Genomic DNA, 57,671 nt, shown 5'->3' with positions numbered 1-57,671 from the left:
CGCAGCGTTTTGCACCCGTCGCATTTATGGGTCAACTGGATATCCTCGATATACTTCGGAACTCCGTACGGACAGGCGTTCACGCAGTATTGACATCCGATGCACTTGCTATCGTCATGCTGGATGGTACCGTCTTCCTCGTCTACGAACATAGCCTCATTCGGGCAGACGGCAACGCATGCGGGTGTTTCGCAGTGGTTGCACGACGCGGAATAATGGTAGGTCGCAATGCTCGGATAGTCCCCGACCTCGTAATCGGTTACGTTCCTGAACACCACACCGATCGGAAGATCGTTCTTATCCTTGCATGCAACCTGACACGTCCTGCAACCAATGCATGCGGTCATATCGAAATAGAACCCTTGCCTCATAATCAATCATCCCCCTAATTCTGCGCTTCGGGAATCCGCATGGGAACCTCGTCATCTGCAGCAAGCTCCTCGTTGTATTTCTCGATGTTGCAGATGCAGGTATTCCATCCCGATACTCCCTGACCAGACTGAATTTGACCTGTAAGAATGTTGTCGGATCCCGCCCGGTCGATTCCCGTTTCAGGATCGATATCGACCCAGGCACCATGCGGAAGGCCGATAACCCCCGACATGAAGCGGTTCGTCGGACAGGCCTTGCGAATGCACTTGCCATGAGGGCTTGTCAGCAAGACCGTATCGCCCGACTCGATGCCGAGGCTTTCGGCATCGCCGATATTGATGAACACCGGATTGGGCCATGCCTCTCGAAGCCATTCGACGTTGTCGAATACCGTATGCGAACGACGCAGGTAGTGCGGGTTATACACCTGGAAGGGGTACTCGCCTTTTACTCCAGCCGAGAAATCGCTGAAGGTCGCCTCGTAGCCCTCTTGCGGAGGCACGTAGGTCGGCACCGCCTCGATCGTGCTGTAGCCTATCGCGTTGATCGTGTCGCGCAGCACCTTCGAGTAGATCTCCTGCTTGCCGCTCTCGGTTTTCATCGGATTGGCCTCGGGGTCGCTGACGAAATCCTCGTAGGCGATATAGCCGTACGCATCGCCGCTCTTACGGGGTATCTGATACAAGCCCTGCTCGATGAGTTCACCCATCGAGATGGAGCCCTCCTGCGGCTCCCCCTCGCAACCCCACTCCTCGATATCATCTTCGGTGATGGTCACCAAGGGCTTCTTCTCGCCCGATTCGTCGATCACGTACGCACCGACGAATTGGTTGAAAAGCTGCTGCTTTTCGTCGATCGGAAAAACCTCGTTCGGATCGAGGCCCAATCGCGTGCCAATCTCGCAAGCAATGGCCTCGTCGGAAAGGCATTCGTATAGGGGGTCGATCACCTTCGAGTGGTAAATGAGCGCCTCGCGGTTACCCTGAAGGAACCCGCCCTCTTTCTCCCAATACGATTCGATGGGAAGCACGAAATCGGAATAGACCGCGTTCGTCGTCATGAAGAGGGAGTGGGTAACGACGAGATCGACCTTGCGATGCGCCTCGATGCCCTTGGCCTGCCCGTCGGTCGTCTGTAGCTTTGCGTTCATGCTGTCGTGGTAGATCAGCTTGATATCGACATCCCGCTCCTCGCCCGGAACCTTGTTGGTCGATCCACCCGCATACGTGTACTTGCCGTCGGCGATCGCGTTCCACATCTCGGTATCGTTGATGTTCTCGGTTCCGCCCAGCGGGTTTTTGATCGAAGGAAGGCCCGCGGATCCCGAACCAACCAAATACGTTCCGCCGCTGAACGAGCGGGAATGGCACGAAAGCCCGCACATGTGCCCCGACTTGCCGAAATGCCCGCCCATAGCGCCGAGCGTCATAACCAGCTGAGGCAGACTGTCGGCATTATGGGTTCGAGCAGAAGCCCAAGCCATGAGGATCGACGTTTTGTTATCCTTGCCCGCAAGTTCCGCTAGATAGCGTATCTTGTCGGGTTCGACACCGCAGATGGCAGATGCCCATTCAGGTGTTTTCGGCACACCGTCGAACGTTCCCAGAAGGTAATCTTTGAAATTGCCGTTCGGGTCTTCGCCTTCCGGCATATGCTCGGCGTCGAATCCGATCGTATGGGTATTGAGGTAGTCCCAGTCGATGAGGCCCTTCTCTCCGTCCATATCAACCATGGCATAGGCCATTCCGAGGAACAACGTCATATCCGTAGAGGGGCGGCACGGTATCCACTCCGCGTCGACAAGGGAATACGAATCGTTGTAGAACGGGTCGACGGCGACGAACTTAGCGCCGGCCTTCTTGATCTGAAGCAGATGATAGGCAGGATTTCCCGCAGAGGACCACGCGGGATTCACTCCGAACAGCAGAACCACATCGCTGTTGCGCATGTCGATACGATCGTTTATACCCTCGTTAGGCTGAGGAGCGATTCCGACAACGTCAGGCGTGTACGTCCATGCACCGCGCGACGTCGTTCCCCAGTGCCCGATATAGCCGCCGTACAGACTCAGGAACTTTGAAACGGCTCCCCCATCGGCAAACAGGGCCCGGTTGCCGTGCTCATCGACGATCCTCTTGATCTCATCGGCGATATAGTCATACGCCTCATCCCAGCTGATCCTCTCCCACTCGTCAACCCCACGCAGTTCGCCATGAGAGTTCTCTCCTCCGCCAGGCTGCCAGCTCTTCCTTTTCATGGGGTACTTCAAACGGTCGGCAGACAAAACGTGGTTTCGCTGAGAACGACCTCGAACGCAAGCCCGCTGCTGCGGATAATCCGGAGTGTCTTCGTGGGTGTCGTCGGTCTTCTGCCTGACGACGATGCCGTCTTTCACCAAAGCCTTGTTGAGGCAACGTCCGCCGCAGTTATGCCAACAGGCAGCAGTGACCCATGTACCTGTGGTCAAATCGCGTGTTACCGTAGCCACCGACTTGGGCTCCTCCTCCTTTTTCTGCACTTTGTTCGCGCAGCCCGCAAGGCTTCCCGAAACAGCAAGAGCCGCCGTAGCAGCCGCGCTTGCTTTGATGAATCCCCTTCGGGTGATATCCGATGACTGTCGAATTCGATCTAAATAGCTCGTCATGCGATCCTCCTTCTCGTGCTTGCTTCCCCCTTGAAGCGACGCATTTCTGCGTCTACCATGAGATTACGAGCCGCAAAGATTAATGGCTATTCTTCCTACCTTGAGACTTTCTTAATTATATCTTTCCAAATTATTAATCGCGACGCAAGAAAACCCGCGCAACCGAACTGCGCGGGTTTTCTTATGCGGGCAGCGTTGAGGGAGACGTTGCCGATAGAGGCTCGATGCTACTTCGCAGCGAGCGCCTTGCCGATCATGCGGGCGAAGGTAACCGAACGTCCGCAGCAATGGCCGGTCGACATGTTCGGATAGGTGTGGGCGAAGTACGATCCCGAATCGACGCCCGCCACGTACAGGCCCTCGATCGCGTTGCCGCCCTCGTCAACCGCCTGGAAATCCTCGTTGATCGTAATGCCGTCGAGCGTGCAGAGCATGTAGCCCGAGGTGCGCACCCCGTAAAATGGGGGCGTACGGATGGCGGACAGACGGAAATCCTCCTTGCCGAAATCAGGATCGATCTGGTTGTCGAAGTTCTCGTTCTGACGATCGACCGTCTTCTTCAGGTTATCTGCGGGAATGCCGAGACCCTTCGCCAGCTCCTCGATCGTATCGGCTTTGATGATGTAGCCGTTTTCGATGAGGCCCTCGTTGATGCCCTCCGTCACTTCGAGCGTCATGTTGGTAGGCGCGCCGTTGTCGAACGGGTACACGCGGGCGCATCCGTGGATATCGAACTGCTCGAGGTAGGTCGCATAATCCGAATCCCAGATGTCGACGACCGTATGGTGCGGCTGTGCGATGGCGGCGTTGAGCACGTAGTCGTAGGGAGCCGATTCGTTGGTGAAGCGCTCGCCGTTGAGGTTGACCTTGAGCCAGGGGTTCGACCCCATCCAGAACAGCGACCCCACCGTTTCGGCTCCGCCGTACTCGTCGGGCTTGACGGCAACGCGGTCGAACACCATGGCCGTATGGGCCTCGTCCATGTGCGCCCCTGCCCACAGACACGATTTGATGCCGTCGCCCGTCGTGCCGTCGATGGCGATGGAAAGCGAGTACTTGCTGAGCGTCTGGGGCTGCAGCGCCTTGAGCATGTCCTCGTTGCGCGCATAGCCGCCCGTGCACACCACGGTGCCCTTCGAGGCGTTGATCCTGATGTAGCCGTCGGGGCCCTTCGCGATGGCGCCCGTAACCTTGTCGCCCTCTTTAACGAGCTTGACGAGCGGCGTCAAGAAGCGGAAATCGACGCCCTTCTCCTTCGCATAGTCGCCGAGTACGATCTTTCCGTTGACCACATCTTTGAGGCCGGCGAACTCGGCATCGGCGGGCCAGCTGGGAATGTGGCCGGTCGGCCAGTGCTTGTAGCGAGACGGCTTCGCGTTTTCGGCACCCTCGAAGAACAGCTCGAAGCCCGCCTCCTCGAGCCGATCCTGGTACCAGTCGATCGCCTCGCCGGAATTCTGCGCCCAGATATGGTAGAGGCGCTGATTGCAGTAATTGTTCGCGTAGCGGGTCAAATCGTTGCAGATCTCGTTCTCGTCGATCTCCACGCCCGCTTCCTTCTGGAGACGGCTGTTGATCGAGCCGAGATTGTCGCGCACGCCGCCGCCGATGGAGCCCTTTTCGAGGCATACGACCTTGGCACCCTCCTCGGCTGCCGAGCACGCGGCAAACAAGCCCGATGTTCCCGCTCCGCATACGAGCACTTCGGTGTCGACGGTCTCGACGATATCGCTCTCGTCGATCTCCGGCTCGGCACCGAGCCAGTCGGTTGCCGCATCGGCACCGCTTCCTCCCTCGGCACTCGCCGAGGGAGCCGCAGGGGCGCACCCCGCAAGGCCTGCGCCTGCAAGTACGGCTGCCGTTGCACCGAGTCCTAAGAAGGCGCGGCGGCTCATGCCGCTTTTCTGCATGGTGGTTGATGATTTCATAGATCCTCCCTTGCCCTGCTTTTTCTTATACGTCGGCTGCACTTCGAATCGAATCGACGCACCCGACTCGTAAGACCGTAGCGTCGCACGGGCCGTTTTTTCATCATACGAGTCGGGTGATTTTGGCCGCTACCCGCTGTTTTGCGCGAATCACCCTGTTAGAATGAACGACGAAATTGAAGTCGTTACCTGAGGGGATCCATGGCTCACACGATCGCATCGTCCGATGCCGCACGCACGCTGCGGAACATCGAAGGCAAGCAGGCGAAACGCATTGCGTCATGCTTCGGGGCGCTCGTGCTCGTGTTCACGGAGTACTGGTTGCTCAACTACTGCGCGTTTCCACTCTTCGATGCCGTTTCGCCGTGGACCCGCGAAATCAGCGCCGCAGCAGGCGGGCTCGCGCTCATCGTCATGGCGCTCGTCGCCCGCTGGAAGCCAGGTATGCTCAAAAAGCGCCTCTTCTCGGGAATCCTCGCCTCGCTCGCGGCGGGTGCCATCCTCACGCTCGCGGGTCTGTATCTGAATTCGTTTCTCACGCTCGCCATCGGGGCGTCGGTGGCCACGATCGGCATCAGCCTTGCAGCCGTTATCGTCGGCGTCGCCTGCATGGGGCTCGATCTGCGCGTCTTGGGCGTATGCATCGCGCTTGCCTACTTCGCATCCTACGCATTGCGCATCGCGTTTCCCTATCTTCCGATCGAGGCGAATCTGCTTCTGTTCGCAGCCGTTCCCTTTCTCACGCTTGCGCTCTGCAGCTCCCTTGCGCGCCCCATCCTGCGTCAGATTCTCGCCGCCGATTCCCCCGCCGATGCGGCGGTCACCTCGCCGGCGTCGTATCTCCCGTTCGTCCACCAGGTGTTCATCACGCTCATCATCTTCCGATTCATCTACGGCTATACCCTCACCTTCGCCGAAACCGACCGCGTGCCCATCTTCCCCCTGCTCGCCCTCATCCCGCTCGGCGTCTACGCCCTCATCCGACTCGTCAGCAAGCGGCCTCTCGACCCCGATGCGCTGTTCAGAGCATCGATCCTGTTCAGTATCGCGGGCTTTCTCGTGCCCTCGATCGCCGGAACGCAAAACGACCTGATCGCAAGCAACCTTTTGAGCAGCGGCACCGGGCTGTTCGAGATCCTCATGTACTTCGTACTCGTTGCGCTTTCCGCCAAGAACACACCCAATGCGCTCGTCGTGCTCACATGGGGCAACGCCATGGCTTCGCTCGGTACGATCATCGGCGCGAACCTAGGACGGCTCGCAAACCAATACTACCATGTCGATTACGGCATGATCGCAACCGTCTCCGCCTGCATCGTGTTCGGCCTCGTGATCTACATCCTGGCCACGCAGCGCAATTTCAGCTTCGGTGACACGATTCGCAAAGTGGAACCTGCGGCACCCCTTGCCCCGAGCGAGCGCCCCGCCGATTTCGAACAGCGCTGCCGCATGCTGAGCGAAACCCACGGCCTCACCGCCCGCGAGGACGAGATATTCGGCCTGCTCGCGCAGGGCCGCAACGCCCGCTTCATCCAGGAGAAGCTCGTCGTTTCGTACAATACCGTGAAAACCCACGTGAGCCATATCTACGCAAAGCTCGGCGTGCACACCCATCAAGAACTCATCGACCTCGTGGAGGGCAAGCGGGAGACCCCATGAGGCAAAACCAGCCGTAGCCCCGTCAACCCTTGCGCCGATCGTCCATCCTGCGAACAATCGGCAAGGCTCCAGCCACCGAACCACGCTCAACCGCCAAACCCTCGGCCCCTGTCCGCCGATCGCTTCCGTGCGAGGTTTCAGGCGCTGCATGATGGAATATCTGCAGCAAAAGTCCTGATCGCAAAAAGTGAAAGGGCGATTAATCCGAAATTCTCTTCGCACAGAGGCCCTTCGTGGACACCGTCAGGGTATGGCAAAGCGGGCTCGCATCCCCGAACGGCGCAGTGAACCCCAAGCCAAAAGGAAGATCGCGTATCCGAGGTCGAAGCCGCGCTGCGATTCGGCCAAAGAAAAGGGCCGGCGGCACGATGCCGTCGACCCTTGCAGAGCTTACCTGAACGCGCGCTTTACGCAAGCAGCGCCAGAAGCGGAACCAGCAGGAGCGCCACGATGTTGAACACTTTGATCATGGAGTTCAACGCGGGACCCGCCGTGTCCTTGTAGGGGTCGCCGACGGTGTCGCCGGTAACGGCGGCCTGATGGGCGAACGAGCCCTTTCCGCCGTACTTGCCCTCCTCGATGAGCTTCTTGGCGTTATCCCACGCACCGCCGCCGCTCGTCATGGAGATGGCGACGAACAGGCCCGTGATGATGGTGCCCACGAGCGCCCCGCCCAGCACGAGGGTGGTGAACTCGAACGCCTGGGGATAGCCGATCGCCTGCAGGATGAAGCCGACGACGATGATGAGAACGGGCGTGCCGATCGGAATCATAGCCGGAAGCACCATCTCGCGCAGCGCAGCCTTGGTCACGAGGTCGACGCATCTCGCGTAGTCGGGCTTGCCCGTACCCTCCATGATGCCGGGGATCTCCTTGAACTGACGGCGCACCTCTTCGACGACGTCGCCTGCAGCCTTGCCGACGCTCGTCATCGCGCGCGATGCGAACAGGTACGGCAGGAGGCCGCCGATGAACAGGCCGATGAGAACGAACGGGTTCGCCAGGTCGAACGAGAACACCGCGCCGGTCTCCTCGGTCACCGTATGGGTGAAGTCGGCGAACAGAACCACGGCGGCCAACGCGGCCGAAGCGATGGCGTAGCCCTTGGTAACGGCCTTGGTGGTGTTGCCCACCGCGTCGAGCGCGTCGGTGTTCTCGCGCACGCTCTCGGGCAAACCGCTCATCTCGGCGATTCCGCCCGCGTTGTCGGTCACCGGACCGAAGGAGTCGATGGCGACGACGATGCCCGCCATCGAAAGCATCGAGAGCGCTGCGACGGCGATGCCGAAGATGCCGCCTAAGAAGAAGCTCGCAAGCGTCGCGACGACGATTACGAGAATCGGGAGGCCGGTGGCCTCCATGCCGACAGCCAAGCCCTGGATAACGTTCGTGCCGTGGCCCGAAACGCTTGCCTCGGCGATGGATTCGACCGGCTTCTTCTCAGAAGACGTGTAGTGGTCGGTGATGTAGACCATTGCCGCCGTGAGCACAACGCCGATGACGGCGCAGATCCAGATGGAAAGCGGCGTGATGCCCGCCGGGGCGAGCGAGGTATTCACCACGGTAACGCCCTCGAGCATCCAGTTCGTGATCGGGAAGAACGCGATGATGGCGATGATCGCCGAAATCCACAGGCCCTTGTACAGCGCACCCATGATGGTGCCGTTCGGGCTCATCTTGACGAACAGCGTGCCGATGATCGAAGCGATGATCGAGGCGACGCCGATCACAACCGGGAAACCGAGCGACACGTAGATGCTGTCGCCGCCGAATGCAAGGTTGCCGATGAGCATGGCGGCAACCGTGGTCACGACGTAGGTCTCGAACAGGTCGGCCGCCATACCGGCGCAGTCGCCCACGTTGTCGCCCACGTTGTCGGCGATAACGGCGGGGTTACGCGGATCGTCCTCGGGGATGCCCGCTTCCACCTTGCCGACGAGGTCGGCTCCTACGTCGGCGGCCTTCGTGAAGATACCGCCGCCGAGACGGGCGAACACCGAAATGAGCGAACCGCCGAAGCCAAGTCCGACGAGCGCCGAGAACGGCGCGATGCCCGCGAACACGAGAAACGACATGATGGACACCGAAAGAATGCCCAGGCCGATCACGAACATGCCGGTGACGGTGCCCGATTGAAACGCCACGCGCAGGGCATGACCGAGCCCGGTGCGTGCCGCTTCAGCCGTGCGCACGTTCGCCGCAACCGAAATGCGCATGCCGATGAAGCCCGCAGCGGCCGAAGCCACGCCACCGACGACAAAGCCGATAGCCGTCCAAATGCCGAAGCCCGATACGCCCATGAATCCGGGGACGAGCAGTACGATAGCCACAACGACGCCCACGATGGCGACGGTGCGGTACTGGCGGCCAAGATACGCCATTGCGCCTTCCTGGATTGCCGATGCAATACCCTGCATCGTTTCGTTGCCAGCTGGCAACTTGTTGATCCGAGTGATCAAGACACCCGCGTAGACGGCTGCTAAAACGCCGGCCACGAGGCCCAAGATCAGGGGTAGTTCTGCCATTGGAACCCTCTTTCCTTCCTTGTTTGGTGCATGGATGTTTTCGTACGTGCATACTATACAAGAAAAGAGGCTTGATTATCGTCCAAGCCCCTTTTCCTTGATACCTCGTACCGAGGCCCTACGCCTCGGAGTACACCTCCTTGAGCTTCAGAAGATGCTCGTAGCGATCGACCGCCGCCTTCTCGTTGCGCTCGAACAGCTCGGTTGCGCGCTCGGGGAACTCGCGGGTCAAACGGCTGTAGCGAGCCTCGTTCATGAGGAACTCCTGGTAGCCGCCGGCAGGTTCTTTGGAGTCCAGAACGAACTTCTTACCCGCAGGCGCTTCGGGATTGAAGCGGAATAGGTTCCAGTAACCGCAGTCCACAGCCTTCTTCATCTCGTCCTGGCAATTCGCCATGCCGCCCTTGATGGAGTGCATCTCGCACGGCGAGTAGCCGATGATGAGCGACGGCCCGGGATAGGCTTCGGCCTCGGCGATGGCCTTAATGGTCTGCGCGGGTTTCGCACCCATGGCGACCTGCGCTACGTACACGTACCCGTAGGCCATGGCGATCTCGGTCAGGCTCTTCTTCTTGATATCCTTGCCGGAAGCCGCGAACTGGGCGACCTGGCCGATGTTGGAAGCCTTCGAAGCCTGGCCGCCGGTATTGGAATACACCTCGGTATCGAAGACGAACACGTTCACGTCTTTGCCCGAAGCGAGCACGTGATCGAGTCCGCCATAGCCGATGTCGTACGCCCAACCGTCGCCGCCGAAGATCCAGACGGACTTCTTGGTCAGGTATTCCTTGTTCTCGAGAACGGCAGCGGCAAGCTCGCCGGCTTCGCCATCGGCACCTGCAGCGAGTTTCTCGAGCTCGGCGATGTAGGCAGCCGAAGCGTCCTTGCTCGCATCCGCATCGCCCATGGAGTCGATCCACGCCTGCGCAGCGGCCTTAACCGCTTCGCCGACACCCGCTGCCGCGATGAGCTTCTCCGTATCGGCAACGAGCTTGTCGCGTACGGCCTCGTGTCCGAGCAGCATGCCCAAACCGTGCTCGGCGTTGTCTTCAAAGAGCGAGTTCGACCACGCGGGGCCATGGCCGTCCTTGTTGATGGCATAAGGCGACGTAGCCGCAGGCCCTCCCCAAATCGACGAGCAGCCCGTGGCGTTCGCAACGTACATGCGATCGCCGAACAGCTGGGTGACGAGCTTCGCGTACGCGGTCTCCGCGCAGCCGGCGCAGGCGCCCGAGAACTCGAGCAGCGGCTGCTTGAACTGACTGCCCTTCACGCTGACATCTTCCAGCTCGGGCTTATCGGAAACCTGGGCGACACAGTACTCGAACACGCCCTGCTGGGCGAGCTCGTTTTCCTGTGCGACCATAGCAAGCGAATCGGTCGGGCACACGTTCACGCACACGCCGCAGCCCATGCAGTCGAGCGGCGAGATGGCAAGCGTGTATTGGAACCCGTCGTTGCCCTTGCCCTTCATCGGCACGAGCTTGGCTGCCGACGGGGCGCCGGCAGCCTCTGCTTCGGTCAGGGCGAAGGGACGAATGGTGGCATGCGGGCACACGAAGGCGCACTGGTTGCACTGGATGCAGGTCGCAGCGTCCCATTCGGGCACGCTCACGGCAACGCCGCGCTTCTCGTAGGCGGCAGCGCCCTGCTCGAACTGGCCGTCAGCATGAGCGACGAATGCCGAAACGGGCAGGCGGTCGCCGTCCATGCGGCCGACCGGCTCCATGATCTCGACAACCTGCTTCACGAGCTCGGGACGACCCGCAAGCTCGGCGGTATCGGCCTCATCGGTCGCCTCGGCCCAGCTCGCCGGCACTTCGACCTGCATGAAGGCCGTAGCGCCCGCTTCGATGGCGCGATGGTTCATGTCGACGATTTCCTGACCCTTCTTAAGGTAGGACTTGGTCGCCGCGTCCTTCATGTACTGAAGGGCTTCGTTCTGGGGAATCACGTTCGCAAGCGCGAAGAACGCCGATTGCAGGATGGTGTTCGTGCGTTTGCCCATGCCGATCTCCTGGGCGAGATCGATGGCGTTGATGGTGTAGAGCTTGATATCGTTCTCGGCGATATAGCGCTTCGCCTCGGCGTTCAGATGATGCTCGAGCTCCTCGGGCGTCCATTGGCAGTTGATCATGAACGTGCCACCGGGCTTGACGTCGTTGACCATGCGAAAGCCCTTGGTCACGTACGACGGGTTATGGCAGGCGACGAAGTCGGCCTTGTTGACGTAGTAGGTGCTCCTGATGGGCGAGTCGCCGAAGCGCAGGTGGCTGATCGTCACGCCGCCGGTCTTCTTGGAGTCGTACTGGAAGTAGGCCTGCACGTACTTATCGGTATGGTCGCCGATGATCTTGATGGAGTTCTTGTTAGCGCCGACCGTGCCATCGCCGCCGAGACCCCAGAACTTGCACTCGATGGTGCCTTCAGCTGCGGTATTCGGACTCGCCGGATCTTCGGGAAGCGAGAGGTTCGTCACGTCGTCGACGATGCCGACCGTGAACTCGCGCGCCGGAGCGTCCTTCTCGAGCTCGGTGTATACGGCGAACACCGACGAGGGGGGCGTGTCCTTCGAAGCCAGACCGTAACGGCCGCCGACCACGATGAGATCGGTGCGGCCTTCGTGCACGAGCGCGTTCACCACGTCCATGTAGAGCGGCTCGCCTACGGCGCCCGGCTCTTTGGTGCGGTCCATGACTGCGATCTTCTTCACGGTCTCGGGCAGCGCCGCCATGAACTTCTCGGTCACGAACGGGCGGTACAGGCGAACCTTCACGAGGCCGACCTTCTCGCCGTGCGCATTCAGGTAGTCGACGACCTCTTCGACGACGTCGCAGAACGAGCCCATCGCTACGATAACGCGATCGGCATCCGCGGCGCCGTAGTAGTTGAACAGTTCGTAATCGGTGCCGAGCTTGGCGTTCACCTGGTGCATGTAATCTTCGACTACCGCAGGCAGCGCAGCGTAATGGCTGTTGCATGCCTCGCGGTGCTGGAAGAACACATCGCCGTTCTCGTGGCTGCCGCGCATGGCCGGACGCTCGGGGTTGAGCGCGTGGTCGCGGAAGTCGCGCACCGCATCCATATCGCACATCTCGGCCAGATCGTCGTAATCCCATACGGCGATCTTCTGCACTTCATGCGACGTGCGGAAGCCGTCGAAGAAGTTGATGAAGGGAACGCGGCCCTTGATGGCCGCAAGGTGGGCGACGGCAGACAGATCCATGACCTCCTGGACGTTGCTCTCGGCGAGCATGGCGAAACCGGTTTGGCGGCACGCCATGACGTCGGAATGGTCGCCGAAGATGCTGAGAGCCTGGGTGGCAACCGTGCGGGCGCTTACGTGAAACACGCTCGGCAGCATTTCGGCTGCCATCTTGTACATGTTGGGGATCATGAGAAGCAGACCCTGGGAAGCCGTGTAGGTGGTGGTCAACGCGCCGGCGGCAAGCGAACCGTGGACTGCGCCTGCGGCACCGCCTTCCGATTGCATCTCGCATACCTTCACCGTGGTGCCGAAGATGTTCTTCTGGCCGGCGGCGGCCCACTGATCAACCAAGTCGGCCATAGGGCTCGACGGAGTGATGGGGTAAATGCCCGCTACCTCGGTAAACGCATAGGAGACGTACGCCGCAGCATTGTTTCCGTCCATGGATTTGAGTTCTCTCGTCATACACCTCTCCTTTTGAAGGGATTTCACTCTGACCGGAAGCTCGAAGAGGGGCGCGATGCAACGATGGCACCCATTCGAACGAGGCGCCGAGCTACCCCGGCAATACCCCACTCGCTCGAAAATCTTCGTCTGGCCGAACTTCGTCTGGTCGGATACACGGCATTCATGATACCAGTCTCGATTCGCCGCCCGTCGCGACGATTGAAACGGGCAGCATGGCGCGGTCGCTCCCATCGGCAAACGGCTTGATTTTATGGTGGGAACGTGAATGGGAAACCGGGATCCCTCAAGCAGCGAGCCCGCTGGTAACGCTTTTGCCTACGCTGGCAATTCGGGTTTTGAAACCTCGGCGGCTTTCAGCTCCTTGCCGAGCTCCTCGGCCAGCACGGGCAGAAGATCGGCGAACGTATCGTCGATCACCTTCTTCTTGAGCTGGCATTCCCAGATGACGTGCACGCGCCAGCCCATGTCCCGCAAAGTCGCAAGGTTTCTTTCGTCGCGCTCCACGTTGCGCTCGAACTTGATGTGCCAGTATTCGACGTTCGATTTCGGAAGCGGCAGGTTGCAATGCGGGCAGCGGTGCCAGAAGCATCCGTTGACGAACAGGGCGATGCGCTTTCCGGGCCACGCGACATCGGGGCGCCCCGGAACCTTCCACTGAAGACGGTAGCCGGTCAAGCCCGCTTCGCGAAGGCGCTTGCGCACGAGCAGTTCCGGTTTCGTGTTCGCCCGCTTGTTCGAAACCATCGATTTATGAACCGCCTCCGACGAGGCGGGAGGAGCCTCGCGCGATACGGCGCTCGGGAGTTCCCCGGATTGCCCAGAGCGGCCGACTGCCTCGCGAGCTGCCTGCTCACCCTCGGCTGCGACGCGCTCCGCCTTGGCCTGCCCATTCTTCTTGGAGGCTTTCGCTTTCGCCATCGCAGCCCACCTACGTCCAGAACTGAGCCGTTTCGATGACGCTCTGATAGGCCCAAGGATACACGTCTGAATACCAGCCCGTCTCCGGCACGAAGCATACGAGCAGACTGTAGACCAAGCTGATCGAGACAAGCGCTATGAGCACCTTCATGAGCACATTGCGCTTCGTCGACCCCTGATCGAGGTTCTCGTTCACGATGAATGCCAGCAGTACGGCGGCGGCAAGGAACATGAAGCTGAAATCGGCGTAGTAGCGCTGCAGGATACCTGCCATCTGGGCGTCGAGCAAGGCGACGAGGACGCCTGCCGAAATCAAGACGATGATGACGCCCGCAATGGTGCGAGTCGAGCGCTGCGCAATGCGCATCTTGAGAATGCGCTTCGAAAACGGCAGGATCCAGAGGATCGGCAGGCAAGCCAGAATACCGCCGAACGTGACCTCTTTGATGGTCTGCCCCATGTACGTCGTCTCGAACGGAGCCGCTTGGATAAACGGAAACACGCCCGTAATGCTCGGCGGCTGCAGGAAGTAGGTAAAGAACGCCGGAGCGAGCCTTCCAAAGCTGAAACCGCGCTTGGTCATATCGTTGACCGTGAGGTTGTAGTTCGCGCCGAAGTTCGTCGGCGAGCCGAAGCGGGCGTAGTTGTACCACATAAGCCCCGCCGCGACCACGAGATACGGCGCAACCAAGCAGGCGAACTCGCGCGCGCCTCTCGGCGTGAGCAGATGCCGTTTCGTGATGAACAGCCTCCAGAACAAAGGGAACGCCAAAAGCGAGAGAGCGAGCAGTTGCGGGCGGCATCCCGCCACGAGCGCCATGCACAGCGAACCCGCCAAATACCATTTGCATGGCGAACCGGAGGCCCTCCCCCTCATCCAGAAGTACAGACCCCAGACCGAAAACGCCAGCCCGAGCATGATCGGCAGCGAGTAAAACGTTGGGAACTTGAGCAGATAGAGCACCCCGCAGCAGAACACGAGCGGTATCTGCAGCAGCAGGTACAACCCGAGGCTCACCCGTTTGAAGTGGTAGCGCGCGAAGCGGTCGAGCAGCGCCGAGCACCCGAGCACGAACGCGATGCATGCGATAAGCACACCGATAGCCGTCGGGAAATTCGCACCCGTAAGCAGATAGAACGGCAGGTAGAACAGCAGGACGGGGACCACCCCGAAGTACACGTAATAGTGCCCGTCGTGATACGCCACATCGAACAGATACGGCTCCCCCGTTACTTTCTGCGCTTCGTCGCGAGCTCCCTTGTCGTAGGGGTCGTCCATGTCCTGGAGCCACTGCGGAGGCTCCTCATCGAGGTAGAGCTGCCCTTTCGCCATAGCCTTGGCAAGCTCGGCGTACTGCTGGGCGTTATCGCCGCCGACCTCGAACGTATTGACGATGGACGTGCCGTCCCATGCGCCGAAGTTGTACGACTGCGTGGCTACGCCGACGAGATTCGAGCCGAAGAACAGAAACGTTGCCATCAGATACACCTCGATGACAACCGTACCGATTATGATGGCCTTGGAACGGCGGGGCTGCTCGACGATGAAGCAGCGGTAGATACTCGATTTGGGCCTGAACACGCAAACGAGCGCCAGGATACCGAGTGCGATGAGATAGCGCGTCACGTTGAAGTCGAACGGATGATGCGCATTGACGGTAATGCCGTCGAGCAGAATGGGATACTGCACGTTATCGCCGACGATCTCGATGCGAAGGTTGTCAACCAAGCCCGTCGTGTTGAGGTTGATGTACTCGCTTTGATCGACGAACGTGGACACAGTGGTCTCGGGAACACCTACCGTATACTCGGTGGAATCGAAATAGGTATGGTGGGCTTGGTCGGTGAACTGGATCTTCACCTGAAGCGCCTGGGCTGGTTGAGCGAAATCGAAATCGAGCCTTATATTGCGAACCTCGGTGTTGAGATTCGAGAACTCGATCACGTGATCGACCTCGGTCAACCGGTACTGGGTCTCTTCCCCATCATGGGTTTGCTGAAGATCGAGCTTGCTGGTCAAATCGATCGTATTGTAGCCCGCCGACGTGAAATAGTTGATGTTGAAGACGAAAACCTCGAGCGCGGTCGCCAAAAGCACGATAACGGCGACGCATCGGGCGACGTGTTTGAGGGCAGCCTTGTTCGCGCGCGCATAGTCGCCGACGATTCGTCTGATCTTTTCCCATAGAGTTGGCATGAGCTTAACAGATTATACGCGATTCCCCGGAGCCGGGCGACGACAAAAGAAGCACCGCCCGAGACCGTCGCGCAAGCCCGCGCAATGAAAGGGGGCTGGCAGCAGCCAACCCCCTTTCATTGCCTATGCCGAACAACCGAGCCGGACGAGCTCGTTTCGCAAGCCGGATCCCGCTCGCGCAACCGATGCTCGACTCGGCTCCGCATTCGCCTTACAGGCCGAGGCTCTTCTTCACGTCCGCGTACACGACCGCGGGATCGCGGTCGCCGTCGATGGCCACGAGCAGATCGCAGCCGCGGTAGTAGTCGATCAGCGGAGCCGTGGACTTCTCGTACACATCGAGGCGGTTGCGTACCGTCGCCTCGTTGTCGTCGTCGCGCTGGTACATCTCGCCACCGCACTTGGGGCACGTCTCGTCGGCGATCGTGCCGATGTAGCCGCACTCCTTGCACATACGGCGCGATGTGAGGCGGTTGACGATCACTTCGGGATCAACGTCGATGAGCAGGGCGGCGTCGAGCGGACGACCGAGCTTCGAAAGCTCGGCGTCGAGCGCGACTGCCTGGGCGGACGTGCGCGGGAATCCGTCGAGGATGAACCCCTTCTCGGTGTCCTTGCCCTGCAAACGCTCGGTCACAAGGCCGATGATTACGTCATCGGGAACAAGATCTCCGGCATCCATGAAGGACTTGGCCTTCTTCCCCAGCGGGGTACCTTCTTTAACCGCGGCGCGCAGCATGTCGCCCGTCGAGATATGCGGAAGTTCGTACTCCTCAACGAGCTTTGCGGCTTGCGTGCCCTTGCCGGCGCCGGGAGCCCCCAACAACACGATGTTCATGTTCAAATCCTTTCGTTACATACGATTATCGTATTGTAGCAAAGCAGCTGAGGACTGGTCCGTTTTTCAAGAGATTCGCGGTATAAGAGCTCATTTGCCCCCTGCCGGCGGCCCCGAGGGCAAAAGGTCCCAAGCCTCGCCCGCCACGATATCGGTCCTCGACTTCGGGTCGTCGTCAGATCGCCAGCGAAGAGGGAGCCTAAATACATGTTTTTGCCCTTTGTGTTGCAGTCCAATAACCGCTTTGCGGAGCGGTTATCCAGCATTCATTCATAACGCCTGTTCAGAGGATTGCAGATATCGCCCGTTGCGATGAGTACCGCACCCGGGCCGTCAACTTCCCCCATCGAAGCCCGAAAACGCAACACTTCGATCAAAAACACGCGTAGCGGACCTCGGTTGATCCTTTCGGCGCGCGGGCGAGAAGTTGGAAGCGAGAGACGGGATGCGGAATACGCGAGATGGGTGCGGGGTGCAGGGTGCGGGGTGCGAGATGCGAGAGATGGGTGCGGGGTGCGGACGCGGGGTGCTGGAAACGTGGGATGGGAAGCGGAAACCGGGCCGCTCCGTGCCGACGCAAGCCGCAAGGCCCGCATGCTGCACGCATCCCGAAAGAACAGGACCAGAAAATGCAACGGAGCCCCACAAGGGACTCCGTTCGCAATCGATGAATCTTCGACGCCGGGCTACTTGAAGAACCCGTCGTAGTTGTGCATTTTCAGCTGCGACTCGATCTTGCTCATGGTGTCGAGGGCGACGCCGATCATGATGAGGATCGAAGTACCGCCGAACGCCTGGATGAGCTGGTTGCCCGTGAAGAAGAAGATGATGCTCGGCACGACCGCGATCAGGCCGATGAAGATGCCACCGGGCAGCGTCACGCGGTTGATAACATTCTTGATGTAGAGCACCGTTGCCGAACCGGGGCGCACGCCGGGCACGAACCCGCCCTGCTTGCGCAGGTTATCGGCCGTCTCTTCGGGGTTGAACACCATCGAGGTGTAGAAGTAGGCGAAGAAGACGATCAGGATGAGCGTGATGATCCAGTTGACCCAGCCCGTCGAAATCGCGTTCGCGAAGCCCGTCAGCCATTCGACGTTGAACAACGCTGCGATCTGGGCCGGGAAGTAGATCAGGCAGCTCGCGAAGATGATCGGGATAACGCCCGCCGCGTTCACCTTCAAGGGAATGTAGGTGGACTGGCCTCCCATCATCTTGCGGCCCTGGATCCGCTTCGCGTAGTTCACGGGGATGCGCCGCTGCGCCCGCTCGACGAAGATGATGAGCGGAATGCACACGAGCACCACCACCACGATCAACGCGGTGATCGCGATGCCCATTCCCAGATCGGCCTGCAGGTTGATCGACGAGAAGATGGCGGAGGGCACGCGGCTCACGATGCTCACGAAGATGATGAGCGACATGCCGTTGCCGATGCCCCGCTGCGTAATGAGCTCGCCCATCCACATGATGAACGCCGTGCCTGCTACGAGCGTGAACACGACGAGGATGTCGGTGAGAAGCTCGGGCACTTCGGTCGAGAACACGACACCGTACTGGTCCGATTTGAACAGGAAGAGGTAGCCGATGGCGTTGATCAGACCGAGGCCAAGCGTCAGGTAACGCGTGACCTGGGTGATCTTCTTGCGACCGGAATCGCCCTCCTTGGCCCACCTGCCGACCGCCGGGATGACGCCCTGCATCAACTGCATGATGATCGATGCGGTGATGTAGGGCATGATGCCGAGCGAGAACACCGAGAAGTTAGAAAGGGCACCGCCGGTGAACAGGTCGAGCATGGTCATCGAGACGCCGGCATCCTGGAACGAGTTGGCGAACTCGTTGAACGGAATACCCGGCACGGGGACGTACGCCCCGAAGCGATACAGAGCAAGGATGGCCAGCGTGAAGAGAATCTTCTTACGCAGCTCCGGGACCTTGAATGCATCTACAATTGAGCTTAGCAAGGCTCTTCAACCTTTCCTCCGGCTGCCTCGATCTTTGCCTTCGCCGAAGCAGAAACCTTATCAACCTTCACCGTAAGAGACTTGGTAATCTCGCCGTCGCCGAGAACCTTGACGAGCGCATCGGAGTGCTTGATGATGCCCTTTGCCTTCAGGGTGTCGCAATCGACGACATCGCCGGCCTCGAAGCAGGCCTCGAGACGGCTGACGTTGACCGGCACGTACTCGACGTGATTGATGTTGCGGAAACCGGGGAGCTTGGGCAGACGACGCGCCAAGGGGGTCTGGCCGCCCTCGAATCCTACGCCCTTGCCGCCGCCCGCACGGGACTTCTGACCGTTATATCCGCGACCTGCAGTCTTGCCGGTGCCCGATGCGGGGCCGCGGCCGACGCGCTTGCGGGCCTTTTTGGATCCTTCTGCGGGTACGAGATCTTTCAGTTCCATTGATGGTTCTCCTTTATATTCGCTGTATCGGGCTCATGCCCGATGCTGGCAGCTCGCCGCCAGCAAACTTCCGAGTAAGTATATACTATCCTCAGCCGAGCAGTATATACGGAAACGAAGAAGCCGTTTAGGCTTCTTCGACTTCCACGAGATGCTTAACCTTGAAGATCATGCCGCGCACGCAGGGGTTATCCACCTGCTCGACCGTGCGGCCAATCTTGCCGAGACCCAGAGCCTTCAGGGTCTTACCCTGGTCGGACGGGCATCCGATAGCGCTCTTGACCTGCTTGACGCGAAGAGTCTTGTCAGCCATGGTTACTTCTTCTCCTTCCAGCCGTAGATCTGGGCGACCGAAACGCCACGGCGCTTGGCAACCTCTTCGGGGCTCTCCATGTTCTTGAGACCCTCGGCAGCTGCCTTCACGATGTTCATGGCGTTGTTGGTGCCGAGCGACTTGGTGAGCACGTCGGTAACCCCGGCGAGTTCCATGATCGCACGGACCGGACCGCCGGCGATAACGCCGGTACCGGGAGTCGCCGGCTTGATGAGCACGCGGCCTGCGCCGTACTCGCCGAGAATATCATGCGGAAGCGTCTTCTCGTCGGTCAGCGGCACGGTGAACATGTTCTTCTTGGCATCCTCGACGCCCTTCTTGATGGCGATCGGCACTTCCTGGGACTTGCCCATGCCGACGCCCACGCGTCCGTTGCCGTCGCCGACGACCACAAGCGCGGTCAGGGCGAAACGACGGCCGCCTTTGACAACCTTGGAAACGCGGTTGATGTAGACCACGCGCTCCTGAAGCTCAGGAACGGCCGCCTGGTTATCTTGCTGTTTACGAGCCATAAGCGTTTAACACCCCTTTTAAAATTTCAAGCCGGCTTCGCGGGCACCGTCGGCAACAGCCTTGATGCGCCCGTGATACAGGTTTCCGCCACGGTCGAAGACAACTTCCGTGACGCCGGACTCTATCGCTTTCTTACCGATCAGGCTTCCAAGAGCGGCGGCACCATCGACGGTCGCGCCGTTCTTCTCGGTCGCTTTGAAATCGGGGCCGAGCGTGGACACCGCGCAGATGGTCTTGCCCGCGACGTCGTCGATAACCTGAGCGTACATATTCGAGTTGCTGCGCGTAATGCACAGGCGCGGACGGGCCGGCGTTCCGGAGATCTTCCCGCGGACACGGGTATGGCGACGACGCAGCCCGGCTTGCTTTGCTTTGAGTTTCTTCATAATAGTTTCCCTTCAGTCCTTTTTCTCAGCTACGGTGATCGCGATTAATCGGACTTGGCAGCTTTGCCGAGCTTACGACGGACACGTTCGCCCTCGTAGCGGATACCCTTGCCCTTGTAAGGTTCGGGCTTGCGCCACTTGCGAATGTTCGCCGCAACCTGACCCACTGCTTCTTTGCTGGGACCGGAAACGATGATCTCGGTCTGGCTCGGAACCTCGAAGGTGATGCCTTCGGGGGCCTTGATCAGAACCGGGTGGGAAAAACCGAGCTGCATTTCGAGGTCGGTGCCTTTCAGCGCGGCGCGGTAGCCGACGCCGACGAGTTCGAGCTTCTTCTTGAAGCCGGTGGACACGCCCTCGACCATGTTGCTGACAAGCGTGCGGGTCAAACCGTGCAAGCTCTTCGCTTCGCGGCTGTCGTCCGGACGCTCGACGATGATTTCGTCGCCTTCGCGGCTGATGATCATCATCTCGGGAAGCGTGCGGGACAGTTCGCCCTTCGCACCCTTGACCGAAACGGTGGTTCCGTCGATGGTAACTTCGACGCCAGCAGGAACGGCGATGGGTTGTTTGCCGATACGAGACATATCTGAATCCCTTCCTTTCCTACCAGATGTAGGCGATGACTTCGCCGCCGACGCCTGCTTTGCGGGCATCGCGGTCGGTCATGACGCCGTGGCTCGTCGAGATAATAGCCGTACCGAGGCCGCCCAGAACGCGGGGCAGCTCGTCTTTTCCGGCGTAGATGCGCAGACCCGGCTTGGAGATGCGCTTCAAGCCGCGGATCGTCTTGCTCTTCTTGTCGCCGTACTTCAGCGTGATCTCGAGAATGTCGCGGGGTTCCGCCTTCTCGATGTCGTAGCCTGCGATGTAGCCCTCTTCCTGCATGATGCGGGCGATTTCGACAAGCTTCTTGCTCGACGGCATGGAAACCGTCGGCTTGCTTGCAGAGTTTGCGTTACGCACGCGCGTAAGCATATCTGCAATGGGGTCGTTCATGCTCATTGTTTCTCCTTTGGTTCGTGATGAGCCGGGGGTCCGGTTCGTCGGCGCCCATAGCGCCTCCGCCTATACCGACGGCACACCCGTTGCGTACCGATACTGCCTAGGGTCTTACCAGGAAGACTTGGTCACGCCGGGAAGTTCGCCCTTGTTCGCAAGCTCGCGAAGACAGACGCGGCACAGACCGAACTTGCGGTAGTACGCGCGGGGGCGACCACAGCGAGTGCAACGGTTGTGCTGGCGCGTCGAAAACTTCGGCTCGCGCTTAGCTTTGGCGATCATCGATTTCTTAGCCATGCAATTCCTTCTTTCCTATAACCAACCCGATGGCATTCGGGTTTTGGTTCCTAATTCTTGAACGGGAAGCCCAGCGCCTTGAGCAGCGCGAAAGCACTCTCGTTTTCCGCAGCGGTGGTCACGAACGTAATGTCCATGCCGCGGGTGCGATCGACCTTGTCGTATTCGATCTCGGGGAAGATCAGCTGCTCGGTGATGCCGAGCGTGTAGTTGCCGCGGCCGTCGAAGCTCGTGGCCGGAATGCCGCGGAAGTCGCGAACGCGCGGAAGAGCGGTGGCGAGCAGGCGATCCAGGAACTCCCACATGCGGTCGCCGCGCAGCGTGACCTTGCAGCCGATGGGCTGGCCTTCGCGTACGTGGAAACCGGCGATGGACTTCTTCGCACGCGTGATGGCGGGCTGCTGGCCGGTGATGATGCGCAGATCGGCCATAGCGGCATCGAGCAGTTTCGAATCGTTGGAAGCCGCACCGACGCCCATGTTCACGACGATCTTCTCGAGACGCGGAACCTTGTTGATGTTATCGACGCCGAGCTCCTTTTCAAGCGCGGGCACGATCTCGGTGTTGTACAGCTCCTTCAAACGAGGAATAGCCATGTTGTGTAACCTCTCTTCGATGAATTAAACACAGGATTTCCGACCCTGCGTCCCCCGCATGCGCGGGGGTCATGTTCCTACCAGTGTAAGCCGAAAGCCCGTATGCGGGCTTCTGACTCGGTTCCTACTTGTCGATGGCCTTGCCGCACTTCTTGCAGTAGCGGATCTTCTTGCCGTCTTCGCGCTTGATGGCGATGCGGGTGGCCTGCTTGCACTCGGGGCACACGATCGCAACGTTGGAAACGTGGATCGGGGCTTCGACGCTCGAAATACCGCCCTGCGGGTTCTGCTGAGTCGGACGAAGCGCCTTCTTGACGACGTTGACCTTCTCGACGACCACGCGCTCGTTTTGGGGCAGCGCGCGCAGGACAACGGCCTCTTTGCCCTTGTCCTTGCCGGTCAGAACCTTGACCTTGTCGCCCTTTTTGATGTTCATCTTTGCCATTTTACGTATACCCCCTTACAGCGTTTCCGGTGCCAGGGACACGATCTTCATGTACTTCTTGTCGCGCAGCTCGCGAGCGACGGGCCCGAAGATACGGGTGCCCTTCGGAGCTCCGGAGTTGTCGATAAGCACGGCAGCGTTCTGATCGAACTTGATGTAGCTGCCGTCCGAGCGACGGACTTCCTTCTTCACGCGCACGACCACGCAGCGGACGACTTCGCCCTTCTTCACGTTGCCGTTGGGCGCAGCTTCCTTGACGCTGCAGATGATGACATCGCCCAGTCCTGCGTAGCGGCGCTTGGAGCCGCCCAGGACCTTGATGCACTGCACCTTGCGAGCGCCGGAGTTATCGGCCACTGCGAGCATGGTTTGCATCTGAATCATTGCGTTAACCTAACTTTCGTCTCGTATAGTCCTTGCAAGCAAGTAGACTATTTGGCCTTTTCTACGATCTTGAGCAGGCGCCAGCGCTTCAGCTTGGAGAGCGGGCGGGTCTCCATGATCGTGACGGTATCGCCCACTCCAGCGGCGTTCTCCTCGTCATGAGCATGGAACTTCTTCGTGCTCGTCATCATCTTACCGTACACAGGGTGCGGCTTGCGTTCTTTAACTTGAACAACGCAGGTCTTATCGCCCGCGGCGCTTACGACGACGCCCTGGCGAACCTTGCGAGAATTACGTTCTTCACTCATCTATTCTCTACCTAACCTTTCAGTTCGCTTAAGAGCTTAAGCGCTCAGCTCGCGGGCGCGCATCTCGGTTTGGATGCGGGCGATGTCCTTCTTGACCTGACTCACGCGAGCGGTGTTGTCAAGCTGGCTCGTGGCCATCTGGAAACGCAGATTGAAAAGCTCTGCGCGCGCTTCTTTAAGCTTCGCCTGCAAATCCTCAGCCGAAAGCTCGCGGATCTCTGCTGCCTTCATTTATGCCTGCCCTTCCGTTTCGCGAGAAACAATCTTGCACTTGATGGGCAATTTGTTGATGGCGAGACGCAGCGCCTCTTTGGCGGTCTCCTCATCAACACCGTCGATCTCGAACATGATGCGGCCGGGCTTGACGACCGCCACCCAGCTCTCGGGGTTACCTTTACCCGAGCCCATGCGGGTTTCCGCAGGCTTCTGGGTGATCGGCTTGTCCGGGAAGATCGTGATCCACACTTTACCGCCACGCTTCATGTGACGGGTCATGGCGATACGGGCAGCCTCAATCTGGCGGTTCGTGATCCAGGAAGCCTCCTGGGCCTGAATGCCGTAGGAGCCGTGGTTCAGACGGGTGCCGCCCTTGGCTTTGCCCTTCATCGAGCCACGCTGCACCTTGCGGTGCTTAACACGCTTAGGTACGAGCATTTACTTTGCCCCCCTCTCGTTGCGACGGGAACGGTTGGGGCGAGAGCTTCCCTCGAGAGCCGGCTGGGGAGCCTTCTGGCCGGGGAGCACTTCGCCGTGGTAGACCCACACTTGCACGCCGATGGAGCCCATGGTGGTTGCAGCGGTGGCGAAGCCGTAATCGATCTTGGCGCGCAGGGTGTGCAGCGGCACACGGCCTTCGCGGTACCACTCGCGGCGGCTCATCTCGGCACCGCCGAGACGACCGGCGCACTGGATGCGGATGCCCTGGGCACCGCTCTTGCGAGCGGACTGAACGGCCTTGCGCATTGCGCGGCGGAAGGCCACGCGGCCCTCGAGCTGCTCTGCGACGCTCTGGGCGATGAGCACGGCGTCGAGTTCGGGGCGCTTGACTTCGATAACCTCGACCGAAACGGGGCCGTTGGCGATCTTGTCGAGCTTCTTGCGCAGGGTGTCGATCTCGGCACCCTTCTTGCCGATCACAACGCCCGGGCGAGCCGTGGTGATGATGACCTTGATCTTGTCACCGGCACGCTCGACTTCCACTTTGGAGACGGCGGCGCGGGCGAGATACTTGTCCAGAAACTTGCGAATAGCCAGGTCGTTTTCGAGGTTCTTCGCGTAATCCTTATCCGAATACCAGCGGCTGCGCCACTCCTCGGTGATACCGAGACGGAATCCGGTGGGGCTGACTTTCTGACCCATGTGCTTTATGCCTCCTCTCGTGTTGCGACGATGATGGTGATGTGGCTCGTGCGCTTGCGGATGCGCGACGCGGAGCCCTTTGCACGCGGACGAATGCGCTTCAAGGTGGGGCCTTCGTCTGCGAATGCGGTCTTGACTACCAGCGACTCGGCACGAACGTGATGGTTGTGCTCGGCGTTGGCGACGGCAGAGTTGAGGGTCTTCTCGACCGTCTCGGCAATGCCGCGGTTGGTGAACTTGAGGATCTCGCGGGCAGCCGGAACCGACTTGCCGCGGATCTGATCGATGACGATGCGGGCCTTGCGAGGCGAGACGCGCACGAAACGCGATACTGCTTTAGCTTCCATGCTCGCGTCCTCCTATCGCTTGCCTTTGTCGGCCGAATGACCGCGGAACGTACGCGAAGGCGCGAATTCCCCGAGCTTATGGCCGACCATGGATTCGGTTACATATACGGGCACGTGCTTGCGGCCATCATGGACGGCGATGGTGTGGCCCACCATTTCCGGGAAGATGGTGCTGGCACGGGACCAGGTCTTGATGACGTTCTTCTCGCCTGCCGCGTTCATCGCCTCAATGCGATCGAGAAGGCGCGGTTCGACGAAAGGACCTTTTTTCAAACTTCTACTCACATCTACTCCTTATGCGCTCGCGCTACTTCTTGCGCCGACGGATGATCAAGCGGCTCGAAGCCTTCTTGGGATTGCGGGTGCGATGGCCCTTGGTGGGAACGCCCCAGGGGGTGACCGGGTGACGGCCAGCGGACTTGTTCTTGCCTTCGCCGCCGCCGTGCGGATGGTCGACCGGGTTCATGACGGTACCGCGAACGCTCGGGCGGATGCCCTTCCAGCGGTTACGGCCGGCCTTGCCGATCTTGATGTTTCCGTGCTCGGCGTTGCCGACCTCGCCAACCGTGGCGCGGCAGGTCACGAGAACGCGACGCATTTCGGAGGAGGGCATGCGCAGGATGGCGTAGTCGCCTTCCTTGCCCATGAGCTGGATGCTCGTGCCGGCGGAACGCGCGATTGCGGCACCGCGGCCGGGCTGAAGCTCGACAGCGTGGACAAGCGTGCCCACAGGGATCGCCGACAGGGGAAGCGCGTTTCCGGGCTTGATGTCGGCGTCGACACCGCTCATGACGACGTCGCCCACGCGCAGGCCCTTCGGATGAAGGATGTAGCGCTTCTCGCCGTCTGCGTAGTGCAGAAGCGCGATGCGGGCGGAGCGGTTCGGATCGTATTCGATGGTCGCAACCTTGGCGGGAACCCCGTCCTTGTTGCGCTTGAAATCGATGATACGGTAACGGCGCTTCGTGCCGCCGCCCTGATGGCGGGTGGTGATGCGACCGTTGTTGTTGCGGCCAGCCTTCTTAGGCAGCGGCGTCAACAGCGACTTTTCCGGCGTGGTGCAGGTGATCTCGGCAAAATCCGAGACCGTCTGGAAGCGCCTGCCGGGGCTGGTCGGCTTGTATTGCTTGACTCCCATTTCTTTCCTTTCTCGGCCCTTTCCTGCACGCCGCCTTGCCGTTCAAGGATCCTTCTCGCTCGCACGCGGCACAGAGGCCGCCAGCTCGTCTCGAAGGAGCCTTTCACGCCAATCCGGCGCACCCTCAAGGTCCTTTATTGGCCTTCCGCTCGCACGCACACTCCTTGCGTACCCCAGAAGACCCTCATAACCTGTGTGGCTCCGATTGCCGCCTAATGCCCGCTCTGGAGTGAGGCATTTACGACTCCGGCTTTCCACGCGTCCGGGTGTATCCATCCATAACCAGACGCAACCGAGAATTATATACGCCCGGTGGCGTGGTTGCAAGAAGTAATTCTGGGGAGTTCTCCGCTCCACAAAGTGTCCTTTATCGGCGCAGCCGGGCACCTAGCTAGCAACTGCGCACCTATCTTATATAAGAGTATCCGAATCCAATCGCTTTTATATACGATACAATTGCCTATAATTACCTTCGGGTACCAACGGAGACAGGAATCTCGTGACATGGAATTTCACGGCGGAGTGCATCGCGTTCGTCATAGCATGCATCATACTCGCCTATTCGCGTAAGAGCTATTTGACGCCGAGCCTGAAGAACCGCATCTTCCAGGCATGCCTCATCATCACCGTTTCGGCGATCGGGCTCAACATAGCCTCGACGTTGCTCATTGCGAACGGCACCGTCGAGGTCATGGGAATCACCTGGATCGTCACCACGCTGTACTTCGTCGCAACCCCGCTCATCAGCACGGCTTATTATTACTATACGTACGCGACCGTTGCCGAAGCGCGCCCCCGAAAGCGCACGATCGCCGCACTCGGCGCCGTTCCCTATCTCCTATACCTGCTCTGCGTGCTGGCGAACACGTGGACGGGCTGCCTTTTCTACCTCGATGAATCGGGCGGATACCATCAGGGATCCCTCATTGTGACCACCTACGTCGTCTTCTACGTGTACTGCGTGATGTGCTTCGCGCTCGCCTTCGTCTCGCGGCACGACATCGATCCGGCCATTACGAGGATCCTGACGTTCTTTCCCCTGCTCGCCGTCGTGGTAATCGTGATCCAGCAGTTCTTCCCCACCTATATCCTCTCCGGTTCGGCTGCGGTCTGCTCGCTGCTCATCGTGTATCTCTACCTGCAAAACAAGCAGATATCGATCGATTTCCTCACCCGCATCCCCAACCGCCAGGAATTCTCGAAGATGCTTGCGCTCGTGCAGAAGCGGCAGACGCCGTTTACCGCCGTGCTCGTATCGGTCGATAACTTCAAGTTCATCAACGACAAGTTCGGATCGGACAACGGCGACGGATTCCTCGCATCGTTTTCTTCCTACCTGCAAACGGCCGCGCACACGCCTTGGCTGTACCGATACGGCGGCGACCAGTTCGTCGCCCTGTTCGAGGGAGACAGGAAACCGAAGGCGGCCGACTTCCCGTCGGCGCTGCGCGAGCGCACGGAAAAGCCGTGGCAGATCGAGGACACCCATTTCGTCATCTCGTGCTCGATCGGGATCGTCGACTACCCCGATGTGGCTGAAGACAGCGCAACCGTCATCAATGCGCTCGAGTACTGCGCGGCGGAATCAAAACGCCTCGGCTCCAACGAACCCTGTCGCTGTACCGAAGACATGGTGCAGGCCATCAAGCGCAAACACCGCATTGCCGATATCCTGCGCAGCACGATCGCCGAAGACGGATTCCAGATCCACTACCAACCGATCTGGTCCATCCCCCGCCAACGCTTCGTTGCCGCCGAGGCGCTCTGCCGCCTGACCAGCACCGAGCTTGGCCCGATCCCGCCCGCCGAGTTCATCCCCATCGCCGAAGAGACCGGCCTCATCGTCGACATGACATACCAGGTGCTCGACAAGGTGTGCAAATTCGTGAAGAGCGCACGCGACGAGCACCCCGACGCTCCGCTCGAGAGCGTATCGGTGAACTTCTCGGCCATCCAATTCGTGCAGAGCGATTTGGCCGAACGGACGCTCGCCATCGTAAAAGCCAACGGCATCGAACCCTCTTCGATAAAGATAGAGGTGACCGAAAGCGTTCTCATCTCGAACCCCGACACCGTCAAGCAGCTCATTATGGCAATGCACGAAGTAGGTATCCAGTTCTGCCTCGACGACTTCGGCACCGGGTACTCGAATCTCTCGAACATCCTCGACCTGCCGTTCGACGTCGTCAAGCTCGATAAGAGCATCGTATGGATGGCCTCGGAAAGAGACTTCGAAGGCAGCGATTTCCTCGGTCACCTCGTGGCCTCGTTCAAAGCCATGGGAAGCGCCGTCCTGGCCGAGGGCGTCGAAACGCAAGCCCAGCGTGCCTTCATCGAATCCTGCGGCTGCAGCTTGATTCAGGGCTTCCTGTATGCGAAACCCAGCCCCCAAAGCGAGGCGCTTGCGATTATTGCAGGGAAATGAGCATGCCTACGACAGACGCCGCATTCGAGAAAGCCGCCTTCCTTCCGGTCAAGCCCAATACGGTCGGTTCCGAGAAACCTCCTCGCATACGGAGCCGGTGGATCAAGCGGAGTCCTTGTTCACATTGATTTCGAGTACCGCCCCCGGAGGAGGAACGAGAGCCGCACCGCATGTCGAGCACACCTTTGCTTGCGGACTGTTTTCCGCTCCGCAAGCAAGGCATGTCCCGTATGGCTTCGTGCCCTTCCTTTCGCCTCTGCATCTTCCGCAACCAGTGCACAAATACCCGCACATATACACCTTCTCTCATTTCAGAACGAAGTCGTACGGCCAACCGATCGGCCGCACGGCAAACGAATGCCGCTTCTGCATACCGTACCCTTGCGCCCATGTACGGAAAATCGTCTTTTCGGATTAATTACGGCGCCCCAACGGTAAAGCAGCACCGTTCGCAAGACAGCCTCATACCGGCAGTACGAAAGAGCACTACCTGCCCGGTTGCGCAAGCTGGCGCACGATCGCTGTGGCAATCTGCGATACGGTATCGTTCTCTTCGGCGGGGATTGATACATCGAGCTTCTTTTGGAGCGTCATGATCAGAAGGGCCTTCTTCATGGTCTCCGAGCTGACTCCTGCGCAATTGTTCGACAGATCCTGCAGCGCGCCTTGGCGATTGACCTCGAGAAGCTTTTCTATGCTCAACCGGGATAGCTCCGCAATGTCTTCGGTTGAGGGGTTTTCATCGACGAGAAAAAACCGATGGAGCACGAACGCCTTAAGGTTTTCGGAAACGAAACGCACATCGTTCGGACGTCCGCGTATCGCGGCAAGAAACTCGAGCGACTTTTCGCTCGAGGCAACGATCTGCTCCTTGATCGAACCGCACATACCGTCACCCATTCGACATCCTTTCTGACGCATGCGATGGGCGCCGATCGCGCCCATCGCAAACCGCATGCAACGTGCTTACGCCGTGATCACCTCTATACCGAGAGAGCGGCCGAGCGCCTCCATCTCTTTGGTGTAATCGCCGTATACCGTAGCCAGATGATTGCCGACCTGCATCTGCTTCTGGAACAAATCCTCTTGATCGTTTACCGCAAAGACGATAGCGGTATTGCAGCTATGCTGGCGGAACCCGTTTCCGCATACGATCGTGCCCTTCGTAACGAGCAGCTTGCTCCCGTCGGGCGAAAAGCGCGCGACCGTGATGACCTTGCCTTTATCGCGATTGAAATCGTAGCGGTATACGGCCCCGAAGCCTTTTTCTTCGGCAAAATGACGTAACGAATACGGAGCATCCTGCTCGGGATCGTTCATGCGCGGATTGGGCACCGAATGGACCATCATGTACAGGTGCCCCTCGTGCTCGTCGAGCAACGGCATGTCTTCTTCCTCGATGCCGCCGAGACCGAACGTTGCCCAACGACCATCCGACTCCTTGACGATCGGCATGGTGTTGCCCATGAAGCAGCGTTGTCCGGACACGGCGATAAGCGCTTGCTGGGTGATAACGGAGCAAGCATCGTACTCGCATGCAGAGGGAAGGCCAGCCCTCATATTAAGCGAATGAGCAAGACAGAAAGTGAACTGCTCTTCGTTCAGGCGCCGCGTCGAACAGCTGTCGGGGCATGGTGCCGTGAACCCGTTGCAATCGAGGCGGTCCATGTGTTTGCGCACCGTCTTGAAAAACTTGAGGGAGTTGATCACATAGCGCCTCTCGACTTCCACCTCCTCGGCATGGGCGATAAGATCGTCGGCCATGGCTTCGATCTCCCGCATGTCATCATCGGTGATATCCCATGTATCGCGTCCGGGCGTCGTATGATTGCCTTCAGGCGATGCGAGCGAGGTTTGATCGAGCAGCTCGTGAATGCTGATATAGCGGAAACGGCACCCGAGGTTGTGAGTGAGCTCTTCTACGTCGTAGGCACCGTCGACTCCACTGAAAGAAAGAGCCGCTCCGTTGCGGGGAGCCATAAGGATACGAGACGTCCTCACCACCTTGCGGGCGCGCAGAATACGCAGCTGCCACACCAGTTCGCCCCATGTCCTGAACCCGTAGAATTCGTACCCGCGACCGCGAGCATTGAGCGCCGCGCCGACCGAAGTGGTCGAGCAGGGGTTCTCGTATTCGGGCTCCAAGCTAAAAGGCTTGTTGAAGCGTTCACCGAATTCGACGGCGATATCGTCAAGTCCTAAAAACGAATGGATGATATAGAAATCGGTATCACCCGTTGTTTGGGCGATGCGATCCCACCATTCTTCTTCCTGATCCCAATTATCGGTACGTTTTATTCGAATGATATCGCGCACCTCGGCGACTTCGTCGGGAATATTGTCGACAAGCTTCTTTTGGAACCGCTTGTACCATTCGGCGTTTCTGATGGCATCGAAACCGACCTCGAGGGCCTCGCCTTGACCGACACGGCACGGTCCCTCGTATTTGTACAGATGCTCCATCTCGAGGAAGATGGGCTGTACAACGAGCCTGACGTCATCTGCTTTTGTAATCATTGCGTCCTCTCTTTCGCTGGCACCCTGTTGTTCCCATGTTCGTACGATCAACCGAATTCGATGGATCGCCTCACCGCATTAGTTTTTTGAAATTCCGCTCTTGCTCATAACGCCACCGTCTTCATCGGGCGCTTGCGACATGACCGACATCGCTGCCGTAACGTCGCCGACTTCGACAACCTCCACATCGGGTTCGCCGACAGGCGCTTCGATATCGAGTTCGGCAACGGACTCACCGGCATCGACAACCTCGTTGCCGGCTGCGCGCCGCATCGGAATATCTCCCATGTTCAAGCTCTTCTCGAGAGAGATTTCCCTCGTTTCGGTTTCGTATCCTTCCGCTTCGACGGTGACCACATAGGATCCCTCATCGATGCGCTTGAACCAGAAATCGCCGAACTCGTCGGACTCGACCGTTATTTCGGCATCGCCGGATAACGTAACCTTCGCACCCTCGATGACTTCGTCGATAGCCGGATCCCACACTTCTCCACCGATAAACAAATGAGGCATATTGAGGTAGTACACACGCGGCCCATGCTCCTCGGATGCCAAAACCTCGGCATGGACAAGCTCGTCGGCGAACTCGGACTCTTCGCCGAAGCGCAGGGCGCCCGTAGCGCACACATCCACGCAGTGGGGCAATTCCCCCTCGTCGACCAAGTGGGCGCAACCCGTGCACTTCTGCGGCACTTCGAGCTCCTCGTTCCAGTAGATGGCACCGTACGGGCACGCGTCAACGAGCGCTTTATCGCCCTTCGCCTTGATCGGATCGATGATAACGAGGCCGTCATCGCGCTTATACACCGCATCGGGTGCCTCCTCGATGCAGGGCGCGTTGTCGCAGTGGTTGCAGAAACGAGGCGCATACTCCACGCGGACCTTCGGTACCTGCCCGTGGTCGGTCTGGGTCATCTTGCACCAGAAGTGACCGGTGTCGGGCTGGGGCAGCGCATAGGGCAGCCACTCGTTGTTCCAGTGCTCGTCCTTGCAAGCCAGCTGACAGCCGTAGCATCCGTTGCATTTGGACGAATCGAATACAAAAACTTTCATGATCTTCCCCCTAAACCAGCCAGTTGTCGATTTTCACACCCGCTGCATTGAAGTCCCGTCCAAACGCCTCGGGATACCGCTCGGCAAGCTCGAATACGTCAACCTTTTCGAAATCAACCAGATAGCCGCTCGTTACCTCTGCATTCGTGTTCTTCATAGCCACTTCCGACGGCGCTATAAGGTTGTTCGCTCCCCCGCGATCCGCCTCGCCCACATTAATGGGATCGAGCCGGGCACCATGATCCTGATAGATGACCCCGGGCTTGATGCGCTCGGTTACGTATGCGCCCCCGAGAACCCACCCGCGATCGTTGAAGATCTTGACGACATCTCCCGTTGCAATGCCTTGCCCTTCGGCGTCGACCGGATTAATCCACACAGGCTCGTACAGGTAGCCGTCGGGGCCTTTTACCTTGCACGTCTCGATCTCGCGGAACCAGGTGATATCGTCCATGTTCGCATGCACGCGCCAACGCGGGTGATTCGACACGATGAGGTACGGATACGCCTCGCCCCGCTCGGTAAGCAGCGACTCCGACAAACGGTCGTCCGACGCGATGAACTTCGGGAACGGCGGGCGCGATTCGTCGTCAGGGAAATGGTGGGCCAGGGCCGTCGAGTAGAACTCGAGCTTGCCCGAGGGCGTACCGAGCGGATTGGCCTCGGGATCTTCGCAGAACGGCGCGAACCCACGCGGGTTGTTCTCCCAGCCAACGGATGTCGGGGCGGCGTAATACCCTTTCTCCTTGAACTCCTCCCAACTCACGCGCTCCTGGCAACCGGAGTTCTCGAATCCCTCGCGAATCCACTCCTCCTCGGACTTGCCGCCGGTAAACTCGTCGTACACGCCCATTTTTTTGGCAACCTCGCCGACCGCTTCGTAATCGGACTTCGATTCGCCGCGTGGCTCGATGCACTGAGGCTCGATCATCATGACATTGGTGTAGCCGTTAGAAGAGTCGACCGCGATATCGCGTTCTTCGAACTTCGTGTTGATGGGCAGCAGGATGTCGGCGTAGATGCAATCGTTTTCCATCCATGGATGCTGAATGAGCACGAATTCGATTTCCTCGGATTGGACGGCTTTAGCAAGCGTATAGCCTCCGTTCCAGCACGTCGACCAGCAGGGCGTATCCGACCAGATCATATGGATTCGGGTACCCGCTTGCTTGCTCGGATACTGGTACTTGACGAATTGATCTTCCTTCGGCCATCCCGCGATGCCCGTGCCGTACCAGGTAAGCGGATTATCCACCGTGTAATCGCCGAGGATCGCCTTCGGAACCATGGTCTTGGGGATGAAGGACTGGCGAATATCCCACACCTCGGGGTTGTTGTAGTCGAGCGAACGGTACGCCGCAGCGGGCATCATGTACAGATCGCTGCGCGGATTCGGGCACTGCGAAGGCAATCCGTAGAGGCCCCATTCAATCAGCTTGATCACATTTCGGCCAGGCTTGCCGAGGCCCTGCATACCCATAAGCACGACCTCCATGCGCCCGGGCTCTGCCGAAAACTGCGAGCGAATAAGGGAACCGCCATTGACGTGCGATATCGAGGTGGCCTGCTTGTACCATGCTTTGGCGAGGGCTTTTATCTGTCGCGAGGGAACGCCGCAGATGGGGGAAGCCCACTCGGGCGTCTTCGGTACGCCGTCTTCACCGCCCATAACGTAGTACTTGATCCAGTCGAATCCAACCGCATGCGTATCGATGTACTCCTCGTCGAACCAGCCGTTTGCGATCCACGTGTAGGCAATGGCCATGTGCAGCGCAACATCGGTGTTCGGATTGACCGGAATCCACTTGTCCGCATGAACCGCAGCGCCGTAGTTCACGTCGGGACAGACGTAGATCTGCTTGACGCCGACCTCCGTAAGCCAGAAAGCCCACCTTGAGGGAAGCTGCCCGCACCAGCCCCACGGCGTCGTCTCCTCATCGCAACCCCAATGCAACAGGTACTTCGAGTTCTCAGCTATGTCGAGTAGCAGGTTGCCGATATCTCCTTCGCCCACCGGATCGCAGCCCCATACGTGCTTGGCGCCCCAATACCAGCCCTCCCAGCTGTCGGGATTGCGCGCCTGGAAGGTGAAACCTCCCAGTATCGACATGAGTCGCATCTGGCAACCGTGCGTCGCATGCACGGTTTTGGTCTCACCATGGCCGTCACCTTGGCAGAACACGGCAAACAGACCGTATTCCTTCTCGATACGCCTGAGTTCCTTCGCAATGATATCGGTAGCCTCGTCCCAGCTGATGCGCTCGAACTTCGATTTACCGCGATTCTGCGGATTGCGCTCGCCTTCCGGATCCCAATCGATGCGTTTCATCGGATACAGGATGCGGTTATCGGAATACGCACGTTTCTTGTACACCAGGGCGAACGGCGGAATATCGTTCTTCAACAGCCCCTCGAGCTTCTTCCCTCTCACTTCGAGCGTCCACGGCTTGAGATAATCAGCACTGTACGCTCGATCGAAATGCATACCGCGCGTACGGATGATCTTGCCGTCCTTGACATCGATTTCGGCAGACAGCGCGCTCATGCCAAAGCTGCCGAGCCCGAGCGTTTTGTAATGAGTCTCAACGTTTTTCATCTGCTTCCCCCTTACATGATCCGGTTACTAAAAACTGCAGCTATTCCAACGTCAGAGGAAGCGAGCACATGCCTTTGGTCGCAAGCTTCGGACGGCGTCTTCTCGCAAAACACCCTGCAAGCCTGCAGCATTCGAACACCTCTTCGGATGCGGGAATCCCTGACTTGAATTCTCCATCTGAAACGAAGCGATCATGAAGATGCGAACAGTACCAAACACCGGAAAACGGCATCGCAAAAAAGTATTAGCAGTATTTTTTATATCATTTGATCAGGAAATATAAGAGAGATTCACCTCGGTTGCGAACTCGGGAAAAGTGGCAGTCCCCGACTTTCTGCGCTACCTCGAACGACTGCCCTCACTCGCCTCGACGGGACAATTCGGCTTCTACGAGATCGATAAGCTGCTGTTGGTCATGTACGCCGAGCTTCCGGTACAGATTGTACGCATGGGTACGCACCGTGTTTGGCGATATCCCAAGCGCCTCGTGGATGTACTGCCGGTCGCGCCCGCGCGAAAGCAATAAGAAGACTTCTTCCTCTCGCGCCGATAGATCATGCGCTCGCGCAAGGCGAGTGCACCCCATCTCCCACTGCCACGCAAGAGACTCGAACGAGCAGGAGACGTCGGTTCTCGTCATCGGATCGTTGCCCCCGAATGCGAACACCCCGGTCGCAACGGCCACCATGCCAAGCGCCATGAGAAAATACCAGTACGGCTCCCATCGTTCGCTCATGGCAAACAGGGCAACGGCGCCCGCCCCCCATCCAAGCGCTCCGCCGAGCATATCCGCCATCCTCGACTCGCCGACGAAGCGGGCGTATCCGTTTTCATACGAAACAGGTAACGCATCGTCGAGAAGCCGTCCTTTATCCTCGTAGGCGGTATTCAGAACGTTGCAGATGCTGACGGCGGCAAACACGGCAAAGAGCAGTACCGCCTCGCCCACCCCATCGACAACCGCAAAAAGAAGCATGCATGCGACCGCTGAAGGCAAAAGCATATAGAAAATCCGCCCGCTTATCTTCAGGCGGCCCATTCTCGCCACGTACAGCATACCGACCCCCGCTACCAACAACGCTGCGCCAACGTACAAAGGCGAATAGCGATCGATGGCGAATTGGGTTCCGATTGCACCCGCCATACCCATAACGAAGCCATAGATGAACACGAACGAAGGAGCGTTTGCGCCTAAAGCCGATCGAATGCCCGTTCGAATCGAAGAGGCGCCTTCCTTGCTTTTCTCGACTGCACCGGCGCAGCCAGAGCAATCGGATTTCGAGCAAACAAGCCAGATGACCAACATGAAATAAGGAAGGGACGCCACCAGGATAACCGACACCGGATACTGGAGAAACGAGAGAGAAAGAAAAAGCACACCCGAAAAAACCGCGCCCCCCGCGACATCAACGGTACTCTGCCCATAGTCTTTTTTCGTTCCCATCCGATAGCCCCACACAAGCATGATCGTCGATGCAGAAAATCCCCCGCAAGCCCACAGCAAGACGTCAATCGCAAAAAAGTGCGAACAGGCCCTCGCTATATCAGGAAAGAGAGCGCTCATCAGGGGAAGCGGGGAAACGATAAAACCGCAGACGACGATTCGGCGCTTCAAAGGACCTTCGAGCAGGCCAGCAGGGCGCATCCGCGCCAATGCGTAAACGATGCATAAGGCGACAAGCATCACAAACCTCAGCACATGCATATGCATGTCGAGCCCCTGCTCTCGGTAGCAAGGGGAAACGACAGCGGGCGACCAAAGCATCGCCCCGAACCACGCGATGGCCATCGCCATGCCGAGGCTCCTCAGGTTGAAGGTCCCGAAAAACGAGTCTCTCGGCACCGAGGGAAAAATCGGATCCTTCGTCTCCTTCATTCATCGACACCGGCTTCAACGCGCATTCTACGACTCCCTCACCTTGTTCTCCACAAGATCGATGAGCTCCTGATGGGAATGGACGCCCATTTTTTGATAAATGTTGTAGATATGACTTTTCACCGTGGGAGTAGACAAGACAAGCTCTTCTCGAATGAATTGGACATTCCTTCCTCGAGCCAGCAAAAGAAAAATCTCCTTTTGACGCGGAGATAGCTTGTACTGCTCGGCGAGCTCATCGCACGTACGGCTCCACCTGCCCTTACCCTGAATAACCGATTCGATGGCCTTGGGGTCGAGAACCTCCAAAGTCGGCTCGTTATCGACAACAACTTCTCGAAACTCAAGTTTCATCTCCTTGAATAGCGCCGTATCGACAACGACGGCAAGCGACACCATGAAGAAGCACAGTGCAAGAAGCGTCGTGGTGTCCGCCTCGAAGACGAACAAGCTCGCCGTCGCAAAACCCCACCCGAAAAAGAAACCGACCGAGTTTCCCGCTTTCGACGCATACAGCTCCCACAGGCACCGCACGGAGTCGTACGACGAGTACGCGTATGCCGTATGGGCGTTCAATATCTCATAGCAACCGAACAGGACGAAGAGAACAACGGCGCAAACGAGCACCCACTCCGTTGGCCAAAGCACCCCCAAAAACAGATAGCAGAAGCTCGTCACCGGCAAAAAGAGCTTCGGCAGTATATTGCATACAGCGCGTTCGCGATCGCGCAGCACCATCACCATGATCAGAGCCGCTATCGCGTTTCCGAAGCCGATCACTACGCCGTTTGCGGGATAGAGCCAATCGGCGAGCGCTGCGCAAGCCGCAAATCCGAGCGAAATCGAATACAACAGCGTAAACAGGCCTTTGAGAATAATGAACCGACGATCCTCCTCAAAGGGTATTTGCGCCCTCAGCTTCCTCAGTCCGCCCGAAAGAGGAGCGGTTGTTTTCCATTCCGCGGTCTCTTCCTCCCTGCCAGCGTATTGACGATAGGCGAACAAGAGCAAGACGTACGACGCTATCGGAAGCAACGAAACCGTTGGAGACACAACCGATTGATCCACGAAAGGAAACAAAGAGAGCATCAAGCCGCCGACGCCAAAAGCTCCGCAAACGGTATAGAGCTGCTGTCTGCGAGACAGAACCCTGAACCTCGCCCCCCAAAGAAAGAACGTTGCCGCCTGACCGGCACCCGCAAAAAACCAAAGAGCCGCAACCAGCTCGAAGGGAAGCGGCGCAAACAACGTTGCGGCCAATCCCATGCAGAGAGCCGGGGCTAAAGCCTCCCAGATTTTGCCCCGAATCCCGGCAAGAGCCGAACCGCCCGTAAGAAGGAGAAAACACGTTGCCAAAGCAACTCCCCCGAACAAAGCACACCGAAGAATAAGAAAATCAAGTTCGCCGCCTTGCCCGACCGGCGAAACCCCCTTGTCCCAACCAACCGCGAAAGCCCATGTCACAAAACATGAATAGCCCGCAACATCGCACAAAGGAAGGAGGAGGAGCCCGCCATCGAGATCGGCTCCCGTCTGTTTCTTCTTTCCCGTAGCGGCAGGTTCTACGCCTTGCTTCGTTGCTCGCTCCATCACTGAAGCCACCCCCTGGTTCGACTTAGCCGCATGCATGCACCGCTTTGATAGCTCCGCGCCCCTCGCAAGGATCCGTCGCGTTTGGCCTTCGATTCGCGAACAGGCAACCAGCACGAGGTTCCGCCGCGCTCCCGCGCAGAGGGCGTGAGCGCGGCGGGAAACGATCTAGGCTTTGCAGCCTATCATACTTCTCAGCTTTTATAGGTAATACAGGATGGATTTCGAGCCCTCGTCAACCTCCTTCGACAAGTCGTCAATCCTCCCGTACTTCATCGCAAAAGCCTGACAGTGGTGGACGCATGCCGGATCTTTGCCCGCATCAACGCGTTCGAAGCACTGATCGCATTGATCCGTAATGACGGGAACGAACGAATACTGGTATCGATCAGGACCGTACTCCCACGGACCGACCTGCACCACGATAACACCGCCCTGATCGTCGGGGTAGCCATGCTCAACCCGACAAGACACCTCGCACGAATGGCAACCAGTACAGAAGTCGTAGTTGATAAGGATTCCCTTTCGCCCCATGATTATCGCTCCCCTTCCGACAGCTTATAAATCTTGCATATCAACGACTTGCAATTCGCCCCGAACCCTGTCGAGCCGAACTCGGGCGGAACCAGCTGGTTTGCGTTCGAGGAAAACGTATCGTATAGAGTCTCGGGGTTTCGCTCGGGGAACCACCAGGCATGGTCGACGTTGACTACGGATTCGGGTACGGCTATCGTCACCTGAGCCTTCATCTTGATCTTTCCGTACTCGTTCTCCACCCATACCCAATCTCCATCAGCAACGCCGTATTTTTCAGCTGCAAGGGGGTTCACCTCGATAATCGGGTCGGGGCGAAGGGCTCGCAAGCGAGCGACCTGGCGGCCTTCGGAATGAAAATACGACCAGTTACGCGCGCCCGTCGTCAGAATAAGCGGATACTCGTCCATAAGCTCCGGCGTTGATCTCGGCCCCCTGTCGGTCTCGTGATAGCTCGGCACCGATTCGAACCCCCACTGCTCGCACAGCGTCGACCTGAACTCAAGTCGGCCCGTCGGCGTGTTGAAGCCGTACGCGCCATCAGCTCGTTGCTTACCTGTTCGGTACTTATGGTACTCGAATTTCGGATACATCCAGTTGACCTCACGCAGCTGATCGTAGTCGTAGCCGGAATCGCCCATCTGATCGGTAAAGAATTCCTCGACCGAATTCCATGGCCATTTTTCGGGCGCCCACCGCTTTCCGAGATCGAGGTTGATCTGAAGGTCCGATCTCACATCGTTATCCGCCACTTCAACGGCCGCGTTGATCGGCTGCATGTAATACCATATGCTTCTCATGCCCGTCTTCTCCGCCCATGTTGCAACGGGCAGAACCACTTCGGCGCATGCCATAGCCGTCGGCGTCATGAAGATATCGACAACCACGTTGAAATCGAGGTTCATGATCGCCTTGTACGCTTTGCTTTCGGGAGACTGGGAGCAGCAGGAAAGGGGGTTGGTGCTTTGCCACCACCCCGCCTTGATGGCATAGGGCTTGCCGGTTATGCACGCATCGTAGAGCATGTCGGGCTGGGCGACAACGCACCCGCTATATTTGTAGAGCGGATACTCGTAGTAGCCGATCCGACGCTGAACGACCTCTTCGTCTAAGAACGTCTCCGCCGCAGGAGGCTGCCATATTTCGGCCCCAAAGGGCTGATGGGTGGTCACCATGCCGCCCGGCACATCGATACATCCCGTAAGCGCCCATAGCGCAACAAGCGCCATCGAGCCCGATATGCACTCGCGCGTCTGATCGAGCGCCAAACCCCATTGCATGGTCATAGGCGAGCACTCAACCGCCATGCGTGCCGCCTCTCGTATCTTCTCCGCCGAAACCCAGGTGATCTCCTCTGCCTTTTCGGGGGTATATTCCTTCGCGACCCGCGCAAGATCCTCGAACCCATACGTCCAGTTCTCGACGAACTCGTGATCGTAGGCATCCTCTTCGATCATGACGTTGATGATCGCCAAAGCCAAAGCAGCGTCGGTACCCGGACGAAGACGCATGAACAGGTCGGCTTTCGAAGCGATCCACGTAAGCCGCGGATCAACGACAACGATCTTGCTTCCCCGCTTCATGCAGTCCACCATCCAATGGCCGACATTGCCGTCAGCATTGCTGACAAGCGGATTATTGCCCCATATGAAGATTACGCCAGGCGGCTTCCATTGGGGATTGTCGTAGCGATCGACGAAGTACATCGAGCAATCGGGAACGCAGTAATTGCCCATCATTATCGAAGTAGCGGTAATGCGCGGCCCGTAACAGGCAACGCCCGTTTGCTGGTAGGCTATGTTCGGAGATCCGAACGAATACGCCATACGATACATGCCGTTCGCAATGTCCCGACCCGTCCCCGAAGCGAACAAGATGGATTCGGGCCCGTACTTCTCCTTGATCTCGCCGAACGTATCGCAGATCAGATCATAAGCTTCATCCCACGTGATTTCTTCCCATGCGTCTTTCCCGCGATCGGCGCGAGCGCGCTTCATGGGGTGCGTCAAACGCTGCTCATTCGTTATAACCTGATCGAAGGATAGGCAGCGAACGCAAAGCCTACCCTGGTTGAACGGGTTGCATTCGTCTCCTTCGAGCTTGACGAAATTCCCGTTCGCATCGGTATACACCTTCACGCCGCACCCCAGATGGCAACCCGGAGCCGACCACGCCGCCGTACGCGTAACGGTCAGATCGCCCTCTTGCCAACGCCAAGGGAGACCTCGTCCCGTCGCCGCAACCACTGCAGCGGACCCGTCTTTGCCCACCACCCAGTCGTCCATTCCGTTTTGCTTGATTTCCCGTACGTCCTCCATTGAACCGTTCCTCTCTCGTCAGATAGTTTCGTCAGACGAGAGACGGCGCATCGGCGCGAACAGGAGGCTTGAGCATCACAACACCCCCATGCATAAGCCCCTCCTTTCCCTTCGCAAGCGAAGCTGAGTACCCGAAGGCGATCGATAAGGTCGCCTTCGGGTACGTACGGACAACAAGGCTAGTTCTGCGCAACGACCGAAGCGCGATCCTTCATTGACAGATAGCGCCATTGGCCAAGAGCCCAGGTATAGCCGAAACCCTGAAGATCGGCCCGAGTGCAGCCCATCTCTTCGCAGATGGCAGACACCTCCCGACCTTCGTCGGTTTGTTCGGTCAGCCAAGAAAGCTGCTCTTCCTCCGCTAACGCAAGAAACTCATCCTTCGTCATGAGCAAACCCCTTTCTCATCGAGCGAGAGATCGCGCCGATTCGATGTTCCTTCCGCGACTTCTCGCAAACCATTCGCATCGAGCACCCGACCTATACCGTAAACAGCACAGCCTTACGATCGAGCTCGGACATCTCCTTCGCAAGATCTTCGATTTCCCCGTAATGCATGCAATGGGAGCAGCAGTGGAGCACGCAGCTCGGTACCTTACCCTCGGCTGTTCGATCCTCGCAGAGGTCGCACAGTTGCGTGGGAACGGGAATCCACTTGTACTCCCACGTGTCATCGTCGATCTGCCAAGGCTTATCTTCGGCGAGCTTGATACCGAACTCGCCGGTCGGAAGGTTTTTTTCCAACTTGCATGACACTTCGCAAGAGTGGCAACCCGTGCACAACAGGTAGTCGATCATGAGTCCTTTTTTAGCCATGGTAGACCTCCTCGATTCTATCGATATCCGCGGAAGGCTCTGCCTTGTATATCTTGCACATGAGACATTTGAACGGCGCGCCCCAGCCCAGTTTGCCGATGGTCTTGTACGGCACGAGATTGTTGACATTTACTTCGTACACGTCGAACAGCGAGGGCGATGAGGCGTCGCGCTCGGGGTACCACCACCCGTGCTGAGAAGCCAGAGCTCCTTCTTTCTGCCCAGGCTGCACCGAAAGCTTCATCTTGCAGCGACCGTTGTCGTTTTCAAGCCACACCCAATCCCCGTCATGCAAACCGTATCTGTCGGCATCTTTGGGGTTGATATCCACAAGCGGCCACGGCTCCACTTCGCGCAACAACGGTACATGGCGCTGCTCCGAATGGAAGTACGACCACGTACGTGCACCGGTGGATAGCACCATCGGATATTCCTCGGCGTATTCCGGCGTGGAACGCGGCGATGTCGGCGGCTCCTCGTAATAGGGCAAGGGCTCGTCGCCCCAAGCCTCAAGCATTGTAGAATACAGCTCAATGCGCCCAGTCGGCGTCATGAAGCCCGGCTGACCATCGGGGCGCAGCAGTCCCTTTTCGTATTTTCTGTACTCGTAATCGACATGGTAGCTCCCATGGTCGAACAGATCCTGCATGGTCAACGGCCGCCCGTCGGGCGTCTTCAGCGTACAGAGCTTCTGATCGTCGATGTACTCGATGTCGGTCTTGTACCTCTCCCACAGCTCAGGACGCAGGCGAGTACCCAACTCGCGCATAATGGTGATATCGGACTTCGCCTCCCCTACCGTGATCGCCTTCTTGATGGCCCCGATCCACGTGCCGCAAGCACCATAATGGGTAGCTACGTACATATCACGCTCGGCATAGGTGTTGACCGGCAAGAACAGATCGCATACGGCCTCGGCCGTCGGCGTCATAACGATATCCATCACCACGTTGAACTCGAGTTTATCCAGAGCCTTTTCCCATCGCTTGGGCAGGTTGCAGGGATTCGCAATGGCGTTCGCGCTCGTAAAGAAGCCCATATGGAATATCGAATCCTCTTTTTCCAACTCGTCGAGCACCGTGTCGGGGTGCGTGAACTGCTGCGTGCGCACCATGGCCGGGTACTCGTCGACGCCTATCATCTCGTTGATCTTGCTTTGCGGGTCGAGATCCGTGTAACCCGAACCCAAACCGCCGATATCGATCGCTCCCATGATATTGCCGCCAGGATTATCGATGTTGCCCGTGATGGCCATCATCGCCAAGCAGCAGAAACCCATCTGGATGCCGTTGGGCTTTTGATCGACGGCAAGCCCCCATTGAAGCGCCGCCGGCTTCGCCTTGGCATACATGCGCGCAGCCTCGATGATCTTCTCCTCGGGCACTTCGCAGATTTCCGCAGCTTCAGCTGGGCTCATGGTCTGCACGCGCTCGGCAAACTGATCGAAACCGAAACACCACTTCTCGACGAAATCATGGTCGTACAGATCTTCCGAGATAATAACGTTGCAGAATGCCATACCGAGCGCCGCATCGGTGCCGGGACGCACCTGCAGCCAGATTTCGGCACGAGCCGCTTCCCAGGTAAGACGGGGATCGACGACAATGAATTTCGTACCCATCGCGTACATATCGACAATCGAATGGCCCCAGAAACCATCGGGATTCGATTTCAGGGGCTCCTTGCCCCAAATGAGAATCACCTCAGGCCGCTGCCAGCGAGGATCATCGTAGCTCGTCGGGTACTGGGAGGCGTAGTCGAGCTCAGGATACGGCGCTCCGAGCACATACGACGTGCAGGCCATACGAGGGCCGTAGCACGACCAGCCTGACTGCATGTACACGATATTGGGGCTGTTGAAAACTCGGCATGACATGGTGGGACCCCAGTTCCCTGCCTCGCGACCGGTACCCACGAACGTCGCAATGGAGTTCGAGCCGTACTGCTCGGTGCAGCGCCTGACGTTCTCGACGATAAGGTCGTAAGCCTCGTCCCACGATACCTGCTCCCACGCGGAATCATCACCGCGCTTGTCCCGCGCGCGCTTCATCGGATGCAGAATCCTGTAAGGACTGTATACGTATTCCGGCAAGGACAGCATGCGAATGGGCATGGCCCCCTTGGTAATGGACTGTTCGGGATCGCCTTCGACCTTCTCCAGAATCCCGTCCTTCACGTACAAAAGCATGCCTGCGCCGGTCGGATGGTCTCCCGGAGGAGACCAGGAATTGGTTCGCGTTACGGTGTACTCCCCCTCTTGCCACGTTATCGGCGTTGTAAATGTTCCGAATGCCACTGTTCCTCCCATCTCTCGTTTGCCGGGCGGCGCGTCTTGCGGCACCGCCCGATCTTTCGTCTGCACGGCGCGCTGAGCGCGCCTGAAAGCAAACCTCTACTTCTCCGATACCCCGCCTTTGGACCAGGCCTTGTTCCTCATGTTGAAAACCGCCCACGCTATAGCAAGGATCGCAAATGCGACGGAATCGACGATCAGGCACATCGACGGGTTGTTGCCGACGATCGAGAAGACGGCGCCCATGTAGTAGGATGCGGCGAAGTTACCGAGGTTCATCGCTACCATGACAAGCGATGCCACCATGGCAAGACCCGCCTTGTTGGTGACGTTTCCGCATTCGAGGTTGACAACGGGTATAACCAGGCACCAGCCGAACCCGAATACGAGAATGCCGATGGTGAACAGGACAACCGAATTCGCATTCGCGATGATCACGTTGCCGATAAGCGTGATGACCAGAGCCGCCGCACCGGTATACCTTCCGAAAAGGCGCACGAGCTTATCCATGAGAACCGAGGACACGACACCGGCTAGCACGAACACCGAGAGCAATGTGCCCGCTATACCGGCAACGGTTGTCGGATCTTCCCCGGGTACGTTCGTCGCCATCAAGGTAGAGAAGTTCATCATAGTCGGACTGCAGACCACCTGAGCAAGCAGGAAGACGATGATGAAGAACCAAGCCGTTCCGGGAATATGGGACTTCTCTTCCGTAGTACCTTCAGCAGCCGCTTCCTCGGCAAGCGTCGGAGGCTCCTTGAAGCAGATGACGAAGATAAGAAGAGCGACGAGCGCGAGGCCGTAGGCCCAAAACGTCAGACGCCAATCGATAGCGCACAAGAATCCGCCGAGCAACGTCAGGACGACGCAGCCAGCCTGCTGCATGGCCCCACCGCGGCCGAGGTACTTCGAGCGCTCTTCCTTGTTGTTGACGATACGAAGGAAAACGGCTGCGCCGAGAGGAGACACCATACCCATGCCGAAGCCCACGAGAGCTCGGGCGATGAGAATCGAAGTAAGCGAGTCGTTCCATATTGCAGGAAGACAACCGAAAACAAGGTAAACCAACAGCGCGGCAATGCCGGCAACCTTGAAGGGGATCTTTTTGCCCGCCACGGCACCGATGAACAACGTGCCGATGATGGTCGTAAGAGACGGTAAGCTCTGAATCAAGCTGATCGTGACCGGATCGGCATCGGGAAACGCCGCACCGAACGCTGCCAGAGCGGGTGTAACCGCACCAGCACCCGCAACCATGATATAGAGAGCGTAGACACCCCAGGCCTCTTTCATGTTCAGGGCCTTAACTATACTTGACATATAACCCTCCTTAGCTGTTTGCAATCATTTTTTGCGACATCAGGTCGCATTACGCGTACCAGCTACTCTGTTGTCGATTTCCTCCTTTCTTGCACCGTCTTGAGAAGAGCGAATAGAGCCACGGCAACGGCTGCAACAATGAATATCCCTGCCGTAAAGCCGAATAAGGCGCGCTCGGATGAAAAACCCAAAGCACCGACCAGCATCATGTAGTACGGGGTAAAGATCTGCCCCCCGAGCTGGAAGATGCACATCATGGTCATCCCAAGCGTTTTTCGCGTGTCGGGGGCAACGATCGACATCGCCGACATGAAATACGGATTGATGGTGCCCATGCAGAATCCCAGCAAAACCATGCCGGCGAATACGGCCGGTATGCTCTCGGCCACCGAAAGCGTAATGAACGCAGCACCCGCGAAGCAAAAGGAGACAACCGGCGCAAACCGCTTCAGTTTTTCGAGATACGCCGCGAAAAAGAGGCTGATAAGAAACGAGGCGCAGGTCATGCACGACACACCCGTTCCGCTGTCGGCAGAGGTTCCAAGGCCGTTGAGCTCAACGAACAAGGACAGCTTGAAGGTGGCCACCATCGCAAGCACCATGAAAAGAAGCATGCTTATGCCGACAAACCACATTTTCCAATTCAGAGGCTCCTTGCTGAGACCCTTGTCGGCCGCCTCCTTCTTTTCGGGCTTGAAGTTGGGCAGATAGATCGCCTGAAGCACCAAGATGGGGACAAAGATCAGATAGAACAGGAAGGCGAGCTTCCAGTTGACAAGCGCCACCCAACCAGCCGCCATACTCAAAGTAAACGACAGGAGCGACCCGCATGCGTTCATCCAGCCGAGCATCTGGTTCTTCTCGTGCTCGCTGAATAGGTATGCAATCGATGACGGCACAAGCGGGAATGCGATGCCCGCCCCTATACCGAGAATCGCTCGGGTTAGCACCAAGACACCCATGTTCGGCGCAAACATCGCCGAGAGGCCGGCGAGCATGAACAGCAACGTGCCGAACATGATGAGCTTCTTTTTATTGAAGTAGCGGGCAAGAACGCTCGAGCACAGCATGGCGGGCAACATGGTCATCGCCGTCACCGACATCGCCTGATCGAGCATAAGCTCGGTCGCATCGGGATACGCCACCGCAATACTTGCCAACAAGGGAGATATGAGGGCCGTTTGCACCATTCCGTCATCGCCGCTGAGCAGCAGCGAGAGCTTGGCACCCACTTTCGATTTCCGGCCTTTGCCCCACTGTGATTCATCTTGCTTGCGAGCGTAGTCCATCGATACCCCCTTGTACGATTTCCACCATCAGTTCAGATCAATCGAATGCGAAACCACTCGCATCCGCTTCGCCCCCGCATCTGCAGAGCAGCTGCCCATCCCAAAGCGAAATGCGCTAAAAACTCGGAGTTTCACCTGTTCAAAGTACCGTTTAATCCAGTTTGAGGATTGTCCGCATTCCAGCCTCGCCGCTGCACCCTACCTTCTCAAAATCTCAGAACCCGAACCATTATCGGGGAGTATGCATTCCGCCCCCAAGTCCATTTCATACCATTGGTATGAGGCTCCTTTCGAACGTGCAAACCACCGGACGAGGGACAGCATCAAGCGCCGTTGATACGATGCAGCCAGAAACCGAATCCGGTTATCTCGCACGTAATCCATGCCTACCGAAAGGAGAATGCCATGTGCTTCAGACCTGCCGCGATATCCGCCGACAAGACATGCCCCGCATGCGGAGCAACATGCCAGCCCAATGAAACAGTATGCCCCGAATGCGGGGCAGAACTCCCGGCAAGCGCAATGCCCGTCCCAAACGTTGGCGCTCCGGGCGCACCCGGCACCCCCAGCGCTCCCGGAGCCCCAGGAGCCCCGAAGGCCCCAGGAAGCCCCCAAGCCCCTAAGGCTCCTGGCAGCAAATAGGCAGACGGCTTCCAAACGCGTCTCAGAGCATGCGTTTGGGGCTTGCATAGCTAAGCGACGAACAAGAGGAGAAGGAAGTGAGACGATGACTAAGAAGTATTTGGAGGGGAACCAATACAACCCCGACATCTACCGCAGCGATCTCGACCATTGGCAAGAGGGCGACTATACCGTCTACCGCACTACGCAGTGGACGGCGCCGGGATGCCATGACGGCTGCGGCATATTGGCCTACGTAAACAAAGAGGGCAAGCTCGAGAAGATCGAAGGCGACCCCGCCAACGGGTACAGCCGCGGAGCCCTGTGCATGCGATGCCTCGATATCGTTGAGGCCATGTATGCAGAAGACCGCCTGAAGTATCCCATGAAGCGCGCCTACGAAGACCGCGGGAAAGACAAGTGGGAGCGCATCAGCTGGGACGAGGCATTCGATCTCATCGAGGAGAAGGTTCGGTATTTCCAGGAAACGTACGGAAGCGGATCGATCGTCGTGCAGCAGGGAACCGGACGCAATACCACGTTCTTCCACTCCACCGCTCTGTGCTACGTCGGCTTCAACAGCCCATCCGACACGGGAGGATTCCTTTCGGGCAGCTCCTGCTATGGACCGCGCGCTTCGGTTATGGCCCTCATGGCTGGGTGCTTTATCATATCCGACATGTCGCAAGCCCTGCCCGAGCGCTTCGATTCTCCCGACTACGTACTCCCCGAATGCATCCTCATTTGGGGCAACAGCCCGCTCGTATCGAACCCCGACGGCTTTTTGGGCCATTGGATCGTCGAAGCCATGAAACGCGGCAGCGAGCTTGTTGTCGTAGATCCGCGCCTTACGTGGCTGGCGGCAAAAGCCAAGTACTGGCTGCCCCTGCGCCCCGCAACCGACGCCGCTTTAGCCATGGCTATTGCAAACGTCATCGATGAGGAAGATTTGATAGACCACGAGTTCATCGATTGCTGGAGCTACGGCTACGAAACCTTCATCGAGGGATGCCGTACCATGAGCGTTGAGCAGGCAGCTGAAATCTGCTGCCTCGACGCCGAAGACATTCGCGCTGCCGCACGGTTCATCGGGTCCGCCAAGCCATGTTCTCTGCAATGGGGGCTCAAACTCGACCAACAGGTTTCCGCTACTCCCGCCGGTCAAGCCATTATGGGGATCGTCGGCATGACGGGCAACATCGATGTGCCCGGCGGCAATCTGCTCATGGTCGATCACGCCTTCAATCTTGCGCTTTCCACGGGAAGCAACTGGCGCTTCGTTCCCGAAGACCAACGCAAGATGATCCTCGGGAACAACCGCTATCCCATGCACGCGCAAGGCGATGTCGGCAATATGGCGCAAGAAGATGTGGTTTTGGAGACGCTCGAATCCGATGGCAAGCTCAACGACGTCGGAAAAGACTTCCCCTTGAAAATGTTCGTACTTTACTCCACCAATCCCATCAGTAACATGGCCACCGAGGCTCCTCGTATCTACGACGCCATGGTGAATCATTCCGAGTTCAACGTCGACATCAACTACGTGCTTACGCCTTCGGCCATGGCATACTGCGAACTCGTTCTGCCCATCGCCATGGGTCCGGAGCGCAACTCGCTGCGCGCATGGTGGTGGCCCCTGCGAGTCATCCGCAAAGCGTCCGATCGCTACTACGAATGCAAAACCGACGAGGAGCTGGTTGCCGAGCTCTGCAACCGCCTGAATCCCGATAGCCCCATACCCAGCAACGACATCGACTGGATGAACCAGATCCTCTCCGAATCGAACACCGATCTCACCTTCGACGAACTTACAAAGAAGGTTATCGTATGGCCCGATTGGCATTACAAGAAATACGAAACCGGCGAAGTGCGCTACGATGGCCAACCCGGCTTCAACACCTACACGGGTCGCTTCGAATTTACACCCGTGCTGTTCCAGCAGTTCAACCTGCCGCTCGCCCCCTATTACGAGGAGCCGCGCGAAAGCCCGGTATCCACACCCGATCTGGCCGAAGAGTACCCGCTCATCCTTATGACCGGACGCCGCTCGTGGGAGTTCTTCCATTCCGAGCATCGCAACCTCGAAACCATGCGTGAATTCCATCCTGACCCCATCGTTGAAATCTCGCCTGAACTGGCCGAGGAGCAAGAAGTTCAAGACGGCGACTGGGTATGGATCGAGAACCATCGCGGCAGGTGTCGTCAGCGGGCGAAAATCACTCCGGGCCTCAACCCGCGCTACGTCATGAGCGAGCATGGCTGGTGGTTCCCCGAAGGCGACCGCGAGCGTCTGTTCGGCGTATTCGACTCGAACATCAACAATCTGACCACGCAAAGCAACATCGGGCAATCGGGATACGGGGCGCCCTACAACGGCCTCCTATGCAAGATATACAAATGCACCGAATCCAACAGCGAAGTTCTTCCTACCGAACAAGTGACAGAGAAAGGGGGCTGGAGCTATGAGCGCAACCATCTCGAATTCTAATCAGGGCCTCATCGTACAGTACGATTTCTGCACCGGCTGCCATGCCTGCGAAGTAGCCTGCAAAAAGGAGCGCGGACTCGACAAAGGCGAGTTCGGCATCAAGGTAATGGAATACGGCCCGGCAAAGAAGCCCGATGGGCGTTGGGACTACTTCTTCATCCCCGTACCAACCGACCTGTGCGACCTATGCGCCGACCGTACAAGCATGGGCAAGCTACCCGCCTGCGTGCACAACTGCCAAGCGAAAGTCATGGAATACGGCGACGTTGAAGAGCTCGCGAAGAAGATGACCTACATCAAGAAGTGCGTACTGTTTGCTCCAGGGGAAAAGGACTAAAATCGTCCGGTATGCTCAGCTGCTGAGCATACCGGACAAAGGCTTGCGTTTTCCTCAAGACGTACGCAAGGGGGCGATCGCAGCGCGATCGCCCCCTTGCTTTAACGGGCTCTATCGGCTCGAGAGCGAACAGGCTAAATCCTCATCGATAAACCCCCATCAGCACATGGTATACTTACTGCCTGCAATTCGAGGCATCGCGCCATATCTTGCAACACAGAGCGGGGGTCCTGTGACAGATTCGTCCACACAAGATATCGACTTTTCTCCAGCGACGGGGGCCAACCTTCCATCGGTCACCATGAATATGCTGCTCGATCTACTTACACAATCGGATATCCTCTATAAGCCGGCCCCCCTACCCCGAAAAAGCTTTCGATGGTTTGCCGCGGTTTCTCGCGAAAACGTCGATTGCGCGGCACCCTCGAACATTGCAGATGCCCACCTGCTGTTCGTGTGCGGCGAAGACGAGGCCGAGGCACTGCTTCGGGAAAAGCCCACCGCATTCGTACTCGTCCTTGCCGGAAAAAAAGAGCAGGGCACTGAAGCACCCCCCCCCGAGGACTGCCGAGCTGAAAAAGGTTTTTCCTCGAAACCCTATCGCGACCGCATGATAGTTATCCGGCAGCAAAGTCGGTTCGCCTATTTCATCTTCAAGCTGCAGTCGTATTTCACCCAGTTGCTCATCTGGCAAAACGAGCTTGATCGCATAGTCGCCTGCCGTGGAACGCTCACCGAAATGCTCGATGCAAGCACCACGGTGATCAAGAACTTCATGTTCGTTTCCGATAATAGCTTTAACGTTATCGCCCGAACTTCCAACATCGAACCGCCCGATAACCTGCACCGCCTAATCATCGAAACAGGTTGTCTGACGCCGCAAATGATCGAAGAGAAGCGACATCGCCTTTCCGAAAAAGATTATTACATCAAACCCCCGTCCGACCTGACGCCCTACGCGCGCCTGTCGCGCCCCTTGTATCTGAACCACACCTACTTTGGATCCCTGTCCATGTCGTGCAACGCCACACCGTTGACCGAAGGGCTTAAAGACCTGTTCGGCATATTGGCCCGGCACATCATGCCTCTGTGCGAAATGCTGTGGCGCACGCAGGTGAAGCTGAACGTCCCGCATTATTTCTTCTTCTCTAAGATGCTCGAACACGCAGAGGTGACCGACGAATACGTACGCTCGCAGATGGAACTCGCCCACCTCGCCGATGACACGGAGTTCAAACTCATCGTCATGGAAGTGGACGGGGAAACAGAACCCGACCACGCCGCGCGGGCGATACGCGCGGCAATCGGCATCAACAAAGGTGACGTGTTTTGCTTCCCCTACCAGAACGCCACGCTCGTGCTGTGCCACACGCCGCCGAGCGACAGCATGCTCTCCCACATCAAAACCATAGAAGACCTGAGCAAACGCATCTACCAGCCACTGGGCATCATAAGCGGCGTCTCAGAGGTGTTCACCGGTATCACCAACCTTGATCTGGCTTACCGCCAGGCGAAAATTGCGCTGGGGCTCAAAAACACCATCAGCAGCGAGCAGTTCGCCTCGGAGCATGAAGCGAGCAAGGGTGTCTATCTGTTCGGTGACGCCCTGCTCTATTTTCTCGTCGACCCAAGCGACAAAGACGCACGCTTTATGAGCTTCTGCTTCCAGCACACCATTCTGGAGAAAATCTACGAGGAAGACCAACAAAACGATACGAACTACCTGGCTTTGTTCTGGTTCTACCTGTATTACGGGCGAAACGCCACGGCGGTGGCGCAGCGGCTGTACATGCATCGCAACACCGTGCTGTACCACATTGAGAAGCTGCAGAAACGCTTTGACTTCGACCTCTCCTGGCGCACGGCGCGCGACCGCATGATGCTCGATTTCAAGGTGTTCTTCCTGACCATGAGCCACGAGTCCATCGAGAAGATATTCATCGATGTCCAAGACGACGCAGGCGGAAACAAGGCGTAAGCGCGGCGGCGAAAGGTATTTGGGAATGGATTCCTACCACGGTTTCGCGGGCTGGTCACCCTTCACGGTGGCCAGCGGAATGCACGAGCGCATCAGGAGCACCCACAGCACGATGCCCACCGCAAGGGCGACCATAGTGGTGACGCTCAAAGCCGTGATGTAGTCGGGCCACGGCAAGAGCGGCATGAGCATGCCCATAGAGCCTATGACGCCGCGAATGAAGCTGATGAGAGCAGACGCAGAACCTGTGTCGCTTTTCTGCTGTTCAAGCAGAATGTTGGTGGAATACGGCCGCACACACGCCTGCATGATAGGCACCACCATGCTCACCAGGCAGAACGCCAGAAACCCACAGCGGCCTACCGTGGCCAGCAGCACGCCTCCCACAAAACCCAGCACGAGGGCGCCCGTAGTGAACAGCTTCACGCCCGTGCGCTTTGAAATGGCCGCATAGAGCGCCGGCCCCGCCACGCCTACAAGCGCCGCAGCGGAAAAGCACAGGCTGTAGCTCATCTCGCCTAAACCATAGATACCCATGTACACATACGATGCCACGGCGATGTAGGCCATGAAACTCATTTCAAGACAACTCACAGCAACGAGGAACACCATGAAACCCTTGTTGCGCGCTACTGCCGCCAAGCGGCCCAAGACCACACCCGCACCGCCGCGCACCCTTCCCTCGTCGGAAATGGTCTCCTCGAACGCAAGCGAGGCCGCAAACGCCGCAACACCCACAACGGTAAGCGCCCAGAATGACGCACGCCAACCGAGCGAGCTGATAATGACCGCGCCCAGCAGCGGCGCCACCACGGGGCCAATGACAAAGAGCACCTGCATGATACCCAATACGGTGCCGCGATGGGCGGCGTCGAACGCGTCTTTCACCACAGCCATGCTCACTGAGGACGCACCCCCTGCTCCCAGCCCTTGCAGCACACGGGCGAACACGAACACCTCCACAGTGGGAGAAAGCGCACATAGCAGACTTCCGACGACATAGAGCGCATAGCTTGCGACGAACGCGGGCCTACGTCCGAAACGATCGCTTATCGGCCCGAACACGAGCATACCCAGCGTGAAGCAGACGAAGAATCCCGAAAGCGTGAGGTTCACCATATCGGGCGTAGTGGAAAAGTAACCCGCCATGTAGGGCACAGCCGGCGTGTACATGTCAAGCGAAAGCGGCGTCATGAACGACGACACAGCCAGAAGCGCCATGAGCCCGCCGATGCGCAAGCGCCGTTGCGGGGCAACGAGCCATTCTCCCACGTGTGGCAGTGCCATGTTCAGCCTTCCTCCCGTACCCGTAGTGTTCTTTTCTCCCTCAGCTCGCAGGGAGCCTCCGCGTACGGAGGCTCCCTGCGGCTGGCATGCAACACGTCAACCCATGTAAAACGTTTTTGCTGCGACGCCGCTCGCAGACGGCGAGCGCCCGCCGGCAAACCGTGCGCTATTGCTCTTGTTCGCCTTCGACAGCAGCTCGGTCATCAGCAATCTTGCCGGCAACGCTGGAGCGCACATTCGGGAACAGGAACAGCGAGAGCACTGCGACCACGCACAACACAGCGGTGGCCACGTAGATTCCCTGGTAGTACACCACGCCGTCGACCGCACCCGTCGCCGCGATGGCAATGGGCGAAATAACGTAGGAGGCAAGCAGGAACATGCCGAAGTTCTGGAACGTCGCCTGAATGCCGCCCACAACGCCGTAATGCTCGGGCTTGACCGAAGGCAGAAGCGTCGGCAGCATCTTCGTGAACGGCATGACGCATGCCATAAGCAGCGGTTGCACGCAGAAGATGATCCATGTAGCCGAGCCGTACGGAAGGAAGAACACGATGGCGAAGCAGATGGCGGTACCCACCAGGCAGATGATGAACGGTACGCGCATGTTTTTGAACAGCTTAGCGAAGACCACCGGCAGCGCCATGGAGGCGACGCACGCAATAACCGTGTTGAGAGTGGACATATCGCCCGCAATGCCCGTCAGAGACGGATCGCCCATAAGCGTCGTCACAGCGGCCACCATGTAGGAGCCGTTTACGTTGGTCATGCCGAACACGAGAAACGCCGTGATGGCGATGGCCCACACGTACTTGTCTTTGACAACCTCGCGCATGTACTGACCCACCGGCTCGCTGGACCGCACTTCCCCGTCGGGATGCTTGCGATACACCGCAAACCAAGCAACGAGCCCGAACACGATGAGTCCGAAGCTCAACCACCAGCCTTCTTGAACGCTCTCCAAGTGCGAGCCTACCCAGATGGCCAAGGCGGCACCAGCCGACATGCCAGCGGTGTACACGCCCATGGCGAACGAATTCGCCGTGCCGGGAAACCACGTGCGCAAAAGCTTCGCCGAATTGGCGTTCAGCGCAGCGACGCCCGTACCCATAAAAAAGCTGGAAATGAACAGCGGCCAGTACTCAGTGGTGAAGCAACGCGCCAACGCGCCCAAGGCCGCGATGGCGAACGCCACAAGGAATACCTTGTTCAAGCCGACGCGGTCGGCCAGCACACCACCGGCGACGCAGAACAGCACGCCGGAAAAATACGGAATGGACATGATCATAGAGAACATCATCGGCTCGCACTGGTACTGCTGCATGACCATAACAGCCGCGCCACCCGGCAGAATGAACGCGAACTGCAAGCCGATGAGCAGGATCGTCATCCCTATCAAGATTGCCCAGCGCCACGGATAGAGCTTTTCCTCTTGCATAGAACCCCCTGTCTTCGAAATTCTTCGAAATTTCCTTCGCAATCGGCTCGCGGCGAGCCTTCCCCTCGAGGGCGCTTGCAGGCTCTTGCCAGCGCAGACCCTAGCAAAACCCCCGGCAAACGCGCCGTTGGCCCAGCGCGTTTATTGTATGGAGCGCGCTCATGCGGCTTCTATGGAGATTGCCCCTAAACCTCCGTTCTTTTTTTGGAGCAATCTCCATAGAAGGCAAATTCAGCCGTTTCCTATACTTTTGAAAATTGGCTTTGCCAATCAGAAAACACAGGATCAAAAGGAGAGTTCAATGGGAGAGAAAAGCAAGACCGGCAATGCCTGGTTGAATTTCATTCTCATCTTCATCATGGGAGCGATTTTCGCCATCGGCTTTTTCAAGGTTCCGCCTGCCATGGGCAGCCTCATGGAGTACTTCCAGTGCGGCCTGGGCGAGGCTGGCTGGTTCATGTCGGCTTGTTCGGTGGCCGGCACCATCATCGCGTTCGTCACCGGCGCCATCCAGACCAAGATCGGCCCGAAGGGCATGCTGATCGCCGCGCTCGTGTGCATGGCGCTTGACTCACTCGTTGGCGTGCTGGCGCCGAATGTGGAAGTGTTCATCATTTCGCGCTTCATCGGCGGCTTGGGCAACGGCTTTTTGGCCACGGCAGGCCCCACGCTCATCACGCTTCTGTTCAAGGATCCCAGCAAGCGCGGCATCCCGAACTCCATCTGGGCATGCTGGACCGCTGCAGGCTCCCTGATCATGCTGAACTCCTACGCATTCATCTTGAGCGCAACGGGCGGCTGGCAGGGCGTCTGGTGGGTGTGCCTGGCCATCGTGGTGATCGGCCTTTTGCTCACCGTCTTCTGCATCCGCATCGACCATGCTGAGGAAATGGCCATGGTGGCGGCCGGCGGCGACGTAAAGCCGTGGGCGGGCCTCACGTCTTTGAACTCGTGGCTGCTCGTCATCGTGTTCGCCTGCTTCGCCTTCATCTTCTCAGTGTGGTCGGCCATGGCGCCCACCTATCTGCAGACCCCGCTCGTAGGCATGGACATGGCCGCCGCCAATTCGGTGTCGTCCATCACCACCGTCACGGGCATCGTGGGCTCGCTCATCATCGGCGTGGTACTGAGCAAGGTCAAGAACCAGCCGCTCGTACTGGTGGGAACCATGGTGCTATGCACGGTTGCCGGCATCATCCAGTTCATCTTCACCGGCCAGGCCGCGATTATCGTCGTCGCCGTGTTGGTAGGCCTGTTCACCAACATCGTGCCGCCGGCGCTGTTCTCCAACGCGCAGTGGGCCGCAAAGACCCCTGCCGGCGTGGCGCTGGTCATGGCCGCGCTGCCCATCGGGTCCAATTTCGGCGGCATCCCTGCGGCCCCCATCGCGGGCGCCATCGTGGAATCCACTGGCAGCTGGGCCATGGTGGCCGCTCCTTTGGGCATCGTGGGCGCCATCGGCCTGGTGTGCTCCATCGTCTTCATGGTGCGCTGCGGCAAGTACGCCGTGGAGTCCCAGAGCAAGTAAACCCATTTCGGCCGGCACGCAAGGGCATCGCATGGCGCGTGCCGGCCCGATTCGTCTCTTCTCGTGGCGAATCAGACAGCAAAGGGGCGGTGCGACGTCCCCGCCCATATCCCACCTCGCGGGATGGGATATGGGGCAAAAACCGTCTGGAAACAACGCGATTCAGAATAGGAGGAAACGCATGGATGATAATAGCCAACGCGTGCTCATCGAATACAAGGGCATGTTGGAAGACGGCACCGTTTTCGACTCAAGCGAGGAAAACGGCCCGATGGACATCACCATTGGAGCCGGACAGGTGATCAAGGGCATCGACGAAGCCCTTGCAGAAATGGAAGTCGGCGAAACGCGCACAGTCACCATCCCCTGCGAAAAGGCTTTCGGGCGCTACAGCGAATTCAACGTTCAGAAGCGCGATCTGCGCTACGTTCCCAACGCGGACGAACTGCCCGTTGGACAGCGGATATCCTTCACAGGCCCCGGGGGGCAGAAGGTTTCCGCGCTGGTTCAGAAAATCGAAGACGGCTATGTTTTCCTCGACTTCAACAACAAGCTCGCCGGAAAAACGCTGATCTACGACTTGAAGATCGCCGAAGTCCTTCCGAAGAAGACACGCCGCACACCCCTCTCAAACTACGGCGCTATGGCACGGACGGCAAGTACCCGCCCCGTTTCCGAAGTACCGGTGTTCAACAATTTCCTCAACAACCTCGGTATTTCGCCCGAGGACATAGACCAGCGCTACGAGGCTCTTGAAAAAGGGGCCGGAGAATCGGCGTAGATGTCGATTCTTTACCATCTGGATACAAGAAGGCAGGTGCAACGCTTGGTTCGGTTTGTCTTCTTGTCATCATAGTAGGTGCCAAGACGATTTCGTTTTGGATGTCAGTTGAAAAAGAAAGGTATTCTCATGTGTTTTAGACCATCAGGTATCAGCTTGCCAAAAAAATGCCCCGAGTGCGGGGCTATTAACGACTCTGATCGGGAAAAATGCGAGCAATGCGGCGCCGACCTGCCCGAAGCTGCCATGCCCGGCGCCCCTGCAGCTCCCGGCGCCCCTGCAGCTCCCGGCGCCCCTGCGGCTCCCA

At 58.3% G+C, this 57,671-nt stretch carries 48 protein-coding genes (1 of these 48 cut by a window edge); 7 read left to right on the top strand and 41 right to left on the bottom strand.

Annotated elements, in window-relative coordinates:
- The 3 genes from C1722_RS01675 to C1722_RS01665 all read right to left on the bottom strand — a co-directional run.
- Nucleotides 1–347, bottom strand: the 5' portion of a protein-coding gene (locus tag C1722_RS01675; RefSeq protein ID WP_342352745.1) for a 4Fe-4S dicluster domain-containing protein. Its footprint begins 205 nt before the window's first position; 347 of the gene's 552 nt are visible here — the first part of the coding sequence; its start codon is at nt 345–347; the stop codon falls past the left edge of the window.
- Nucleotides 348–385: 38 nt separating this feature from the next.
- Nucleotides 386–3,016: a molybdopterin-dependent oxidoreductase gene (locus C1722_RS01670; protein ID WP_102377724.1), complete on the bottom strand. Its 2,631-nt coding sequence runs from the start codon at nt 3,014–3,016 to the stop codon at nt 386–388.
- A gap of 227 nt (nt 3,017–3,243) precedes the next feature.
- Nucleotides 3,244–4,944 carry an FAD-dependent oxidoreductase gene (locus tag C1722_RS01665; protein WP_244902404.1) on the bottom strand — a complete coding sequence of 567 codons (1,701 nt, stop codon included), beginning with the start codon at nt 4,942–4,944 and terminating at the stop codon, nt 3,244–3,246.
- 201 nt (nt 4,945–5,145) lie between these two features.
- Here C1722_RS01665 and C1722_RS01660 point away from each other — a divergent pair, with 201 nt between their 5' ends.
- Nucleotides 5,146–6,603: a helix-turn-helix transcriptional regulator gene (locus C1722_RS01660; RefSeq protein WP_102377723.1), complete on the top strand. Its 1,458-nt coding sequence runs from the start codon at nt 5,146–5,148 to the stop codon at nt 6,601–6,603.
- A 407-nt stretch (nt 6,604–7,010) separates the two neighbouring features.
- Here C1722_RS01660 and C1722_RS01655 read toward each other — a convergent pair whose 3' ends face one another.
- The 23 genes from C1722_RS01655 to rplB form a co-directional block, all read right to left on the bottom strand.
- Nucleotides 7,011–9,128, bottom strand: a complete 2,118-nt coding sequence (locus C1722_RS01655) for a sodium-translocating pyrophosphatase (protein WP_102377722.1) — start codon at nt 9,126–9,128, stop codon at nt 7,011–7,013.
- Between the two features lie 118 nt (nt 9,129–9,246).
- A complete protein-coding gene (nifJ, locus tag C1722_RS01650) occupies nt 9,247–12,801 on the bottom strand; it encodes a pyruvate:ferredoxin (flavodoxin) oxidoreductase (protein WP_102377721.1) in 3,555 nt (1,184 codons plus the stop codon).
- Nucleotides 12,802–13,119: 318 nt separating this feature from the next.
- Nucleotides 13,120–13,722, bottom strand: coding sequence for a very short patch repair endonuclease (locus C1722_RS01645; RefSeq protein ID WP_102377720.1), 603 nt, complete (start codon nt 13,720–13,722; stop codon nt 13,120–13,122).
- A gap of 10 nt (nt 13,723–13,732) precedes the next feature.
- Nucleotides 13,733–15,919 carry a cytochrome C oxidase Cbb3 gene (locus tag C1722_RS01640; protein WP_244902403.1) on the bottom strand — a complete coding sequence of 729 codons (2,187 nt, stop codon included), beginning with the start codon at nt 15,917–15,919 and terminating at the stop codon, nt 13,733–13,735.
- Nucleotides 15,920–16,130: 211 nt separating this feature from the next.
- Entirely contained in the window at nt 16,131–16,757 is a 627-nt protein-coding gene (locus tag C1722_RS01635; protein ID WP_102377719.1) for an adenylate kinase, read from the bottom strand.
- A gap of 686 nt (nt 16,758–17,443) precedes the next feature.
- Nucleotides 17,444–18,724 carry a preprotein translocase subunit SecY gene (gene secY / locus C1722_RS01630; RefSeq protein WP_102377718.1) on the bottom strand — a complete coding sequence of 427 codons (1,281 nt, stop codon included), beginning with the start codon at nt 18,722–18,724 and terminating at the stop codon, nt 17,444–17,446.
- The gene (gene rplO, locus C1722_RS01625) at nt 18,718–19,167 is read right to left on the bottom strand and encodes a 50S ribosomal protein L15 (RefSeq protein ID WP_102377717.1); all 450 of its coding nucleotides are present in this window, start codon (nt 19,165–19,167) and stop codon (nt 18,718–18,720) included. The genes secY and rplO overlap by 7 nt, the downstream gene beginning before the upstream one ends.
- Nucleotides 19,168–19,294: 127 nt before the next feature.
- Nucleotides 19,295–19,480, bottom strand: a complete 186-nt coding sequence (rpmD, locus tag C1722_RS01620) for a 50S ribosomal protein L30 (protein WP_102377716.1) — start codon at nt 19,478–19,480, stop codon at nt 19,295–19,297.
- Between the two features lie 2 nt (nt 19,481–19,482).
- Nucleotides 19,483–20,013 carry a 30S ribosomal protein S5 gene (gene rpsE / locus C1722_RS01615; protein ID WP_102377715.1) on the bottom strand — a complete coding sequence of 177 codons (531 nt, stop codon included), beginning with the start codon at nt 20,011–20,013 and terminating at the stop codon, nt 19,483–19,485.
- Nucleotides 20,014–20,031: 18 nt separating this feature from the next.
- Nucleotides 20,032–20,400, bottom strand: a complete 369-nt coding sequence (gene rplR, locus C1722_RS01610) for a 50S ribosomal protein L18 (RefSeq protein WP_102377714.1) — start codon at nt 20,398–20,400, stop codon at nt 20,032–20,034.
- 44 nt (nt 20,401–20,444) lie between these two features.
- Nucleotides 20,445–20,987 (bottom strand): 50S ribosomal protein L6, encoded by a 543-nt coding sequence (gene rplF, locus C1722_RS01605; RefSeq protein ID WP_102377713.1) that lies wholly within the window; start codon nt 20,985–20,987, stop codon nt 20,445–20,447.
- 19 nt (nt 20,988–21,006) lie between these two features.
- Nucleotides 21,007–21,405: a 30S ribosomal protein S8 gene (rpsH, locus tag C1722_RS01600; RefSeq protein ID WP_102377712.1), complete on the bottom strand. Its 399-nt coding sequence runs from the start codon at nt 21,403–21,405 to the stop codon at nt 21,007–21,009.
- 108 nt (nt 21,406–21,513) lie between these two features.
- Entirely contained in the window at nt 21,514–21,699 is a 186-nt protein-coding gene (locus C1722_RS01595; protein ID WP_041239446.1) for a type Z 30S ribosomal protein S14, read from the bottom strand.
- Nucleotides 21,700–21,749: 50 nt separating this feature from the next.
- Nucleotides 21,750–22,295 carry a 50S ribosomal protein L5 gene (gene rplE / locus C1722_RS01590; RefSeq protein ID WP_102377711.1) on the bottom strand — a complete coding sequence of 182 codons (546 nt, stop codon included), beginning with the start codon at nt 22,293–22,295 and terminating at the stop codon, nt 21,750–21,752.
- A 124-nt stretch (nt 22,296–22,419) separates the two neighbouring features.
- Nucleotides 22,420–22,740 carry a 50S ribosomal protein L24 gene (rplX, locus tag C1722_RS01585; RefSeq protein WP_102377710.1) on the bottom strand — a complete coding sequence of 107 codons (321 nt, stop codon included), beginning with the start codon at nt 22,738–22,740 and terminating at the stop codon, nt 22,420–22,422.
- A 15-nt stretch (nt 22,741–22,755) separates the two neighbouring features.
- Complete coding sequence (gene rplN, locus C1722_RS01580; RefSeq protein WP_102377709.1) at nt 22,756–23,124, bottom strand: 50S ribosomal protein L14; 369 nt, start codon at nt 23,122–23,124, stop codon at nt 22,756–22,758.
- A 47-nt stretch (nt 23,125–23,171) separates the two neighbouring features.
- Nucleotides 23,172–23,432: a 30S ribosomal protein S17 gene (gene rpsQ / locus C1722_RS01575; protein WP_102377708.1), complete on the bottom strand. Its 261-nt coding sequence runs from the start codon at nt 23,430–23,432 to the stop codon at nt 23,172–23,174.
- Between the two features lie 36 nt (nt 23,433–23,468).
- Entirely contained in the window at nt 23,469–23,663 is a 195-nt protein-coding gene (rpmC, locus tag C1722_RS01570) for a 50S ribosomal protein L29 (RefSeq protein ID WP_102374293.1), read from the bottom strand.
- A complete protein-coding gene (gene rplP / locus C1722_RS01565; protein ID WP_102377707.1) occupies nt 23,664–24,086 on the bottom strand; it encodes a 50S ribosomal protein L16 in 423 nt (140 codons plus the stop codon).
- Complete coding sequence (gene rpsC, locus C1722_RS01560; protein WP_102377706.1) at nt 24,087–24,791, bottom strand: 30S ribosomal protein S3; 705 nt, start codon at nt 24,789–24,791, stop codon at nt 24,087–24,089.
- A 5-nt stretch (nt 24,792–24,796) separates the two neighbouring features.
- Nucleotides 24,797–25,138, bottom strand: a complete 342-nt coding sequence (gene rplV / locus C1722_RS01555) for a 50S ribosomal protein L22 (RefSeq protein ID WP_102374290.1) — start codon at nt 25,136–25,138, stop codon at nt 24,797–24,799.
- A 12-nt stretch (nt 25,139–25,150) separates the two neighbouring features.
- Nucleotides 25,151–25,423 carry a 30S ribosomal protein S19 gene (rpsS, locus tag C1722_RS01550; RefSeq protein WP_102374289.1) on the bottom strand — a complete coding sequence of 91 codons (273 nt, stop codon included), beginning with the start codon at nt 25,421–25,423 and terminating at the stop codon, nt 25,151–25,153.
- 22 nt (nt 25,424–25,445) lie between these two features.
- Nucleotides 25,446–26,276, bottom strand: coding sequence for a 50S ribosomal protein L2 (gene rplB, locus C1722_RS01545; protein ID WP_102377705.1), 831 nt, complete (start codon nt 26,274–26,276; stop codon nt 25,446–25,448).
- A 499-nt stretch (nt 26,277–26,775) separates the two neighbouring features.
- On the opposite strand from rplB, the gene C1722_RS01540 reads away from it, so the two are divergent.
- Entirely contained in the window at nt 26,776–28,701 is a 1,926-nt protein-coding gene (locus C1722_RS01540) for a GGDEF domain-containing phosphodiesterase (RefSeq protein ID WP_102377704.1), read from the top strand.
- A gap of 486 nt (nt 28,702–29,187) precedes the next feature.
- Here C1722_RS01540 and C1722_RS01535 read toward each other — a convergent pair whose 3' ends face one another.
- From C1722_RS01535 to C1722_RS01475, 13 genes are all read right to left on the bottom strand, one after another.
- Nucleotides 29,188–29,601, bottom strand: coding sequence for a hypothetical protein (locus C1722_RS01535; protein ID WP_102377703.1), 414 nt, complete (start codon nt 29,599–29,601; stop codon nt 29,188–29,190).
- A gap of 66 nt (nt 29,602–29,667) precedes the next feature.
- A complete protein-coding gene (locus tag C1722_RS01530; protein WP_102377702.1) occupies nt 29,668–31,218 on the bottom strand; it encodes a fucose isomerase in 1,551 nt (516 codons plus the stop codon).
- Nucleotides 31,219–31,296: 78 nt separating this feature from the next.
- Nucleotides 31,297–32,271, bottom strand: coding sequence for a 4Fe-4S dicluster domain-containing protein (locus C1722_RS01525; RefSeq protein WP_102377701.1), 975 nt, complete (start codon nt 32,269–32,271; stop codon nt 31,297–31,299).
- A 10-nt stretch (nt 32,272–32,281) separates the two neighbouring features.
- Complete coding sequence (locus C1722_RS01520) at nt 32,282–34,867, bottom strand: molybdopterin-dependent oxidoreductase (protein WP_102377700.1); 2,586 nt, start codon at nt 34,865–34,867, stop codon at nt 32,282–32,284.
- Between the two features lie 358 nt (nt 34,868–35,225).
- Nucleotides 35,226–36,311 (bottom strand): helix-turn-helix transcriptional regulator, encoded by a 1,086-nt coding sequence (locus C1722_RS01515; RefSeq protein ID WP_180994984.1) that lies wholly within the window; start codon nt 36,309–36,311, stop codon nt 35,226–35,228.
- Between the two features lie 459 nt (nt 36,312–36,770).
- Nucleotides 36,771–38,333 carry a response regulator transcription factor gene (locus C1722_RS01510; RefSeq protein ID WP_244902402.1) on the bottom strand — a complete coding sequence of 521 codons (1,563 nt, stop codon included), beginning with the start codon at nt 38,331–38,333 and terminating at the stop codon, nt 36,771–36,773.
- A 201-nt stretch (nt 38,334–38,534) separates the two neighbouring features.
- On the bottom strand, nt 38,535–38,867 hold the full coding sequence (locus C1722_RS01505) for a 4Fe-4S dicluster domain-containing protein (RefSeq protein WP_102377698.1): 333 nt from the start codon (nt 38,865–38,867) through the stop codon (nt 38,535–38,537).
- A 2-nt stretch (nt 38,868–38,869) separates the two neighbouring features.
- Nucleotides 38,870–41,185: a molybdopterin-dependent oxidoreductase gene (locus C1722_RS01500; RefSeq protein WP_244902401.1), complete on the bottom strand. Its 2,316-nt coding sequence runs from the start codon at nt 41,183–41,185 to the stop codon at nt 38,870–38,872.
- 179 nt (nt 41,186–41,364) lie between these two features.
- Entirely contained in the window at nt 41,365–41,574 is a 210-nt protein-coding gene (locus C1722_RS01495; protein WP_102377697.1) for a hypothetical protein, read from the bottom strand.
- Nucleotides 41,575–41,665: 91 nt separating this feature from the next.
- The gene (locus tag C1722_RS01490; protein WP_102377696.1) at nt 41,666–42,001 is read right to left on the bottom strand and encodes a 4Fe-4S dicluster domain-containing protein; all 336 of its coding nucleotides are present in this window, start codon (nt 41,999–42,001) and stop codon (nt 41,666–41,668) included.
- Complete coding sequence (locus C1722_RS01485) at nt 41,994–44,297, bottom strand: molybdopterin-dependent oxidoreductase (protein WP_244386003.1); 2,304 nt, start codon at nt 44,295–44,297, stop codon at nt 41,994–41,996. Before C1722_RS01485 ends, C1722_RS01490 begins: the two co-directional genes overlap by 8 nt.
- A 96-nt stretch (nt 44,298–44,393) precedes the next feature.
- Complete coding sequence (locus C1722_RS01480; RefSeq protein WP_102377694.1) at nt 44,394–45,617, bottom strand: MFS transporter; 1,224 nt, start codon at nt 45,615–45,617, stop codon at nt 44,394–44,396.
- Between the two features lie 62 nt (nt 45,618–45,679).
- Entirely contained in the window at nt 45,680–46,906 is a 1,227-nt protein-coding gene (locus tag C1722_RS01475; protein WP_102377693.1) for an MFS transporter, read from the bottom strand.
- A gap of 727 nt (nt 46,907–47,633) precedes the next feature.
- Here C1722_RS01475 and C1722_RS01465 point away from each other — a divergent pair.
- From C1722_RS01465 to C1722_RS01455, 3 genes are all read left to right on the top strand, one after another.
- Entirely contained in the window at nt 47,634–50,015 is a 2,382-nt protein-coding gene (locus C1722_RS01465) for a molybdopterin-dependent oxidoreductase (RefSeq protein ID WP_102377691.1), read from the top strand.
- A complete protein-coding gene (locus tag C1722_RS01460; protein WP_102377690.1) occupies nt 49,990–50,352 on the top strand; it encodes a 4Fe-4S dicluster domain-containing protein in 363 nt (120 codons plus the stop codon). Before C1722_RS01465 ends, C1722_RS01460 begins: the two co-directional genes overlap by 26 nt.
- Nucleotides 50,353–50,584: 232 nt before the next feature.
- Nucleotides 50,585–52,330 (top strand): PucR family transcriptional regulator, encoded by a 1,746-nt coding sequence (locus C1722_RS01455; RefSeq protein ID WP_219724266.1) that lies wholly within the window; start codon nt 50,585–50,587, stop codon nt 52,328–52,330.
- Between the two features lie 33 nt (nt 52,331–52,363).
- Here C1722_RS01455 and C1722_RS01450 read toward each other — a convergent pair whose 3' ends face one another.
- Both C1722_RS01450 and C1722_RS01445 read right to left on the bottom strand, forming a co-directional pair.
- Nucleotides 52,364–53,617 (bottom strand): Bcr/CflA family efflux MFS transporter, encoded by a 1,254-nt coding sequence (locus C1722_RS01450; RefSeq protein WP_102377688.1) that lies wholly within the window; start codon nt 53,615–53,617, stop codon nt 52,364–52,366.
- 166 nt (nt 53,618–53,783) lie between these two features.
- Nucleotides 53,784–55,055: an MFS transporter gene (locus tag C1722_RS01445; RefSeq protein WP_102377687.1), complete on the bottom strand. Its 1,272-nt coding sequence runs from the start codon at nt 55,053–55,055 to the stop codon at nt 53,784–53,786.
- 301 nt (nt 55,056–55,356) lie between these two features.
- On the opposite strand from C1722_RS01445, the gene C1722_RS01440 reads away from it, so the two are divergent.
- Nucleotides 55,357–56,583 (top strand): MFS transporter, encoded by a 1,227-nt coding sequence (locus tag C1722_RS01440; protein ID WP_180994983.1) that lies wholly within the window; start codon nt 55,357–55,359, stop codon nt 56,581–56,583.
- A gap of 181 nt (nt 56,584–56,764) precedes the next feature.
- On the top strand, nt 56,765–57,364 hold the full coding sequence (locus tag C1722_RS01435; RefSeq protein WP_180994982.1) for an FKBP-type peptidyl-prolyl cis-trans isomerase: 600 nt from the start codon (nt 56,765–56,767) through the stop codon (nt 57,362–57,364).
- Nucleotides 57,365–57,671 lie beyond the last annotated feature (307 nt).

Source organism: Raoultibacter timonensis, assembly GCF_900240215.1.
Taxonomy (GTDB): domain Bacteria; phylum Actinomycetota; class Coriobacteriia; order Coriobacteriales; family Eggerthellaceae; genus Raoultibacter; species Raoultibacter timonensis.
The sequence above is the reverse complement of the archived record's forward strand: the minus strand, read 5'-3'. Positions and strand labels throughout refer to the sequence as shown.

Bases quoted from the DNA above. Each gene is read 5' to 3' on its own strand.
- C1722_RS01475 (WP_102377693.1), bottom strand. From the start codon at position 46,906: ATGGACTACGCTCGCAAGCAAGATGAATCACAGTGGGGCAAAGGCCGG.
- rplR (WP_102377714.1), bottom strand. From the start codon at position 20,400: ATGAAGAAACTCAAAGCAAAGCAAGCCGGGCTGCGTCGTCGCCATACC.
- C1722_RS01440 (WP_180994983.1), top strand. From the start codon at position 55,357: ATGGGAGAGAAAAGCAAGACCGGCAATGCCTGGTTGAATTTCATTCTC.
- rplO (WP_102377717.1), bottom strand. From the start codon at position 19,167: ATGGAACTGAAAGATCTCGTACCCGCAGAAGGATCCAAAAAGGCCCGC.
- C1722_RS01530 (WP_102377702.1), bottom strand. From the start codon at position 31,218: ATGATTACAAAAGCAGATGACGTCAGGCTCGTTGTACAGCCCATCTTC.
- C1722_RS01595 (WP_041239446.1), bottom strand. From the start codon at position 21,699: ATGGCTAAGAAATCGATGATCGCCAAAGCTAAGCGCGAGCCGAAGTTT.
- rpsE (WP_102377715.1), bottom strand. From the start codon at position 20,013: ATGGCTCGTAAACAGCAAGATAACCAGGCGGCCGTTCCTGAGCTTCAG.
- rplB (WP_102377705.1), bottom strand. From the start codon at position 26,276: ATGGGAGTCAAGCAATACAAGCCGACCAGCCCCGGCAGGCGCTTCCAG.
- C1722_RS01665 (WP_244902404.1), bottom strand. From the start codon at position 4,944: ATGAAATCATCAACCACCATGCAGAAAAGCGGCATGAGCCGCCGCGCC.
- C1722_RS01460 (WP_102377690.1), top strand. From the start codon at position 49,990: ATGAGCGCAACCATCTCGAATTCTAATCAGGGCCTCATCGTACAGTAC.
- C1722_RS01450 (WP_102377688.1), bottom strand. From the start codon at position 53,617: ATGGCACTGCCACACGTGGGAGAATGGCTCGTTGCCCCGCAACGGCGC.
- rplN (WP_102377709.1), bottom strand. From the start codon at position 23,124: ATGATTCAGATGCAAACCATGCTCGCAGTGGCCGATAACTCCGGCGCT.
- C1722_RS01645 (WP_102377720.1), bottom strand. From the start codon at position 13,722: ATGGCGAAAGCGAAAGCCTCCAAGAAGAATGGGCAGGCCAAGGCGGAG.
- rplE (WP_102377711.1), bottom strand. From the start codon at position 22,295: ATGGCTATTCCTCGTTTGAAGGAGCTGTACAACACCGAGATCGTGCCC.
- C1722_RS01635 (WP_102377719.1), bottom strand. From the start codon at position 16,757: ATGAACATCGTGTTGTTGGGGGCTCCCGGCGCCGGCAAGGGCACGCAA.
- C1722_RS01495 (WP_102377697.1), bottom strand. From the start codon at position 41,574: ATGACGAAGGATGAGTTTCTTGCGTTAGCGGAGGAAGAGCAGCTTTCT.
- rplF (WP_102377713.1), bottom strand. From the start codon at position 20,987: ATGTCTCGTATCGGCAAACAACCCATCGCCGTTCCTGCTGGCGTCGAA.
- C1722_RS01480 (WP_102377694.1), bottom strand. From the start codon at position 45,617: ATGTCAAGTATAGTTAAGGCCCTGAACATGAAAGAGGCCTGGGGTGTC.
- C1722_RS01445 (WP_102377687.1), bottom strand. From the start codon at position 55,055: ATGCAAGAGGAAAAGCTCTATCCGTGGCGCTGGGCAATCTTGATAGGG.
- C1722_RS01640 (WP_244902403.1), bottom strand. From the start codon at position 15,919: ATGCCAACTCTATGGGAAAAGATCAGACGAATCGTCGGCGACTATGCG.
- C1722_RS01670 (WP_102377724.1), bottom strand. From the start codon at position 3,016: ATGACGAGCTATTTAGATCGAATTCGACAGTCATCGGATATCACCCGA.
- rpmC (WP_102374293.1), bottom strand. From the start codon at position 23,663: ATGAAGGCAGCAGAGATCCGCGAGCTTTCGGCTGAGGATTTGCAGGCG.
- C1722_RS01525 (WP_102377701.1), bottom strand. From the start codon at position 32,271: ATGAAAGTTTTTGTATTCGATTCGTCCAAATGCAACGGATGCTACGGC.
- C1722_RS01490 (WP_102377696.1), bottom strand. From the start codon at position 42,001: ATGGCTAAAAAAGGACTCATGATCGACTACCTGTTGTGCACGGGTTGC.
- rpsH (WP_102377712.1), bottom strand. From the start codon at position 21,405: ATGAGCATGAACGACCCCATTGCAGATATGCTTACGCGCGTGCGTAAC.
- rplP (WP_102377707.1), bottom strand. From the start codon at position 24,086: ATGCTCGTACCTAAGCGTGTTAAGCACCGCAAGGTGCAGCGTGGCTCG.
- rplX (WP_102377710.1), bottom strand. From the start codon at position 22,740: ATGGCAAAGATGAACATCAAAAAGGGCGACAAGGTCAAGGTTCTGACC.
- C1722_RS01660 (WP_102377723.1), top strand. From the start codon at position 5,146: ATGGCTCACACGATCGCATCGTCCGATGCCGCACGCACGCTGCGGAAC.
- C1722_RS01520 (WP_102377700.1), bottom strand. From the start codon at position 34,867: ATGAAAAACGTTGAGACTCATTACAAAACGCTCGGGCTCGGCAGCTTT.
- C1722_RS01465 (WP_102377691.1), top strand. From the start codon at position 47,634: ATGACTAAGAAGTATTTGGAGGGGAACCAATACAACCCCGACATCTAC.
- C1722_RS01655 (WP_102377722.1), bottom strand. From the start codon at position 9,128: ATGGCAGAACTACCCCTGATCTTGGGCCTCGTGGCCGGCGTTTTAGCA.
- rplV (WP_102374290.1), bottom strand. From the start codon at position 25,138: ATGGAAGCTAAAGCAGTATCGCGTTTCGTGCGCGTCTCGCCTCGCAAG.
- C1722_RS01500 (WP_244902401.1), bottom strand. From the start codon at position 41,185: ATGGAGGACGTACGGGAAATCAAGCAAAACGGAATGGACGACTGGGTG.
- C1722_RS01435 (WP_180994982.1), top strand. From the start codon at position 56,765: ATGGATGATAATAGCCAACGCGTGCTCATCGAATACAAGGGCATGTTG.
- C1722_RS01515 (WP_180994984.1), bottom strand. From the start codon at position 36,311: ATGGGAACGAAAAAAGACTATGGGCAGAGTACCGTTGATGTCGCGGGG.
- rpmD (WP_102377716.1), bottom strand. From the start codon at position 19,480: ATGGCTGACAAGACTCTTCGCGTCAAGCAGGTCAAGAGCGCTATCGGA.
- C1722_RS01535 (WP_102377703.1), bottom strand. From the start codon at position 29,601: ATGGGTGACGGTATGTGCGGTTCGATCAAGGAGCAGATCGTTGCCTCG.
- C1722_RS01505 (WP_102377698.1), bottom strand. From the start codon at position 38,867: ATGGGGCGAAAGGGAATCCTTATCAACTACGACTTCTGTACTGGTTGC.
- C1722_RS01510 (WP_244902402.1), bottom strand. From the start codon at position 38,333: ATGGAGCGAGCAACGAAGCAAGGCGTAGAACCTGCCGCTACGGGAAAG.
- nifJ (WP_102377721.1), bottom strand. From the start codon at position 12,801: ATGACGAGAGAACTCAAATCCATGGACGGAAACAATGCTGCGGCGTAC.
- rpsQ (WP_102377708.1), bottom strand. From the start codon at position 23,432: ATGAGTGAAGAACGTAATTCTCGCAAGGTTCGCCAGGGCGTCGTCGTA.
- rpsC (WP_102377706.1), bottom strand. From the start codon at position 24,791: ATGGGTCAGAAAGTCAGCCCCACCGGATTCCGTCTCGGTATCACCGAG.